The following is a 55,025-nucleotide window of genomic DNA, read 5'->3' as shown; positions in this document are numbered from 1 at the left end:
GAGGAGTTCGAGCCGGTGGAGAGCAACCCGATGATCGGCTACCGCGGCTGCTACCGGTACGTCCGCGAGCGCGACCTGTTCGCCCTCGAACTGGAGACCCTCGCGCGGGTGCGGGAACAGTCGCCGAACCTGCACCTGATGATCCCGTTCGTGCGCACCAAGTGGGAGCTGGAGGAGTGCCTGGAGCTGGTCGACGCCAGCCCGCTCGGCCGCCAGCGCGGCCTGCACCGCTGGGTGATGGCCGAGGTGCCCTCGGTCGTGCACTGGCTGGGCGAGTACGCCGGGATGGGCATCGACGGCGTCTCGATCGGCAGCAACGACCTCACGCAGCTGATGCTGGGCGTCGACCGCGACTCGGGCCAGTGCGCGGAACTGTTCGACGAGGCCGACCCGGCGGTGCTCGACGCCGTCGAGCGGATCATCCGCGTCGCGCGGCACCGCAACATCACCTCGTCGCTGTGTGGCCAGGCGCCGTCGACCAAGCCCGGGTTCGCCGAGCACCTGGTGCGTTTCGGCATCACGTCCATCTCGGTCAACCCGGACGTCATCGGCCCTGCCCGCGCGGCGATCGCGTCGGCCGAGCGTCGGATCCTGCTGGAGGCCACCCGATGAGCGCGGCGATTGAGATCCGCGGCCTGCGAAAGGCGTTCGGGCACACGCGTGCGCTCGACGGACTCGACCTGACCGTCGAAACCGGTGAGGTCCATGGCTTTCTGGGCCCGAACGGTGCCGGGAAGACCACGACCCTGCGGTTGCTCCTGGGCCTGTTGCGGGCCGACGGCGGAGAGATGCGGCTGCTCGGCGGGGCCCCCTGGCGTGACGCCGTCGCGCTGCACCGGCGCCTGGCGTACGTGCCGGGGGAGGTGTCGCTGTGGCCGAACCTGACCGGCGGCGAGGTCATCGACCTGCTCGGCCGGCTGCGCGGCGGTCTCGACCCGGTGCGCCGTGCGCGGTACCTGGACCGGTTCGAACTCGACCCGCGGGTCAAGGGCCGTGCCTACTCGAAGGGCAACCGGCAGAAGGTGGCCGTGGTCGCCGCGCTGGCTTCGGACGTCGAGCTGCTGCTGCTCGACGAACCGACCGCGGGCCTGGACCCGCTGATGGAGGAGACCTTCCGCGAATGCATCCGGGAGGAGCGGGACCGGGGCCGCACGATCCTGCTGTCCAGCCACATCCTGTCCGAGGCCGAAGCGCTGTGCGACCGGGTGAGCATCATCCGCGCCGGCCGGGTGGTGGACGCGGGCAGCCTCGACGACCTGCGCCACCTCACCCGCACGACGATCACCGCCCGGCTCGCCGGGGCGCCGGACGTCCTCGCCCGGCTGTCCGGGGTGCACGACTTCGCCGTGAACGGTTCCGAGGTCCGGCTGACCGTCGACACCGCCGCGCTGTCCCCGGTGCTCGCCGCGCTCGGTCAGTGCGGCGTACACAGCCTGGTCAGCCGCCCGCCGACGCTGGAGGAGCTGTTCCTGCGCCACTACCGCAGCGAGCCGGCGGCGGTGCCGGCATGAGCGCCACCTTCACGGGCACGGGCGCGCTGATCCGGCTGGCCCTGCGCCGCGACCGGATCCGGCTGCCGGTCTGGATCGTCGTGTTCGCGGCGACGGCGGCGTCCGCGGCGGCCGCCACCACGGCCGTCTACCCGACGGACGCCGACCTGCAGGCGGCGGCCGCGAGCATCAACTCGGTGCCCTCCCTGCGAGCCTTGTACGGACCGGTGCACGAGCCGACCCTCGGTGCGACGTCGGTGTTCAAGCTGACCGCCTTCGGGGCCGCCTTGGTCGGGTTGCTGATGATCTTCACCGCGGTCCGGCACACCCGGGCCGAGGAGGAGGCCGGACGCCGGGAACTGCTCGGCGCGACCGTGGTGGGCCGGTACGCGGGGCTCGTCGCCGGGCTGGCCGTGACGGCCGGCGCGAGCGTCGTGCTTGGTGTGGCCACCGCGGCGGCGCTCGCCGCGACCGGGCTGCCGGCCGGCGGCTCGCTGGCGTTCGGGCTGTGCTGGGCGGCCGCGGGCCTGGTGTTCGGTGGCGCGGCGGCGGTGACGGCCCAGCTGACCAAGAGCGCCCGGTCCGCTTCGGGACTGGCCGTGCTCGCCTTGGTCGCCGCCTACTTCCTGCGGGCGGTGGGCGACTCCGCAGGTCCGCGCCTGCTTTCCTGGGCGTCGCCGATCGGGTGGAGCGAAGAGGTCCGGCCGTTCGCGGGGGACGTCTGGTGGGTGCTCGCGCTCCCGGTCCTCACCGCCGCGGCGCTCGGCGCGGTCGCGATCGCGCTGGCGCGGGTCCGGGACCTCGACGCCGGCTTGCTCCCCGACCGCCCGGGCCCCGCCGGGGCCGGCCGATCGCTGCGGAGCCCCTGGGGGCTGGCGTGGCGGCTCAATCGCGGCACGCTCGCCGTCTGGACGAGCGCGTACGTGCTGCTGGGGCTGGTGTGCGGCAGCCTGGCCGGCAACGTCGGCTCGATGCTGACGAACGCGCAGGCGCAGGCCATGATCACCGCGCTCGGCGGCGAAAAGGGGATCTCGGACGCGTTCCTCGCGGCCGAGCTGGCAGCGGCCGGCGTGATCACGTCGGCCTACGTGATCGCCGTGCTGGCCCGGCTCCGGGCCGAGGAGCGGGCGCTGCGCGTCGAGCCGCTGCTGGCCACCGCGGTGGACCGGCGCCGGCTCCTGGGCGGCTACCTCCTCTTCGCGGCCGGGGCGCCCGCGGTGCTGCTGACGGCGCTCGGGCTGGCGGCGGGGCTGACGAACGGCGCCCACCTCGGCCGGATCGGGCCCGAGGTGGCCCGGCTGATCGGCGCCGCGCTCGCGCAGCTGCCCGCGGTGTGGGTGCTGACCGGCATCGCGACCGTCGTGTTCGGCCTCTTCGGCCGGGCGCTGACCGCCGCGTGGGTGGCGCTGGTGACGTTCCTGCTGCTCGGCGAGTTCGGTGTGCTGCTGAAGTTCGACCAGTGGGTGCTCGACCTCTCGCCGTTCACCCACTCACCGAAGCTGCCGGGCGGGACTGTCCAGGCGGCGCCGCTGCTCTGGCTCACCGCGTTGGGTGCCGCGCTGGTCGTGGCGGGCGTGACCGGGTTCCGGCGGCGTGACATCGCCGGCTGATCCACGAAGGGAGTCCCGATGCCCGATGGATCTCGCGCCGCCGCGCTCAGGGCCGCCCGCCGGGCTTCCGTGCCCTACCGCACCAGCCCGTGGCCGGGGAGGCTGCACGTGACCGCGCACCACCCGGCTCACGCCGATCCACTCCTGACGTTCCTGGGCGGCGCCCGGTACCTGCTGGCGGCGGACACCACGCTGTTGATCGGCTGCGGGCTGGTCGAGGGGCCGGAGACGGCGTGGCGCCGCAACTTCTCACCGGGTCCGGACGAACTGCACGCGGCCGACGCGGTGATCCTGCCGAGCGCCGACCTCGGGCACGCCGGATTCCTGCCGCAGCTGGTCGCCGAAGGCTGGCACGGGCCGGTGTTCGCGACTCCGGCCACGGCCGCGCTGCTGCCGGTGGTGCTGTCCGATGCCGCGAAGCAGTTCGCCGAAGACGCTGCCCAGGTGTGCCCCCCGCCGCCGGGTGTCCCGCCGTTCCGCGCAGAGGACGTCACCTGCGCGCTGGCCCTGGTCCGGCCGGTCGAGGTCGGCTCGCTGCACCGGGTCGGCGGCGTGGAGTTCGAGTTCGGCCGCGCGGGCGGCCGGGTGGGCGCGGCCTGGGTGCGCGTGCGGGCGGGTGGCCGATCGGTGGTGTTCGCCGGCCCGCTGGGGGCGGCGGAGCACCCGCTGTTGCGGGCACCGGACCCGCGTCCCCGCTCCGACGTCCTGGTTCTCGCGGCACCCGAACCACCCGCCGACGGCCACCTGGCCGGCCGGTTCGCCGCTGCGGTACACCGGGCGGTCCGGCGAGGTGGCAGCGTGGTGGTTCCCGTGGCGGTGGACGGCGGCGTGGAGTTGCTTCGGGCGCTCACCGGGCAGCTCCCACCCCTGCCGGTGGTCCTGGACGGCGACCTCGGTCTCGAGGTCCACCGGCAGGCGACGGCCGAGCTGCGCCGCGGCGCGCGCGTGCCGGCTCCGGAATTGCTGCGGGAGCCTCCGGACGGGCCGTCGATCATCCTCGCCGGGCTGGCGACGGCGGACTCCGGACGCGTGCTCCGGCACCTGGCCCGGCTGCTGCCGGACCGCCGCAACGGGGTGGTCCTGCTGGGACACCCGGCGCCGGGAACCCGCGCGGCCCAGCTCGCGGACGGCGCTCGTCACCTCAAGGTCCACGGCCGGTACGTGCCGGTCCGCGCGGAGGTGACCGCACTCGGCGGCACGGCCGCGTTCGCGGGCCCGGAGGAGGTCCTGGCGTGGGCGACGGCGACCCCGGCGCCGGAGACCGCGTTCGTGGTCGAGGGGGAACCGGAATCCGCGCAGGCGCTGGCGAAGGCGCTGCACGCGGAAGCGGACTGGTGCGCGGTGGTGCCGGAGGAGGGCGAGCGGGTGTTGTGCTGAGTCAGCCGAACGGGTGATCCAGGCCCCGAACCGAAACACGGGCCTATTCTCGGGCGAATGGTTCTGCAAGATCGACGGCGATCGACCGCCTTGAGGAGGGACCATGAAAAAGGAGGCCCGGCTGCTCAAGGAAAAATCGCTGGCGTCTTTGACGCTGAGTGTCGAGCACTTCAACCGTCCGTGGGACGTCGGACGGACGGACGCGGTGCTGATGCTGCTCGACCACGCCTTCGAGATGCTGCTCAAAGCCGCGATCCTGCATCGCGGCGGGCGTATCCGGGAACCGGGCGAGAAGAACACCATCGGGTTCGACCAGTGCGTGCGTCGCGGATTGTCCACGGAGAACATCCGGTTCCTCACCGAGGAACAGGCCCTGACCCTCCAGGCGATCAACGGCCTGCGTGATGCCGCTCAGCACCATCTCGTCGATATCAGCGAAGCCCACCTGTACCTGCAGGCCCAGTCGGGAATCACCCTCTATCGCGATCTCATGCGGGCGGTTTTCGGAGAGGAGCTCCGGGACGTCCTCCCGGAACGGGTCCTGCCGATCGCCACCGTGGCGCCGAGAGACCCCTTGGCCTTGTTCGCCGACGAAATCGCCGAAGTCGCCCGTTTGCTGCGACCGGGGACACGCCGCCGCGCCGAAGCCGCCGCGCGCCTGCGCGCCCTCGCCATCGTCGACGGGGCGATGCGGGGAGAGAAACTCCAGCCCGGCGAAGCAAGCCTGCGCAAGCTCGGCAGCCAGATCAGCGCCGGCGTCACCGATCTCGAGGTGCTCTTCCCCGGCATCGCCGCGGTGCACTTCGTCACGGACGGCTCCGGCGCCGCGATCAGCCTGCGCATAGCCAAGAAGGAAGGCATCCCGGTCACCCTGGTGACGGACGGGACGGCCGACTCGAGCGTTGTCGCGGTTCGCCGCGTCTCCGAGCTCGACTTCTACAACTTGCGGTTCACCGGGCTGGCGAAGAAGCTGGGCGTCACGACGAACCAGCTCAGCGCCCTGATCACTCTCCTGAAGGTCAAGGAGAACGAGGACTACGCCAAGCTGATCTTGACGACCTGGTGCTACTCGCAGAAGGCGCTGACAAGGCTTCGGGACGCGCTCCAGGAACAGACTCCTGAGGAATGGTGGCGGCAGTACAAGGTGCGCATCGCCGCATAAAGCCCGGAAGGTCTTTGGTCCTCACCGGACGTGACGCGCGGCCATCGCGGCGCCCGGCGGCCGCCGGTGATGCTGAAGGCGTCCGTTCCCCAGACACCGGAGCCCGACGATGAGCCGACCCCTGCCCAGCGTGTTCGACCAGGCCCTCGCCTCGGCCGTGCGCGCGCCGTCGCCGCACAACACCCAGCCCTGGCGGTTCGTCGTCGAGCACGAAGTGATCGAGGTCTGGCTGGATCGCGGACGCGTGCTCGGCGTCGCCGATCCGCACGGGCGGGAGGCGCGGCTGGCCTGCGGCGCGGCCGCCTTCAACCTGCAGATCAGCTTGCGGGCCAACGGGCTCGCCGCGGTCGTGCGGCTGCTGCCCGATCCGGCCGAGCCCGACCTCGTCGCGGTGATCCGGCTCGACGGCAACGAGAAGGCCACCGCGGCCGAACGCAAGCTCGCCGAGGCCGTGTTCCGCCGGCACACGAACCGGCGTCCGCTGCTGGAGAAGGCGGTGCCACCGGTCGTGCGCGCCGCGCTCAAGTCGGCCGCCCTGCAGGAGGGCGGCCAGATCGAGTACCTCGACGCGTCGGGCCGGTACACCCCGGTCGCCTCCTTGGTGCGGCAGGCCGAAGCGCTGCAGGCCGACGACGACGAGTTCCGCGCCGAAGCCGCGTTCTGGACCCACCGCGAGCCCGAGAGCCCCGACGGTGTGCCGAAGGCCGCCTCCGGGCCGCCGCCGCACGGCCCGGGGATCGTGTCGCTGCGCGCGTCGCACGAAAACCAGGACCTGCCCGCGCGCGAGTACGAACAGGAACCCCTGCTCGGTGCCGTGCTCACCCGCGACCGAGGCCCGCACGCGGAAGTGCGCGCCGGGATGGCCATGCAGCGGGTCCTGCTCACCGCGACCGCCGAAGGCCTCGCGACGTCGTTCCTGTCGCAGCCGTTCGAGACCCCGCGGACGCGGGAGTCGCTCGACCGCCTCTTCGCCGGGGCCGGGCAGCCGCACACGCTGCTGCGCATCGGCTACGGCTACCCGACCCGGCTGACCGGCCGCCGGCCGGTGCACGAGGTGCTGACCCACCGGACCACGGCCGGCTGAAGCTCAGCGGCGGGCCGAGGCGCGCAGGACGTCCTGGAAGGTGATCATCCCGACGACGTGCCCGCCGTCGACGACGGGCGCCGAGCGCACCCCGGCGTCGGTCATCCGCCGGGCCAGCTCGCGCACGTCGGTGTCGGCCGGCACCGCCAGGCCGCTTGTGCGCATGACCGAGCCCGCCGTGCGCGGGCCGCCGCCGAGCAGCACGCCGGTGTCCGGGTCGCCGGGCGCGGCCGGCACCCGCAGGATGTCCTCTTCGGACAGCAGGCCGAGCAGGCGCCCGTCCGCGTCGACCACCGGCATCGTCGTGAACCCGTGCGCGGTCATCATTTCCGCGGCTTCGTCGAGCGTCGCGGTCGGAGCCAGGGCGAACGTCGGGGCGGTCATGATCTCGCGTGCGCGCATGATTCGTGCTCCGTTCCTCGGGTGCTCCGACCATCCCGCCGGGCTCCGCGGGCGGCACAGGGTCCTAAGTCCCCGGCCCGTCCGCCGACGGACTCCGGTCCGGGGTCCAAGGCCTCTTCGGCGAACCCCGGCGTCCGGTGATCCTGGAAGAGGAAGGGAAACCGAACGGAGAGGACGCCCACCATGAACCGGATCGCGCGGATGTGGCGCACGCTGGTCCCGCGCCGAGGTTCGGTGGCGCGCCCCTCGGACCGTGTCCAGGGTGGCCTGCTCGCCCTCGTGGTGCTGCTGGCCCTCGTCGCCTTGCCGGTCGCCGCGAGCGTCGGCTCCGAGACCTTCGTGCGTCAGCAAGCACAGTCGGCCCGGGAGGTGGGGGAGCGCACCCTGGTGACCGCGACCCTGCTCGCCGACGGTCCCGAACTGACGGTGAGCCCCCGCTCCGGCATCGCCGGCAACGGCCTGCCCACCGACGCCACCTGGGTACTGCCGGACGGAACCCGCCGCGTCGGCCAGGTCGTCGCCGACGAGGGCACCCTCAAGGGGCACACCCTCGACGTCTGGGTGGATCGCGACGGCAACCCCGTGGACCCGCCGCTCAGCAGCGCCGCGGTGGTGATCGACGCCGCCGGGGTCGGGCTGGGCCTGTGGCTCGCGGCGCTGATCCTGTTGGCCGTCGCCTACCGGCTCTCGGTGTTCTTCCTCAACCGGCTCCGTTACGCCCGCTGGCAGCAGGAGTGGTTCGCCGAGCAGGACCGCAAAACCCGTTCTTGAGACGAGAAGAAGGTGAAACTGACATGACCACGGCAAACCAGGGCGACATCGTCGTCGGCGTGGACCATTCGGCGATCAGCGCGGCCGCACTGCGCTGGGCGGTGTCCGAAGCGGCGGTGAGCGGCCGGCAGGTCGTCGCGCTGCGCGCGTGGACGTTCGAGCCGGTCTACGACCTCGGCGCGGCGGTCGCCGGGACACCGCAGACGGTCGCCGACCGCGAGCGGCGGCAGCTGGACGAGGTCGTCGGCGAGGTGCGTGCCGAGCACCCGGGCGTCGCCGTCCGGGCCGAGCTGGTCGAGCACTCGGCGGCGGTGGCGCTGGAAGAAGCGTCGAAGACCGCGTCGATGCTCGTTCTCGGCAGCCACGGCCACAACCGGTTGCTGAAGCTGCTGGTCGGTTCGGTCGCCGAGCACTGCCTTCGCGAAGCGAGCTGCCCCGTCGTGGTGATCCCGGCGCGGACGGTGCCGGAGCCGGAGAAGGACGCGATGCCGGAGCCGGAGCCCGCGATCGGGTACTACCCGGGGCCACTGCTGTGAAGGAGGTCAAGATGCCCAGTCGCCGCAAGGTGGGTTCGGTCATGACGACCGAAGTGACCACCGTGGGCCCGGGACACGCCTTTCAAGGCGGTGGCGCTGCTGCTGGCCTCCTGGAACATCAGCGGGGCGCCCGTGGTCGACGAGGACGGGAAGGTGCTCGGCGTCGTCTCCCAGGGCGACCTGCTCGAACGCGAAGCCCCGCACGGACTGCTCAAGCCCGGTTCCCGCCAGGCGAAACGCAAGGCCGGTGCGGCGTTCGTCGCGGATTTGATGACGGCCCCGGCGGTCGTCGTCCGCGCGGACGACGACGTCACGGTGGCCGCGAAGCTCCTCGAAGAGCACCACTTCCACCGCCTGCCGGTGGTGGACGACGAGGGCACGCTCGTCGGCGTCGTGTCCCGGTCGGACCTGCTGCGGGTGTTCCTGCGCACGGACCGCGAGATCCGGGACGAGGTCCTGGAGGAGGTGCTGCTGCGGGAGATGGCCATGGACCCGGCGTCGCTGTACGTCTCCGTGCACAACGGCATCGTGACCCTGAACGGCACGGTCGAGCGGCAGAGCATGATCCCGGTGATCGTCGCGCTGATCCGCCGGGTCGACGGCGTCGTCGAGGTGCGGCAAACCCTGCAGGCCCGGTTCGACGACCGGGGCGTGTCGCCGACGCCGTCGGGCCCGGCCGGGGTGCTGAGCCGGAAACGGCCGACCTACTGAAGGTACGAAGGAGCGGCCACCGTCCGAACCGGACGGTGGCCGCTTTCCCGTTTCAGCTGCGGAACAGCGCGACCTTCAACGCGTTGCTGTCCTGCGGGTGGGCGAAGACGTCATACGCCTCGTCCATCTCGTCGAGCCCGAACCGGTGCGTGACGAACCGGCTCGTGTCCAGCCGGCCGGCCGCGAGCATCCGCAGCAGCATCGGCGTGCTGGCCGTGTCGACCAGGCCCGTGGTGATCGTGACGTTCTTGATCCACAGCTCCTCGAGGTGCAACGTCGCGGGCGCGCCGTGCACGCCGACGTTCGCCACGTGGCCGCCCGGGCGGACCAGCCGGGTGCACAGCTCGAACGTCGCCGGGACGCCCACCGCCTCGATCGCCACGTCCGCGCCGAGCCCGCCGCTCGCCTCGGCCACCGCGGCGGCCGCGTCGCCCGGCTGCACCAGCACGTCCGCGCCGAACGACTTCGCCGCGTCGAGCCGGGCCGGCTCCTTGTCCACCACGATGATCGTGCTCGGGGCGAACAGCTGGGCGTTGGTGATCGCGGCCAGCCCGATCGGCCCGGCCCCGACGATCACCACGGTGTCACCCGGCTTGACGCCGCCGTTGCGGACGCCGACCTCGTACGAGGTCGGGACGATGTCGGCCAGCATCAGCGCCGACTCGTCGCTCACCCCGGCCGGCAGGACGTACGTCGAGGTGTCGGCGAACGGGACGCGCGCGTACTCGGCCTGGACACCGTCGGTCGTATGGCCGAGGATCCAGCCCCCGCCGCCGAGGCACTGGCCATAGGCGGCCTGCCGGCAGTACTCGCACCGGCCGCAGGCGGAAATGCAGGACACCAGGACCTTGTCGCCGGGTTTGACGCCGGTGACGGCGGAGCCGGTCTCGGTGATCGTGCCGACCGCCTCGTGGCCCAGGATCCGGCCGCGCTCGACCTCGGGCACATCGCCCTTGAGGATGTGCAGGTCGGTGCCGCAGATGGTGACCGCGTCGACCCGGACGATCGCGTCGGTCGGCGCGGTGAGCTCGGGGTCGGCGTGGTCGGTCCAGCTGCGCCGGCCCGGTCCGTCGTACACGAGTGCCTTCATCGTTGTTCCTTTCGGGCAGGGGAAAGGGCGCCCGCCGATCGGCGGGCGCCCTGGGGAGCGAGGGTGTTCAGCGCAGCCACTTGCGGTCGCCGACGAGGTCGGCCCAGCGACGGCCGAACCCCCACGTGTTCCCGGCCGCCGCGGCGGCCAGCGCGATCAGGACGAGCGCGTAGACGATGTGGTAGTCGACGATCGGGTTGGTCGAGTGCGTCGCCTCGCCGGTGCTCATGGTCTGCGCGAGCGGCCATTCGGCGGCCCACATCATGAGCATCATCAGCGCGCCGGCGGCCGCGCTCAGCCGCAGCCCGACGCCGGCGATGACGGCGATGCCGACACCGGCCAGGCCGAGCATGAACAGCCAGTCGGCCCACCACGTGCCGGCCCAGGAGTGGAACATCGACTCGAACGGGCCGACGTGGACGCCGCTCAGGAAGCCCTTGGTCGGCGAGCCGCCGTTGATCCAGGCACCCTTCGACGGGGTTGCGTAACCCCAGCCGAAGAGCTTGTCGAGGAACGCCCACAGGAAGACGAACCCGGTGGCGATGCGCAGGACGGCCAGGGACTTCCCGGCGACGGTGGGGCCGGCGACGAAATCGGGGATCGGTGCCGGTTCGGTGACCCGGTGAGCCCGGGGTGGGGTGGGAGCCGTCTTCTTTTCGTCCGGCTGGATGGACATGGCAAACCTCCGTTCCTTCGGTGCTGCGGTCAGTTTGTTCCGGTGCCACCACGGTTTCCGGAGTCGAAAGTCCCCGGCCGGGAGGTCCTTGGGTGCCCGTCGCCGGGGGAAGGACCGAAGTCCTTCCGGAACGGGGCGGAAGCCTCACGCGGGCGAGGGCGGCAGCCGGTTGACTTCCCGGAGGCGAAAGGGGAATCGGATGAGCGGCACGGAACTGGTGGTCGGCGTCGACGGCTCGGCGGGAGCGCTCGCGGCGGTGCAGTGGGCCGCGCGCGTCGCCCGGGCACGGCGGCTCGGCCTGCGCCTGGTGCACGCGCTGCCGGAACTGCCCGCGCCCTACCCGAGGGCCGATCCGACGTACGAGCAGCTGCTGGAAGCGGCCGGGACGCAAGGACGGATCTTGCTCGCCGAGGCTGGTGCCGCGGTTTCGGGCGTCGAAGCCGAAACGGTGCTGCGGCCCGAACGCGCCGCCGACGCCCTGGTGGCCGAATCCGGCGGCGCCGCGATGCTCGTGCTCGGCACGCCGGGGCTTCGGCCGCTGGGCCGGGTCCTGGTCGGGTCGGTCACGGTGGCCCTCGCCGCGCACGCGCGGTGCCCGGTCGCGCTGATCCGTCCGCACGCAGGTGAGGACGAGCCGCCCACCGACGGGCCGGTCGTGGTCGGTGTCGACGGCAGCCCCGCGAGCGAGGAAGCCATCGCGGTCGCGTACGAGGAGGCGTCCTGGCGGGGCGCCACGCTGATCGCGGTGCACTGCCACCACAACGGCCGGTGGGGCACGAGTGAGGAGTACGCACGGGAACTGCTCGCCCAGCGGCTGGCCGGGTGGGGCGAGAAGTACCCGGACGTCGTGGTGGGCCACGAGGTCGTGGCCGGCCGGGCGGCCGAGCGGCTGCCGGACTTCGCCGACCGGGCCCAGCTGCTGGTCGTCGGCAGCCGGGGCCGGGGCGGGCTGCGCGGTTTGGCTCTGGGGTCGACGAGCCAGTCGCTGATGTCCTACGCGCTCTGCCCGATGGTGGTGGCGCGCCCGCGGGCGAAGTAGAGCACCGGGCCGACGAAGTTCACCGCGATCACCAGGGCCCAGAGCCATTTCGGGCCGCGGACCCGGGTGGCGGGCCGGCGCGCGAGGTCCCACCAGGCGGCCGCGGCGAGCAGCAGCTGGACACTCGCGGCGAGGCGGATCCGGCCGCGCTGCCGGGGACTCAGGTCGTGCCACCGCTTGCGGTCGTTCATCGGGATCTCCTTTCGACGGGTGCTCCAGGCAAGGGCATCGGCGGGCACGGGCAAAGGGGCGAAAGACCTTTCGGCCGGGGACCCTCGCCCGCAGCCCGGTTCCGGTGGGGTTCCTAACGTGAAGTGAACCGTCTGACGGAGGTGTGCGATGCGCGGTCCGCAGGTGTCGGATCTGATGACCTGGCCGGTCGTGACGGCCGGTCCCGGAACGACGTTCAAGGAACTCGTCTCGTTGCTGGCGGAGCACGGCATCGCCGCGATCCCGGTGCTCGACGAACGCCGGCGGCCGATCGGCGTGGTCGACGAGGCGGACCTGCTGGCCCGTCACGGCAGCGAGGGCAAGCAGAAGCCGGTCTTCCGGAAGCGCCGGGTGTGGACCAAGGCGCAGGGGCTGACCGCGCGCGAGCTGATGACCCGGCGCGCGCCGACCGTCGGCAAGGACGAGCCCGTGGCCGGTGCGGCCCGGCGGCTGGTGGAGGCGAAGCTGCGCCGCCTGTACGTCGTCGACGGCTCGGGCCGGCTGATCGGGGTCCTTGCCCGCCGGGACGTCCTGCGCGCCTTCCTGCGCCCGGACGAGGAGCTCAAGGAGATCGTCGAGCGCGAGGTGCTGCAGCGGTCGATCTGGGCGGATCCGTCGACGGTGACGGTTCAGGTCGACGACGGCGTCGTGACGCTGAGCGGGGTGATCGACCGGCGCAGCGAGGTGGAGCGCGCGGAGTGGCTGACCGAGTCCGTGCCGGGCGTGGTCGCGGTCCGCAACCGCCTGAAGTACCCCCAGGACGACGGCGCCGCCGTGGCTTCCGAGCGGTGAGAACCACCTAACCGCCGGGTGACGGTGATCTTACGCGCCGGAAACCTTCCCGCGGTTCCCTGGCACCACGGTGACCAGGATGCGCGGGAGGCGACTTGACCAGCATCTTCGAGCAGATCGGCGGCCACGAAGCCCTGACGGCCGTCGTCGACGACTTCTACGAACGCGTTCTCGCGGACGCGGAACTGGCGGTGTTCTTCCGGGGGACGAACATGTCCCGGCTGAAGGGCATGCAGGTGGAGTTCTTCTCCGCGGCGCTCGGCGGCCCGGAAGAGTACCGCGGACGGTCCATGAAGGACGTCCACCGCGGGCGGGGCATCGCTCAGCACCACTTCGACCTCGTCGCGAAGTACCTGGCCGATGCCCTGCTCGCGGCGGGGGTGCCGGAGGAGACCACGCAGGACATCATCGGCGCCATCGCGCCGTTGTCGCCGGACATCGTCTCCCCGGCCTGATGGGGGCGGGTGCCCGCCGGGCCGCGTCACCGGCGGGCGCCCGGGACACTCAGCCCAGCGATCGCCCGATGAGCTCCACCAGCTCGACCGTCCGGGTCGCGTAGCCCCACTCGTTGTCGTACCAGCCGAACACCTTCGCCAGGTGCGCGTCGGCCTTGGTCAGCTGGGCGTCGAACACGCAGGACGCCGGGTCGCCGATGATGTCGCGGGACACGATGGGGGCCTCGGTGTAGCGCAGGATGCCCTTGAGGTCGCCGTCGGCGGCCTCCGCGAAGGCATTGTTGACCTGTTCGGCCGTCACCGGGCGCTCGAGCTCGACCGTCAGGTCGGTCAGCGAGCCGTCCTCGACCGGGACGCGGACCGCGACACCGTCGAGCTTGCCGGCCAGCTCCGGGAGCACCAGGCCGATCGCCTTCGCCGCGCCAGTGCTGGTCGGCACCACGTTGACCGCCGCCGAGCGGGCGCGGCGCGGGTCCTTGTGCGGCCGCTCCAGCAAGGCCTGGTCGCCGGTGTAGCTGTGGATCGTGGTGAGCAGGCCGCGGCGGATGCCGAACACGGCGTGCAGCACCTTCACCATCGGCGCGACGCAGTTGGTCGTGCAGGAAGCGTTCGAGATGATGTGGTGGTTCGCGGGGTCGTAGTCGTCTTCGTTGACCCCGAGCACGATCGTCGCGTCGACGTCCTTGCCGGGGGCGGAGATCACGACCTTCTCGGCGCCGGCGGCCAGGTGCACGCCGGCGGCTTCGCGGGTGCGGAACTTGCCGGTCGACTCGACGACGACGTCCACGCCGTACTCGCCCCACGGCAGCTGGGCCGGGTCCGCGGTGGAGGAAACCTGGATCAGGTGGTCGCCGACGCGCAGCGCCTCGCCGTCGACGACCTCGACCGGTGTGCGCAGCCGTCCGTAGGTGGAGTCGTGCGCGAGCAGGTGCGCCAGCATCTCCGGGGACGTGATGTCGTTGACCGCGACCACTTCGATCGGGCTGTCCGGGGTCTCCAGCACGCACCGGAGGATGTCGCGGCCGATCCGGCCGAATCCGTTGATGCCGAGCCTTACCGTCATGGGTCTCTCCCTGTCGTCGTCGCCTCCCGTCGATGGTTCTCCGGCGGCGCGCACCGCCCGTAGGGCCCAAGGTCCTCGCAGGTCGGGCAGAACGACTGCTTCGCCCGGCGCGCGGGAGGAGTTCGCTGAAGGTGCAGGGGACTGTGGAAGGAGCGGTGATGACGGAAACGACCGCGAAAGGCCGGATCGTCGTCGGTGTCGATGGTTCCGACGCCGGCACGGCCGCGCTCGTGTGGGCGGCCGTGCAGGCGGCGGTCAGCGGCGCCGAACTGGACGTCGTGACGGTGTGGCTGCACGATGCGATGCTCGACGACGCGTCCGTGAACCGGACCCTGGAAGAAGCCCGGCGAGTGCACTTCCACGAGCTGGAAAAGCTCGTCGCCGCGGTGACCAAGGACCTCACGGGCGTGACCGCCCGGTGCTTCGCCCCGGACGGCGATCCCGCCGGGGTGCTGACCGAGCGGGCGAAGGACGCCACCATGCTGGTGGTCGGCAGCCACGGCAAGGGCAAGGTGCGTGCGGCGCTCGCCGGTTCGGTGAGCAGCGCCTGCCTGCGGCACGCGACCTGCCCGGTCGCCGTGATCCCGCCGCCGGCGCGCACGCCGGACAGCCCGCTTGGCCGTCGGCTGGCCGAGGTCACCGGGGAAACGGCCTGACGTGCGCACCATCGCCGACCCGCCGTTGCTGCGTGTCCGTGGCCTGACCAAGAAGTTCGGGCCGGTGCAGGCACTGGCCGGCGTCGACCTCGACGTCCCGGCCGGCCAGGTGACCGCGCTGGTCGGTGACAACGGCGCGGGCAAGTCCGTGCTGATCAAGTGCATCGCCGGCATCCACGTCCCGGACGCCGGCGAGATCACCTGGCAGGGCCGCGAAGTGCGCATCCGCACGCCGCGGGACGCCGCCGCGCTCGGCATCGAGACGGTGTACCAGGACCTGGCGCTGTGCGACAACCTCGACATCGTGCAGAACATGTTCCTCGGCCGGGAAAAGGTCCGGCACGTTTCGCTCGACGAGGACCGCATGGAGCTGGCCGCGAAGGAGACGCTGCACAGCCTGGGCGTGACGACGGTGACGTCGGTCCGCCAGCCGGTCGGCTCGCTCTCCGGGGGCCAGCGCCAGGCGGTGGCGATCGCGAAAGCCGTGTTGTGGCACTCGAAACTGGTGATCATGGACGAGCCGACCGCGGCGCTCGGCGTGCAGCAGACCGAAGTCGTGCTGCAACTGGTCGGCCGGCTCGCCGAGCGCGGCCTCGGCGTGGTCGTGGTGTCGCACAACATGAACGACGTCTTCGACGTGGCCGACCGGATCGCCGTGCTGTACCTGGGCCGGATGGCGGGCGTGTCCGCCACCGGCGAGCTGACCAAGGAATCGGTCGTCGACCTGATGACCGCGGGCCGCTCCGACCGCTGGAGCGTCCCGGCCCGAACGAAGGGAGTGGCGTCATGATCGGCTGGTGGATCGCGGGTGCGGTCGTTGTCGTCTTGCTGGCGCTGTCGATCCGGATCGTCAAGCAGTACGAGAGGGGGGTGCTGTTCCGGCTGGGCCGGGTGGTCGGGGTCCGTGAGCCCGGGCTGCGGTTCATCATTCCGGTGATCGACGTGCTGCGCCGGGTGTCCCTGCGGATCGTCACGATGCCGATCCAGTCGCAGGGCATCATCACCCGCGACAACGTCAGCGTCGACGTCTCGGCGGTGGCGTACTTCCGCGTGGTGGACGCGACGAAGTCGGTGGTCGCGATCGAGAACGTCTACGCGGCGATCGACCAGATCGCCCAGACGACGCTGCGGAAGGTCGTCGGCCAGCACACCCTGGACGAGACGCTGGCGGAGACCGACAAGATCAACTCGGACATCCGGCAGATCCTCGACGTGACCACCACCGAGTGGGGCGTCGACGTGACCCTGGTGGAGCTGAAGGACATCCAGCTGCCCGAGACGATGAAGCGGGCGATGGCCAAGCAGGCCGAGGCCGAGCGGGAGAAGCGAGCCAAGATCATCAACGCCGAGGGTGAAGCCCAGGCCGCCGCGGCGCTGGGGACGGCGTCGGACACGATGATGGCGCACCCGCTGGCGCTGCAGCTGCGGAACCTGCAGACGCTGATGGAGATCGGGGTCGACCACAACAGCACGGTGGTGTTCCCGGCGCCGCTGATGAGCACGATCGGCGAGCTGGGCACGTTCCTGGCCCGCGAAGCGGCCGCTGCCGCCCCGCCGGCCGCCCCGGCGGCGGTGGTCAACGGTGAAGCGGCGGTCCCGACGCCTCGGTGATGTCGTCTCGGCTGGCCGCTATCCCGCCAGGTGCTCGTGCAGGGCCTCCGGCGGGGCCGTGTCGAACCTGGCGTCTCGGAAATCGACGAGTCGACTGTCTTCGAATTGCACTTTGTCGAAATCGGTTTCGCCAATGAAGTGTGTCCTAATGAATTCGGTAGTGTTGGCGAACGTTGCTCTTTGGAAGGTCGCTGCCGTCAAGGTCGCGTCGGCAAAGCTGGTGAACTTGGTGAATGTGACCCCGTCGAAGACTGCTCGGCTGCCGAAATTTGCCTCGGCGAACCAGGCGTCATCGCGAAACTCCGCATTGGAGAACACTGTGTAGCCGGTGAATTTCGCCGCTCCAAACGATGCTTCACCTAAGAAGTATGCTCTATTGAATTGAGTTACACTGGAAAATTCGGAGCTGCTGAAGTTTGTCGGTTCGAAGAATCTGGCGGCGTTAAACTTGGTGTCGGCACGGAATCTTGATCGAGAGAAGCTGGAGTAGCTGTCGAATTTGGTGCCGACAAAGCCGGTGCGTGCGGTGAATATCGCACCGTCGAAGCTGGTGCGCCCAGTGAAGAGTGCGCCGTCGAATCGGGCGGCCCCGACGAAAGTTGCGGCGGTGAAAATGGCCTTTCTGATGACGACGTCGTCAAGTTCGATGTCGAAGAGGGTTGCGCCGGCGAGGTCAAGGTCGATGTCCGACCAGAATAGGGGGTCGGCGTCTTCGGGATCGCCTGGCCAGAGGTGCCCGAAGACGATCTTCTGTGCAGTCAGCCGGACTTCCTTCTCTTGCTGTGCATCAATCGAAAGACTGACTCCCGGTCGGGCGGTGGTCGTGACGGTGTCGCGGACTGTCGAAGTCCTCAGTAGTGAGCGGTGCACGCCGCGGCGTTGGGTGGGCTGTTCAACAGGTGTCACGGGGTAGGGCGCCCGTAGGTACGCGCAAATCACGTCCACAACGGTCTGCCGCTGACCGACGTTGTCCTGCGCCACACGCTCAAGAGCGTAGAGAGCGCCGTGCCTGACCGCAGCCTTTTCGGACCCCAGCTGCTCGACGGCTTTAAGGTAGAGGTCGGTGAGTCGACGTTCGCGTGCGTCGTGCTCGGCGTGTGTAGCCGCACGGTCGGCTGCAGCCGCGTTTTGGGCCGCTACGCGTTCCGCCAGCTGGTGCGCCTCGTACTTCTGCAGCAGATCGAGTTCTGTCGAGCGCTGCCGCCGAACCGCCAGCCACAGAGCAAACGCACCACCGGTCCCGACGCCGAGGGTCCCCGCCGTCCTGAGAGCGTCCAGCTGGGTCGGAGTGACGCTACTGCTGAGTAGTCGCCATGCCACGACGGCAGCTACCAGGCACATCGCCGGGATGCCGACTGCGACGACCCAGCGGGGAATCGGGCGCAGCTGGGGCTTGGTCGCCGGTGCCAGGCTTGCTACGGAGTCCGGCTGTGCGGAATTCGTCGGCTCGGTCACCGAGCAACTATCGCATCGTCAAGGTGGCCGATGCGCGGGACGTGCCCGAGGACGCCTTCTCGCGGTAAGAGGCGCCTCAGGCTCATCGGGCGAGCCAGCGGGTCGCGCCGCGCAGGCCGAACGCCATCGAGTCCCAGCCCGCCCCCGCGTGCACCGGTAGCCCGGCGCGGAACCGGCCCGGCACGTAGGAACCGAGAGCCTTCTTGCCCAGCCGCCAGACGGCCGACGTGCCGACGCGGTAGGCCTCGAGCGCCTCCGGATCGACGACGACCGGGCGGACGGGATCGCCGGTCACCGACAGCGGCACCTGCGCGAACGTCGCCTTGTCGAACATCTCCAGCACGCACATGCTCACCGGCTCGAACCCGGGCCCCGGCAGGTGCACTCCGGCGTCGGCGGCGATCTGCCCGGCCACCGCCTGGGCCTGCAGGAGAGCCAGGAACGCCTGTTTGACCGGGAAGTCGCCGGCGTCGCCGGGTGCGTAGACGCCCGGGTGCCCGAGCACCTCGCGCCTGCTCTCCTCGCAGACGAGGAAGCCGCGGTCGTCGGCCGGAAGGTTTTCGAAGCGCTGCGCGGCGACGTACGGCGGGAACGCCACCAGGAGGTCGAATTCGTGCGTGGTGCCGTCGGTGAAGGCCACTTCGAGCTCGCTGACCTTGTCGGGTTCGACGCCGGTGCGGCCCTCGATGCCGCGGGCGGCGAACTCGGCGGCCACCACGTCGTGCAGCTTGGGCCCGAACGCCTGCACGTAGCTCTTCTCCGAGGTGGCGAAGGCGATCTGGACGTTGTCCCGGACCTCGCGGCGGCGCAGCCAGGTGTCGAGCATCAGCGCGATCTCGTACAGCGGGCCGGCGCACTTGTTGCCGGGCGGTACGAGGAACAGGACCTGCTGCAGCCGGCCGTGCCGGGCGTGCTGGGCCACCCACTGCAGCTGTTCGCCCAGCGCGTGCAGCTGCCCCGGCGTCCACACGGTGCGCGCGTACTCCGCCAAGCCGGGCACCTCCTCGGGGCGCATCGCGGCGCCGGTGGCGATGACCAGGTGGTCGTAGGGAACCGGTTCGTGGGAGGTGTGCACGAAGCCGCGGTCGGTGTCGACGCCTTCGGCCTTGGCCACGCGGGCCTCGATCTCCCGGCGCCGCAACGGTTTCCCGAGCGGCACGTGCAGCGGTGCCTCGCCCGCACCGAAGGGCAGGTAGATGCCGTTGGGGCGGAACAGGAAGTCGTCGCGGTCGGAGACCAGGGTCAGCCGGACGCGGTCCGGGTTCGCCAGCGTGCGCAGCGCGAACGCCGTCTCCAGCCCGGCGAACCCGCTGCCCAGGACGACTACGTGGGTGGGGGACATGAGTCTTCTCCGATGCTCCGGTGGTCGGCAGACGCCTTCACGATGCGCCCGGACGGGGAGCGGAGGGAGGGTCCTCGGCCGCGCGGGCGGAGGACTTCCGGCCCTTTTCGCCGGATCCGGTGCCGCAGCACAGTGGCAGGGTGCCGAACACGCGGAAAACCGTCGGGCCGCACCGCCGGATACCGGCGCAGGACAGCCTGTGGCTGCACCTGGACCGGCCCGAGAACCTGATGATCGTCACCTCGGTGCTCTGGACCCGGACACCGGTGGACCCCGCGCGGCTGCGGTCGCTGGTGTCCGACCGCCTGCTCGCGCGGTACCCGGTGTACTTCCAGCGCGCCGTCCGGCACGGCCGCACCCTCGCCTGGGAAACCGATCCCGCCTTCGACCTGGGCCGGCACCTCGTCGTGCACGACCTTCCGGCGCCTACCGACCAGGCGGCCTTGCAGGCGTTCGTCGCGGCGCGGCGCGGCGAGCCGCTCGACCGGCAACGTCCACTGTGGACCATCGATCTGCTGCAGGGCTACCGCGGCGGCAGTGCGCTCGTGTGCCGCACCCACCACGCGATGGCCGACGGCATCCGGTTGACGCAGGTCCTGTTCAGCCTGCTGGACCCCGTCGAGAGCGAGACCGCTCCGCACGCGAAGGTCGGCGGCGCCGGACCCCACCGCGAACCGGTGGCCCAGCCCGTGGTCCGGCTCGGTGCCACCGCGCTGCGCGTCCTCGGTGACACCGGTGCCAAGGTCCAGCTGCAGGCCGCCCGTGTGCACCCGGTGCTGGAATCAGCGGTCGCCCTCCCGTTCCTCGGCGCGACCGCGGCGGTGGGGGCCACGGGCGCGGTCGCCGGCTTCCTGGTGTCGGCCCTCGACGGCGGTCCTCGGCGGGCGGTCGACACGGTCGCGAGCGCGGCGACGACGCTCTGGCACAGCGCGACCGGGACCGGCGACCTGCTCGGCCCGTCCACGGCCACCGGCCTGTGGGACGGTGAACCGGGCGTCGAGAAGACCGCGGCGTGGGGCGACCCGGTCCCGCTGGTCGCGCTCGGCCGGATCGGCCACGACACCGGGACGACGATCAACGACGTCTGCACCGCGCTCGTCGCGGGAGCCCTCGACCGGTACTTCGCGGCCCACGGAACGGCCCGGCCGGGGCCGTCGGACCTCGGCTGGCTGATCCCGGTGAGCCTGTCGTCGTTCGACGACGAGCTCCCGGCCACGCTCGGCAACCACTTCTCCCTGGTACTGGCTCAGCTGCCGCTCGGCCGCCGGACGTTCACCGAGCGCCTCGCCGAGGTCCACCGGCGGGTCGCCCGGATCCGCGACTCCTTCGAGCCGGTGCTGACGTTCGGGGTGCAGTACGCGATCGCGCGGAGCCCGGCGCCGGCCGGGTTGCCGCTGAGCCGGTTCTTCGCCGGCAAGGCCGTCGGCGTGCTCACGAACGTGCCCGGCCCGCGGGCGCGCATGACGCTGGCGGGCGCGGAGGTCGACGGCATCGTCGGCTGGGCGCCGTGCAGCGGCCGCCAGGCGATCACCATCTGCATCTTCAGCTACGCCGGCCAGGTGCGGTTCGGCTTCGGCACCGGCCGCAAGCTGATCCCCGACCCGCAGGCGCTGGTCGACGCGCTCGCCGCGGAGTTCGCCGCTGCGGGCCGGTGATCAGCGGGCCGCGGCCAGCAGCGCCGGGAACTCCCGTCCGATCGCCTTGGCGAGCACGTCGGTGTCCGGGACGGCATCCGCGTCGGCCGTGATCCCGAACGTCACTTCGCCGGCGTAGCTGAGCATCGCCACGCCGATCCGCACCCGCAGCGCAATGGGCACGTACGGGTGGATCCGGACGATCCGGCGGCCGAGTGCGGACAGCGGTTCGGCGGGGCCGCGAACGTTGGTCGTCACCGTGACGATGTTGCGCTGCGGCAGGTGCGCGGCCGCCCGGATCGCCCACGCGACCGGAGCGAACGGCTCGCGCGCCGCAGTCGCGGTGACCAGCGCGCCGGCGTCGGCCTCCTTGGCGGCCTTCAGCGTGCCCAGCCTCCGGTGTACCCGGACCAGCCGCTGGGCCGGGTCGGGCAGGTCGAACGGCAGCAGCGGCAGCAGGAGCGAGACCTCGTTGTCGAGCGCCGTGCCGGTCCGCACGGACACCGGCACCAGCGACCGCACGCTGTCGGCGGCGGGGGTCTCGCCGCGCTGCAGCAGCAGTTCCCGGAACCCGCCGGTGACCGCGGCCAGCAGGACGTCGTTCACCGTGACGTCGAAGGCCCGCGCGACGGCCTGGACGTCGGCCAGCGGCACCGACGCGGTCGAGTAGCGCCGGTCGCGCCCGAGCGGGCCGGTCAACGGCGTCGGCGACACCGGCAGCAGCGCGGACGTCATCGCCGCGAGACCGCGGGCGGCGTCGCTGACGCGGCGGGCCAGCCGGTTCGGGTGCAGCAGTGCGCGGGCGAGCAGCCGCGACTGGGTCCAGGGCGTGCGCAGCAGCGAACCGGCCGCGTCCAGCAGCAGCTTGACCGCACCAGGGTCGGCAGCTTCGGCGGCGGGCCGCGGGTCGGCCGGGGCGTCGCCGAAGAGGACGGTCTGCAGCCGCGTCGCCGCCAGCCCGTCGGCGAGGGCGTGGTGCACCTTCGTCAGGATCGCCCAGCGCCCCTCCGGCAAGCCCTCGATCACCCAGAACTCCCACAGCGGCCGGTCGCGTTCGAGCCGTTCGCCCATCAGCAGCGCGACCAGCTCGCAGAGCGCGGACTCGTCGTGCGGCGCCGGGAGCGCGACCCGCCCGAAGTGTGCGGGCGGGTCGAACGCCGGGTCGTCGATCCAGACCGGCGGCCCGAGGTCGAACGGCACCGTGCGGACCTTCTGCCGGTAGCGGGGAATCCCGGCCAGCCGCGCGAGCACGGCCGCGACGAACTCGTCGTGGTTCGGTACCGGTCCCTCGGCGATCGCGACCGAGGCGATGGCCAGCGACGATCCCGGGTCCTCGTCCTCGATCTCGAGGAAGGCCGCGTCGAGCGGGCTGAGCCGGTCCATGACGTCCTTTCAGTGAGCGATGTCGACGATGACGCGCCGGACCTGGTCCTGGGGGCCGAGCTGGGTGAACACGCGGAACGGCAGCTTCGCGCGGACGCCGGCGGCGAACGTGCTGAGTCCCTCTAACGACCCGGCGAAGCGGACGGCCCGCAGGGACGGCCAGTCCGGAGTGCTGGTCAGGGTGTCACCGACCGCGGCCAGGACCCGGCCGGGCTGGTGCCCGGAGCTGTCCGTGCCGAGCGCGGGCGCGCGGACGACGATCTGCAGGGCCGCGCCGCCGGGCACCGGAAGCGGGTCGCCCTTCGGATCGGTGATCACCACCGGCACGTACCGGACGGCGAACCCGGCCGCCGCCGGGCCGTTGACGTCGAAGACCATGCGGTCGAAGCAGGCATGTCTGCCGGCTCGCACGAGGTACAGCGCGTCCCGGCTCACCGGGTCGGCGGCACGCTCGTCCGTCCGCCAGCCCGCGGTCTCCGGGCACACCGGTTTCGCCGGGGGCGGCGTGGCCGCGGGCGGCGCGGAGGTGGTGGGCGCCGCCGGAGTGGTGGCTGGGGTCGTCGCGGGTGCCGGAAGCACCGACACCGAGGGCGACGTGCTCGCCGGTGGCGCCGCGGCCCGGTCGCTTCCGCACCCGGCGATCGCCAGGCCGCACGCCAGCGCGACGAGCACCGCGCGCCCGCGCGGGGTCACGTCGTCCTCGTCAGGGCGTCCCGGCGGCGTTCGTACTCCTCCTGGTCGATCTCGCCGCGGGCGAACCGCTCGTCGAGGATCCGCCGGGCCGTGTCGGCCGGTGGTGGTGGGTGCGGTGCCCGCCGGGCGAGGACGACGGCGAGCGCGCCGAGCGCGGCCAGGACGAGCGCCATCAGCACGAGCATGCCGATGCCGCCGGCCCAGCCCATGGTCCCGGGATAGTGCCAATACGGCATGACCGGCTCCTTTCCTAGTAAGCCTGGAAGTGCTTCGGGGGAGCCTCGAGCGGCTGCAGCACGTCTTCGAGGTCGCGGCGCGGAGTCGCGGGCAGCGGTTCGGCGTTGGCGGGGGCCCAGCCGATGCGCAGCACCATCTGGGGGAACGATCCACCGGTGACCCGCTCGGTCACGGTGTCGCGGACGTCCGGCAGCTCCAGTGGCTCGGTCAACGGGCACGACGACAGGCCGAAGGCGTTCGCCGTCAGCAGCACGGCACTCGTCGCTTCACCGGCCCGCAGCCGGGACATCCGGTCGTCGGAGGCGGTGCTCAGCACCAGCAGGACCGTCTCGTCGTCCTCGGCCTTGGCGCCGGCCGGCTGGGCCAGGAGGGGATCGGCGAAGGGCCGGGTCCGGAGCGCACTCGGGGTGTCGTCCGGCGCCGGGGTGTTGCGGGCCGGGACGCCGTCGGGGGAAAGGTGCCGCCCGCTCCACGCCGCCAGCTCGGTGCGGTAGGCCGGGTCGTCGGCATGCCGGTCCGCGGCCTCCTCGATCGCCGTCGCCAGGTAGTAGCGCGCGGAGTTTTCGGCGGCCTGCAGCACGGTGCCTTCCAGCGCGGCCGCCCGGGACATCGCTTCGACGTGGCCGCGCGGGACGACCCACGAGCTGTGCCGGCGCCGGTCGGTCCGCCGCCGGGGGATGGCGGCGGCCATCGCGATCTCGTCCTGGGACGGGTCGTGCGGGTGCAGTGTGATCGCCGCCAGGTGGTCGGGCTCGGCGGGATTGGGCAGCCGGTGCACTTCCGCGGCCCAGCCGAGCGCGGCGAAGCCGACCCGGGCGTGGTGCAACGCGGCACCACAGCTGAGGATCAGGTCACGACCGTCCGGGTCGGTCTCGGGCAACCGCCTGTCCGGGTCGGCGTAGAGGTGCAGGGAGCTGTGGCCGAGCCGCCAGTACCACGGCTGGGAGTTGTGCACCGACGGCGCGCGGACCGCCATGGCAACCGCGGTCTTGACGGTGAAGTCGTCCGGGAATGCTCGGTCCATCATCGGCCTGCCTCGTCGTCGGGAGTTTCTGCCGCCTCGACCTTCGCACCGCGGTCGCGGCCGGCGGGAGGGCCGGAGTGCCTTCGCTGCGGGGACTTTCGGTGCCCGGGCGCCAGGCGGGCCACGGCCCGCGCGAGCGACTCCGCGGGCGTGCCCGTGGTCGGCAGGGGATACGCTTCGGGCCACGGGTCGGCGTCCTCGGCCATCCGGTGCGCGATCTCGGGGGTGGCGTCGGACAGGGCACCGGTCCGGGCCGTGATGCGCCGCGCCGCCGTCGTTTCCGGGGCCAGGCAACGGAGGGCGGCGAGCGGGCTGCTCGCCCGTTCCGCTGCCGCTGCGGCGAGCAGGCGGTGCGGGGCCGCGTTCCACGACGCGTCCAGCACCACGGTCTCGCCGAGCGCCAGCAGTTCGCCGGCGCGGCGCACGAGCTCGGCGTACGTCGCGTCCGTGTGGCCGGCGTCGTAGAGACCTTCGCGGTAGCCCTCGGCGGGGCGCCGGACCGGCGTGAGCCCGGCCAGTTCCTTGCGCAGGCGATCGGACTGCAGCAGGGTGGCGCCGAGCCGGTCGGCGAGCGCGCCGGCGACGGTGGACTTGGCGGTGCCGGGCTCGCCGCCGACGAGGAGCAGGCGTACCCGGCCGGACCGCAGGTGCTCCAGGGTGAGGTCGGCGTACTCGCGGGCCAGTTCGGCCGCCTGAGGGTCGCCCTGCGCGTGGCGGAGGCAGGCGACCTTGGCGCGGACGAACGCGCGGTAGGCGAGGTAGTGGTGCACCAGCGCGGGAGGCGCGGGGTCGCCGGTGAACTCGCGGTAGTCGCGCAGGAGCTGTTCGCCGGACGCGGGAGCGCCGAGTCGTTCGAGGTCCATGGCGAGGAAGGCGACGTCGTCGAGCACGTCGACGTGCCGGAGCTGGTCGTCGAACTCCAGGCAGTCCAGGACGCGGGGGCCGTCGTCGAGGCAGAAGATGTCGTCGGCCAGCAGGTCCCCGTGGCCGTCGACGACGTGCCCTTCGGCGATCCGGTGGTCGAAGAGCGGCTCGCGGCCGGCGAGGAACTCCTCGGCCAGTACTTCGATCTCGTCCGCGGTGGCCGGGTCGAGCACCTCGCCGTGGAACGGCCGGACCTGCGCGAAGCTGTCTCGCCAGCGGTCCCGGACCGCGTCGCGGGTCTCGTCGGCGTCGATCTCCGGCCCGCGGGTGGCCCGGCTGTGGAAGGCGGCCAGCTGCCGCCCCAGGGCCCGGATCGTGGCGGGCAGCGGTGCGCCGCGCCGGACCAGGGTCGAGAGCCGCCGGGCCTCGGGCATCCGGCGCATCACGACCAGGTGGTCGCGGACCTCGCCGTCGGGGCCGGTGACGTCGGCAACGCCGAGGTAGACGTCGGGTGCCAGCCGCCGGTTCAGCTCCACCTCCCGGTGGCACGCGCGTTCGCGGGCTTCGCGCGTCGAGAAGTCCAGGAAGCCGAAGTCGACCGGCTTCTTCAGCTTGTAGGCGAGGTCTCCGACGAGGAAGACCGCGCCGATGTGGGTCTCGCGCACGTCGGCCCAGGATCCGTCCATGCCGCCAGGATCGGTTCCTCGGGACGGTTTGCACCGGGGACGAAAGTCACCGGGACCGGTGACCGGGGAAACCACCCTGGCCCCGTCACGGCGTTCACCATGGTGCCCGGCGGAAGGAGACGTCGTGGACGAGCCGGCGATCGCGGTGACGGACCTGCGGGTCCGCCGCGGCGGCGAGGAAGTGCTGCGTGACATCGGGTTCACCGTGCGGCGCGGGACCGTGACCGGCCTGCTGGGCCCGAACGGCTGCGGCAAGAGCACGCTGATGCGCTCGATCGTCGGCGTCCAGCTCGTCGAGTCCGGGCGCGTGGAGGTGCTGGGCAAGCCCGCCGGCCACCCCGAGCTGCGGCGGCGGATCGGCTACGCGACCCAGGAACCGGCGATCTACGCGGACCTGACCGTGACCGAGGCCCTGCGCTACTTCGCCGCGGTGCTCGGCGTTTCGCTTTCCGATGTGGACCGCGTCATCACGCAGACCGGGCTCACCGGGTCGGCCCGCACCCTGGTCGGGCGGCTTTCCGGCGGCCAGCGCGGCCGGGCCAATCTGGCGGTGGCCCTGCTGGGCACGCCCGAGCTGCTGGTGCTGGACGAGCCGACGGTCGGCTCCGACCCCGAGCTGCGCGACGAGCTGTGGCGGCTGTTCCACGACCTGGCCGCCACCGGCGTCACGCTCCTGATCTCCAGCCACGTCATGGACGAAGCCGCCCGCTGCGACGACCTCCTCCTGCTGCACCGGGGCCGGCTGCTGGCTCGCGGCACCCCGGAGGCCCTGCGGACGCGGGCCGGCGCCGTCGACCTGGAACGGGCTTTCCTGCGGTTGATCAAGGGCCGGGAAGGAGCGGCCCGATGAGCGCGCTGCCCACCACCCGCCGCATCCTCACCCAGCTGCGGCACGACCCCCGCACCATCGTCCTGCTCGTCGCGGTGCCCAGCGTGCTGATGATCCTGCTGCGGTACGTCCTGAATTCCGCGCCGCGGTTCAGCGCGATCGCCCCGGCCCTGCTGGGGATCTTCCCGTTCACGATCATGTTCCTGCTGACGTCGGTGACGACGTTGCGCGAGCGCACGACGGGGACGCTGGAACGTCTGATGACGCTGCCGATCGGCAAGCTGGACCTGATCCTCGGCTACGCGCTGGCGTTCGGCTCGCTGGCGGTGCTGCAGGTGGTCGTGGCCGCCGGGATCTCCCTGACCTGGCTCGGACTCGACATCGCAGGCTCGGTCTGGGTGCTGCTGCTCGTCGTGGTGCTGGACGCGCTGCTGGGCACGGCGCTGGGCCTGTTCGTAAGCACCGAGCTGGACGGCCGCCGAAACCGAGGTGCTGGTCCGGTCGATGATGCGGGCGCCGTCGGTGCACAACATCCAGCCGTGGCTGCTGGACATCACCCCCGGAGCACTGTCGGTGCGCGAACGCTCCGAACCGGCTCTCCCGCACCACGACCCGCACGGCCGGGACCGCGCCGCATCCTGCGGCGCGGCGGTGGCCAACCTCGAGCTGGCGGTCCGCACGTTGGGCCGCTCCTGCGTGGTCTCGTTCCTGCCGGAGGACGAGCAGCCGGACCTCCTCGCCCGGGTTGCCGTCGGCGAACCGGCCGCACCGGCGATCGAGGAGCTCCGCTGCTACGGCGCGATCGCCCGCCGGGCCAGCCACCGCGCGCCGTTCGAAGGCGTGGCCGTGCCCGCCGCGGTCGTCCGGCGGATCACGGCGGCCGGCGGTGCGCCGGGCGTGGAAACCCGAGCTGTCCACGAGGTCGCCGCCGTCGCCCGGCTGCTGCACTTCGCCGCGGAAACCTTCCGGCAGGACGGCGCGTACCAGCGCGAGCTGTCGCTGTGGCCGATTCGGGACGAGCGGACGCACCGGCACGGCGTCGGCATCCCCGCGAGCCGGATCCCGGCCGGTTCGGTGCCCTGGGCGGGCCTGGTCCGCCGCGCGACCGACATCCCCGAAACGCCCGAACTCGAGCGTCGGCTGGCGAGCGAAACGCTCCTGCTCGTCCTGACCGCCGACGACTCCCGGCTCGATCACGTGCGGGCCGGTTACGCGATGGAACGCGCCTGGCTCGCGGCGGTCGATCTCGGCCTGGCGGCTGCGGTCCTGACGCAGCCATTGCACCTGCCGGAAGTGCGCTCGGCGCTGTGCGAAGACCTCGGGCTGGCCGGTTTCCCCCAAGCCCTCCTCCGCATCGGCTACGCCGCGGAAGCGGACCCGTCCAGCCCGCGCCGGGCGGTGGAAGAGGTGCTGCACCGCGGACCTTAGGGCCCGCCGCCGTGGACCAAGGACTCTGCCTCCGGCCTGCGTACCGGCCGACGATCGTGGTGGGAGAACGGAGTTCACGATGACGACCAGTGTGCGGAAGCGCAGACCGTCCGTCCGGACCCGGCGCGCCGGCTACCTCGTCGGGGTCGTGCTCAACGGCGTCCTGCTGGTCCTGGTCAACGGCTGGCCCGGCTGGGACGTGCTGCCGTTCCTCACCCCGGCGTTCCCGACGGTGCTCGGCCTGGTCGACCTCACCCTGCTCGCGGGCCTCGTCACCGGCCTGGTCCAGTTGTGGCAGGACCCCGAGTGGCTCGTCGCCCTGAACGGCGTCGTGACGACGTGTGCGGGACTGGCCGCGCTGGTGCGGTTGTGGCAGGTCTTCCCCTTCGACTTCACCGGCAGCAGCTTCGACTGGGCGTTGACGGCGCGGATCGTGCTGGCCGTCGGCCTGGCCGGCTCGGTGATCGGGCTGCTGGCCCAGGTGGCTGCCCTGATCCGCGCCGGGCTGCGGCGACCACGCTGACGCCGGTCACGCCGCCACGGCGGTGCGCAGGCGCGTGGCGGCGTGCTCCGGGGTCACGGTCGTCACCGGGACTCCCGTCGCCAGCTCGAGCCCGGCCGGGATCTCCAGCCGCGGCACCACCTGCAGTGACCACGCCAGGAAGGGCGCGGACTCGTAGTCGCGGGGAGCGGTCCGCACGACGACGTTGTAGGCGGGATCGCCCAGCTCGGCGCGCAGCGCGGCGAGGACGGCCCCCAGGCAGCCGGCCGTCGCGCGGATCTCCTCGGCCGTGGCGGCGGCGAAGTCCGCGTGCGCGCGGTGCGGGACGATCCGGACCTCGTACGCGGCGACCTGCGCGAAGGGCGTGTAGGCGATCACGTGGTCGTCGGTGAAGACGATCCGCTTCCCGTCGTTGAGCGTCGCTTCCAGCTGTTCGTCGGCGAGCCGCCGCCCGTGGTCACGGTGGTGCGCCCGAGCCGTCTCCAGCTCGCGGCGTGTCCCCGCGGACAGCACCGGCAACCCGGCGACCTGCGAGTGCGGGTGGTCCAGCGAGATCCCGGCCGCCGGCCCGTGGTTGCGGAACACGACGACCTGGGCGGCCGACGGCCGGAGTGCGCGGTGGCGGTGCTGCCAGGCGCCCAGGACGTCGGCGACCTCCTCTTCGGTGCCGGTCGCCAGGTCCCAGTCGTGGCGCGGCGACTCGATGACGATCTCGTGCTTGTCGGACAAGGCGTAGCGGTTCGGCACCGCGCGGACGCGCCAGCCCGGCCCGTCACCCGGCAGCCGCCACGTCTCCGGCGGGGTGTCCTGGGTGCCCGGGCAGAACGGGCACGCCGCCTGCGCGACCCGGTGCGGGCGGCCGCCGCGGCCGGGCGCGAGGATCGTCCAGTCTTCGGTCTCGGCGTTCCAGCGCAGCTCACCGCCGTGCCACGGCCGGGTCGTCACGACGCAGCTCCCTCGAGGAAGGCGGCACGGCACCGCTGTGAACAGAAGTAGCGAGTGTGGCCCTTTTCTCGGCTGACGGCGTGCCGCTGCCGGGCGGGACGGTGAGTCCGCAGACCGGGTCGCGGTGGTCGGACCGGGTCATCAGCGCGCCAGGCCGGTCGCCGTGGGCGAGGCCGTCGAGCAGCGTCAGCTCGTCGAGCAGGAGCCGGGGGAGCAGGAAGTGCCTCCGCACGCGCTCCCGGCCGGCGGCGCCCAGCGCGGCCGAGCGGCCCGGGTCTTCGAGCAGGTCCAGGAGCGTCTTGGCGCACTCGGCGGTGGAGCCGACCAGGACGCCCCCGGCCTCGTCGGCGACCTGCAGCGGGATCCCGCCCACCCGGCCGGCGACGATCGGCGTGCCCTTCCACAGCGCTTCGGACACCACCAGCCCGAACCCCTCGCGGATCGACTTCTGGATCATCACCGAGGAGAACCGCTGGAAGGCGTTGACCTCGACGTTGCCGACGCCGGTGAGGTTCGTGAAGACGTGGATGTCGGGGTCGTCGCGGCCGGCGTCGCTGATCTGACGATAGACGTCCCAGCCCTGCGGGTCGTCGAGGGCCATCGAGCCGACGAGCGCCAGCTGGAGCCCGGGGATGTCGGAGCGGACCAGGCGGAACGCGTCGATCACGCCGAGCGGGTCCTTCCACGGGTCGAACCGCGACACCTGGTGACGAGCGGGCGGTCGGGTTCGATCCCGATCCAGTTGAGCACCGCGTGCGCGGTCCGGTCGTCCAGCGACATGTTCTTGGGGCTGAGCGGGTCGATCGCGGGGCAGATGATGTCGGCCCGGTCGCGCGCCAGCGTCGGCGGCACGAAGTCGGGCAGGGTGAAGACGGTGGCGTCGTAGTGTTCGACGTACTTGCCGAGGTGGTCCCAGACGCCGGGTGCCGGTTCGGAAGTGTCGACGTGGCAGCGCCACACCGACCGGGCTTTTCTCGTGTCCGCAAAGGACAGAACGGCGGCGGGCTGCGGGTCGTGCACGAAGACGAAGTCGCAGTCCGCGAAGTCCGGATCGGCCGAGAGCTGTTCGGCGTTGCGACGCGATGTTTCTTCGTAGCGGCGGATGTCCGCGTCGGTGACCGGTTCGGTACCGCCCTGCAGCGCGTTGTGCAGCTTCTTCGTCACGGCGAAGAAGGCGGGCTCACCACTGATGATCTTCCAGCTCGCCCGCACGCCGAGGTCGTTGTAGAGCGGCACCGCCGACCGCAGCAGCTCGGAAACACCGCCGCCGTAGGGAGTCGCGCTCAGGTGAATCACCCGCGCGCCGCGAAGCCGTTGCGCCACTTCGAGAAGCGGCTCGACGATCCAGTCCGGCGCGACCGGGCGGTAGGCGGAGACGGAGAGCGCACCGACGTCGACTGTCTGCATCCTGGACCCCTCGTTCAACGGCCAGGTGCCCAGCGTCGGGTATGACCGGCCGTGGCGGTAAGGGCCCAAAGTCACCGGAACCGGGCCGGGGGAAACGGCCGCAAGGCCCGCCGAGCGGGGACCGTCGCCCCTGCGATCCGATCGCCTCACCCGGCGATGCTGGGTGAACGTTTCCCGAACGACCCGGAGGGCAGGAGCGATGTACACCAGGATGCGGTTGACCCGGCTGCGGCACACTTTCCTCCCCGGCCGCGGCCCGCTGGTCCGCCCGTCGGATCGGCTGCAGGCCGGGCTCCTGGCGCTGGTGGTCCTGCTGTCGCTGGCGGCAGCGGTGGGCGCGGTGTTGTTCGGCATCGGCGAGTACTCGGCCACCGCGGCCAAGTCCCGCGAGCAGACGGCCACGCGCTACACGGTGACGGCGGTCCTGCTGGCCGACGGCCCCAAGCCGGTCTCCGCGGGCCACGGCGGAACGCCGTTCGACTCCGCCCCGACGCCGGCGACGTGGCGAACGCGAGACGGACGGCAGCGGGTGGGGGAGGTGGAAGCAGCGGCGGGCACGGTCGCAGACCACGAGGTCCAGATCTGGTTGGACGAAACAGGTGCAGCGACGGAGCGCCCACTGACCATGGCGGCAGCGATCATCGGCGCGCCATTGGGCGCGGCAACCCTCTGGGCGGCGGCGGTGTCGTTGTTCGTGTTCCTCAACCGTGGCGCGGTTCTACGCGCTGAACCGCCGCCGATTCGCGGACTGGCAGCAGGAATGGGCCGCTCGACAGGGCGGCGGCACACGCCGCGACGACCAGAGCTCGACCGGCTCGTAGCGGGCACGCCGCTCTGGATGCGCCGAGTCGATACGGTTTGGCTTGTCCTATTCAGTGCAGCTATGGTTTGTCGCATGAACACGCATCCTGCGCAGGGATGCTGCGAACATGTGTTCGAGTCCCCCCTCGGACACACACGTTACCCACACGGGGAGAGGCAGTCACAGTGACTGCCTCTTTTTTGTTGTCGTAGACCACCTGTAGGCCGAGGTCGCGGTAGACCTGCGTGATCCTCTCCGGGGTCCGCGAGTTGAGGTGCCTCGCGACATCGCCGAGCTGGTCGAGCATCGCGTACACCTCCGCCACGTCGACCGCCTGCGTGTCCGGCAGGTGCTTCAGCTCCTCCATAGCGGCCTGCCGCTCGGCCTGTGCACGCTTCATCGGCTCGACGAAGTTCACGGGGTCCACGCCAGCTTCGATGGCTGCGAGGTGCCGCCGTAGCTTTGCCTCGGCTCCCTTCATTCGCTTCTCGGCGTTGGCTCGACGGCCGTCCACCCGGCCGTCCTGCGACCCGGTGAGCAGCCGTACCGTCTCGTCGCGGTTGTCCGGGGCCAAGATCTGGCACAGCCAGTCGTTGATCGGCGGGACCACGACGTCCTCGCGTAGGTTCACCGTCTTCGGGTGGTCGGCCAGTGCCGCCGAACCCGGCGCCATCGTTCGAGCGATGCACCGGTAGTACACGCCCTTCCGGATCGCCGCACCCTGCATCTTCCGGGTACAGATCTCGCACCGCACCAGCCCCTTCAACAGGTAGGTGTGCTTCGTCGCTGCCCGATTCCTTTCGAGCTTGGCAATCCCAGGCAGTCCGCCGGCCGCGCGGGACCGGCGCATCAACTGTGCCTGCGTGAATGCCTCGACAGAAACAATCTCCGGGTGCGCAGGTCGCCGCGACCGAACAACGCGATCCGGCGCTGCCCGCTTGAACCGCACGACGTGCCCGGCGCCGACGTCGTCCGGATTCAGAAGCGTCTCGTGCTTGGTCCAACGCCCGAAGATCGCGTACCCGGTGTATCGCGGATTCTCCAGAATGGATCGGACGGTACTGCCTTGCCAGCCGTCGGCGAGTCGGTGCCGGTTCTGGTCGGGCCGGCGTTCGGAAGGGCAGGGCACTCCGTCCTCATTGAGCCCCTTCGCGATCGCTCGATCGCCGACCCCTTCCATGTATTCGGCGAATATCCGCTGGACCACCTCGGCTGCGTCGGGATCGATGGCCAGCACGCGCAGCCGGAACCCCTCGGCGGCCTTTCGGGGATTCGGGTGCGGACCGCCGTCAACGACGACGTAGCCGTAAGGCGCCCGGCCGCCCTGGTGTCGCCCTTCGTTGACAACCTGCGCGTCCATCGCCGCGCGGACGCGAGCCTGGACGTGCTGGCGTTCTGACTCGCTCATTCCACCGAGCACGCTCATGAGCATCTTGTGCGACGGGTTCCGCGCGTCGTACTTTCCGCCCAGCTCGGGCACCCACAGGTCGACGCCGTACGCGGCGAACCGGGGCGCGATGAGCGAGAACTGGTTGCCGAACCAACAGCGCGTGCCCTCGCCGACCACGACGGCGTTCCAGGTCCGCCGCGGGTTCTTCAGTTCGGTGAGCAGCCGCGCGGCCTCGTTCCGGCGCTCCCAGGGGACCGACCGCGACTGCCCGATATCGAAGTACTCCGCCACGATCCGGCCGCCCAGCGGCTCGACGAACTTCCGAGCGTTCCCGAACTGCCAGCCGCGAGAGGTCTCCGGGTCCTGGTTGTCTTCCGTCGAGCAACGGCCGTAGGCCGCGAGTTCACCGATCCCGTCGTCGACCGGCTCGGCCACCTCAAGACCAAGGATGTCGTCCAGCGTCGACCACGGGTCGTTGCTGATTTCAGCCGTCACGGTTCCTCCTCTGCCGGTCCGTCCAGCACCGGCACCTCGGTAAGCTCGATCAGAACGGCCAGCAGTCCGCGTGCCACGGCTGGCGTCAGCTCTGGCAATCCCGCAGGTAGGATAACCCGGATCGGACGATCCTCGGAGTGGGTGGCGCTCATGACCGACCTTCCTGCCCGGCCGTTTTGCCGCCTTTCCTTGCGCGATCGATTGCGCTCCTGATTTCAGCTGTCCGGTACCCGCGGACCTGGCGCGTCTCGCCGTCCTCACCGATCACGCGGTCACGTGTCGGCCGACACCCCACTTCGGCCATCTGCTGCGCGAACGTCCGCGAGTCGACCTCCAGAACGTCCAGTAACTCGGCTGTCGGCACGAAGTCCCTGCCGTCCGGCCTGAGATCGTCTCCCAAGCACTCGACGAGCGACGCGAGTACGTCGGGCAGTTCACCAGGCGACTCAACCGCGTGACCTGCACCGATAGCCCTAACCGCGGCGACGTGGTCGAGCACCGGCATGGTGTCCTGCCCGGCTGCGTGCCCGGTGAGCGTCCCGGCCGCGTCGCGCAGCGTGCGGCCCTGCTCGCAGATGGTCCGCCAATCCTCGTTCGGCATGTAGTATGTCCGAACCGTCATAGCTAGCACATCGACGCCGGCTGACGTGTCGCCGTCCGGCCGCAGGATGCCCACGCCCTTGTGCGAGGGCAGCAGCCGCGAGGAGTCGAACCCTCGGGTGTTCATCTGCTCGCCGAGCACGATGTTCGAGTCGCGCCAGTCCATCACCCGCAAGGCGAACCGCGACCCGAGTACCGCCCGCAGTCCGGACGGGATCGTCTTCGAGTCCGGCCGCTGCGTCGCGAGAACGAGGACGATCCCGGCGGCTGGTCCCTTCTTCGCCAGCCACGTCAGCAGCTCGCCGACGTACTCGCCCGCGGCGAGCTTCTTTCCTTGGACGTCAACGGGCGTGCGGTCCTCCAACGGAACCTGAACCTCATCGATGAAAATGGCCGTGATCGGCATGTTCAGTGCCTTGTCGCGGGACATCTCTGGCGTGACCTTCGATTCCGGACACGTGAGGTCGTCCAGGTCGCGCATCCGCCGAAACCGCGTCTGAACCTCGCCGACCAGCTCAATCAGCCAGTCCACAAGCGCCAGAACGTGTTCGGGTTCGTCGCCGGACATGAACCGATGCGCCACCAATCCGGCCGCGTCCCAGTCCTTCCCGGCCTTGAAGTCCGCCACGTACAGCCGCACCCAGGCGTCCAGGATGAGCCCGGCCGCCGCGAGCCGGGCAGCAAAGGTCTTGCCCTGCCGGGGGATGGCACCGACCAGCAAGGATGTCCACACCAGCGGCAGATCAATCCGCCGGTCCCGCGCATCCCGCCCGAACGGGATCGGCCGCCACGCATCCCACTGCGCCACGCCGAGCAGCGGCGTCCGCAACGGCGGCGAAGCGTACGGGTCCTCATCCGCAACCCACATCGACACCCGCCCGGCGTGCCCACCGTTCCCGCGGACCCGTTCGACGATCAACTGGACCTCATCGACGGCGAGCGCCGACGCGAGTGCATCCCGGTTCTTCACCACGTCGGCCGCCTTGCGCGTGGCCGGAAGGTCGACGGTGACCGCCCAGCCGTCCCCGACACGCGTCGCGCGCTCGACGAGCCGCAACGCCTCGTCCTTGCCGATCAGCTTCGCGTCCCGGAACGCGTCCACCAGTACCTGGGGATCCATCGTCCAGGTCAGTGTCCGTGGCCCCGCGAGCGCCGGCTTTCGGCCGGGACTGCCGTCCTTCTTGCGCCCAAGTATCGAGAGCGCCAAGGAGGCGGCTGCCCCACCGATCCACAGAGGATCGGTGCCGTACACCAGGTCAACGACGTCCACACCGACGATCGCGACGACCAGGACGGCACCAGTCACCCTCCAGCGGAACAGGGTGAGCGCCCGAATCTCCGTGAACTTGTCGGCCAGCTTCTCCGACTCTTCGGCCGCCGTCCGGTAGTCCCGGACGGTGACCCACCCACGCCACCACCGCACCCCGACGACCATCCCCCGAACAACTGCGCCGACGTACCGCCACGGCGACTTCACCAGCCCAACGGCGGCGTCCTTGCCTGCCTGGATGGCCTGAGGCTTGCTCTTCAGCCACAACGGCACCCGCGGCGAGTGCCGCCACCACCGGACGAAACGGTTCGTCTTCGGCTCGCGCTGACGCGGCTGAGGCAACGTGTCGTCGATAAACTCGCCATCGAGCACGGGATCGGCCTTGACCGGCAACGAGTCAGTCATGGCCCACCTCCGACCGCAGCGCCCGCGCCAGCCGGGGCGACAGGCCCCGCGAGCAGCCAGTAGCCCGCCGCACCCACGCCGGCGTGATCTCGACATCCGGTGTCCAGCTCTCCCGGGCGATAGCGAGGTAGTCGGCGAACAGCACGCGCCGCCCGCCGGGCTCCTGCTGGACGGGACGCCGTTCAGCAGCTACGAGGACGGCATCGGTGAGCTTGTCCCGCAGGTCGGTGATCGCCTCGACGGCGACGAACACGACGAGCGGTGGCACGGAGTGCAGCACGATGGCGGCAGCCTCCCCAGCGGCGAATGACGTCCAGGTATTCAAGACATAGGTGGCCGCGAGCGTGAACCACTTCGCCCGCCGCACCCAGACGCCGGTCCGGACCTGGTACCGCGCGGTGACCTGCTCGGCCCGCAGAATCGCCAGCAGAACGAGGGAGACGGTCGGGTCCAGCACCCACGCGGCAAGCCACGGCAGCGACCCCGGCCGCGTGCCGGCCGACGCGAATGCCTGGACGTTGGTCATCGTGAACGCCAGCCCAAGCACGATCCCGGACCAGCACATCCAATCGACTTGCCGCCGGACGCGCTCGATGCGCAGCGCGACGACGTCCGGATCGGTCTGGTAGGCGCGCACCTCCGCGGCTTCGGCCGCGTCCTGCGCGAGCCGTTGCGCCCGGTTCATCGCCGACCACCCCTCTTCGAGGTGTCGACGGTGGTGACCGTCATGGCCCGGGTGAGCGCATAGGACGCGAACAGCGCCGGCAGCCCAAGCACGGCGAACAGCAGCCACGGGCTACCCGGGTGAGCGATCACCACCCACTGGACGGCGACGATCAACCCGGCGTTGAACAGCACCCGCCCGGCCAGTGACACGAACCGCGCCCCGCTCCGAGCAGCTTCGGCAGCAGCCTTCGCCCGGCGGGAACCGGCCCGCCAGACCCAGAACAGCACGAGCAGCACGCCGACACCGGCGAGAATCTGCGTGGGTGTCACGGTGAGTCCGTTCATCGCGCACCCCGATCGGTCCGTTCGCCACGCCGCAGCCAGATGGGGTACAAGGCGCGCCGGTCATCGTCGGTCATCCCGCCCCAGACGCCGACCGTGCCGAGACCGGCCGTCCGCAACTCCAGTTCCAGGCACTCGTCCTTGACAGGGCACCCGCCGCACAGCCGCGCGGCCAGCTCGCCGTCGCTGCCTGCTTCGGGTGGCCCGTCGTCCGGCGGGGGCCACATGCAGACTCCATCGCTGGTCACGACGTCGGTCAGGACCTCGGTCGGAACCCAGCGCAGCCGGTCCAGCCGCCAGGCGATCCCGATCAACTGCAGGTCGTCGGCGCTCATGCGGCACCTCCGGCCTGACGCGACCCGAGCAGACGGGCCAGCTCGGTCGACGACACACGGAGCCCGGAACGGCACCGGGTGGCGCGCAGCTCGCGCGTCCGGATCGCGCGGCTGACCGCAGCGCGGGACACGCCGAGCAGCCAGGCCGCTTCTCGAATGGTGTGAAAGGTGATGTGCGAGTTCATGAGAAAGACCAATCTGATGAGTTCAAGACTGTGTTGTTGATTTCAGCTCTTCGAAGGGTGCGTTTGTCCGACGCGCCGCCGACGAAGTGCTAAGCGACGTGGTGAAGGCTTGAAGAACCGCTAATCTCGGCGCTGAGGCGGAGCGCGGAGGAATACGTGACGGAGGACTGGGCGGCAGTCGCCAAGGCCATCAACATGCGCGTGAACGAACTCGGCTGGCGACAACGCGAGCTGGCCGAGCGGTCGCACGTGTCGCAGGCGATCGTGCGCGAGCTCCAGCACCACACGGTGGAGCGCCGCCGGAGCGCGCGCACGCTCGAAGCCCTGTCCACGACCCTGGGCTGGCACCCGCAGCACCTGTTGGCCGTGCTGCAAAACCGCACACCGCCGCACCCCGACGAGCCGGCCGACGACGGCCACGAGCTGTGGTCCCGACTGGACGCGCTCGAACAGCGCCTGGCCGAGATCACCGACCGGCTGGAGGACGTCCAAACGAGCCTCGCGACGGTGGTCGAGCACGTGAAGCCGAAGCGTTAACGGAGGGCGATTCGGGCTGGTGAACCAGGTGATTTCCATACCTAGAATTCAAGGCCGAAACGACGTCCGATCCCATGCACAACCAGTGCACAAGCACTGCGCAACCACTGCATATCCGCTGCACAAGAGCGCTTTGGGGCTGCAATGAGCGGGGTAGGCGGCTGGACCGGAAGGTCAGCGTCGGCGCTGCAATCCGCGTTGCGGCTGAGCAATGAGAAATTCGCCGAAAAGCTCGGTATCGGCGCACGCACGGTCGCGTCTTGGCATCAGAAGCCGGACCTTCGCCCGCAGTCGGAGATGCAACAGGTCCTCGACACCGCGTATGAACAAGCGTCGGACGCCGAGCGGTCCCGCTTCGCCGAACTGACCGGCGACGGGCCGGCCGCCCACACCAGGCCGGACACGAAGGAAGCCGACCGACGATTGGCCGCGGACCCCCACATCGGCGCGGCTCTCGAATGGCTTGACCAACACGCCTACCGAAGCCCTGGTGCCGCGCGCCGTGCTGTCGCCGAGCAGGCCGCGCACGTCGACGCGCAGGAGGCGTACGCCCGGGCCACTCGCCGCGCGTGGGTCGATCAACGCGCCGTGACCGACGCGCTCGCCGAGTACTACGGCCGGCACGACGGTGACCACGGCTTGTACGCCGGAAGCTGCGGTGACCAGGCCGTGAACACCAGCATCCTGACCTGCGCTGATTGGCTCGACCTGGCGTGCGAACTACGGCCGCCGCACGACGGGCACACGATCGCAAGCGCCCGGCCAGACCCGCGGGAAGTGCTGGACGAGCACGCGACGAATGCAGCGGTCAACCGGCTGGCCGAGACGGTGGCCATGAACACGCGGCTCATGAACGCGCCGCTCTACCGACTGCTGAGCACGGACATCCGTGAACGCCACCTCGGCGGCACGTTCGGCGTGGATCACTTCGTCCACTACGCCCTGACGATGGACCTGCTCGAAGGCGAGCTGCTCGACGCGCTCGCCGCCGGCGACACGACGTCGCTGCCCCTTCGTGATCGCTACCTACCAGACGTCGGCGCCGTCCTGGACGTCGGTGGCCGACTCTGCGCAGGCGGAGCCCTCGCCTTAACGGCCATCGCTCGGCCGGCCGACCCGTACCGCGGCGAAGCGGACTACGTGCTTTTGGTTCAGGAGCGCTCCGGCCACGTACTCAACGCCACGCGCCGACTCGCCGTAATCCCGAAGGGCTTCCACCAGCCGCTCACCGACGTCCGACGAGAAACCCAAATCGGCGCCACCCTGCGACGAGAGATGGAAGAAGAGCTGTTCGGCCGGCCGGACGCTGACAACACCGTCGCCGACACCCTGACTGCGGACCCGATGCACCCGACCAGGCTCACGGAGCCGATGCGTTGGCTCCTCGACGAGCCCGGACGTCTACGGATGGAGTGCACCGGCTTCGGCCTGAACCTCGTGAGCGGGAACTACGAGTTCGCCAGCCTCATCGTCATCGACGACGAAGAATTCTGGGCACGCTATGGCGGAGTGGTCGAAGCGAACTGGGAATCGGCGACTCTTCGTCAGTATTCGACTACCGATGCGGAACTCGTCACCGAGTTGTTGGGTGATGTAGCGTGGAGCAACGAAGGACTGTTTGCCATGACGCAAGGTCTCCGACGCCTTGCGGAAATCGGCGGAGAGCGCGTAAAACTGCCCGCGATCGAATGGGAGATAGGCCAGTGAGCGACGGTTGGACCGCCGGCAACGCCAACGAAGACGCGGCCGACACGCGCGGCTGGTTGGTCGGCCACTTCATCGACCCGTCGCAGGGGGTCCGCGCCTCCAAAGATGTCGAAGTCAAGTGGGCCAACCATCCGGCAGGCGACAAGCGTCCCGAGTGGACTTCCGACGACCAGCGAACCACGCTGGTGATGCTGATATCCGGTGAGTTCCGCGTAGAGGTCACCGGCGGCGGCAAGATTATGACGCGCCAGGGTGACTACGTGATGTGGGGCCCAGGAATTGACCATTCCTGGGAAGCGTTGGCGGATTCGGTAGTCCTGACCGTCCGCTGGCCCTCAGTGACTTAATTCGACGGCGGGAAGCTGCACTCGATCGCCGCCAATCTCGGCGAGTCGCCGTAGTCCTTGGAGAAACGCGAACAGTCCTTCGTTGCTCCAGTTTTCGTCAGCGATCAGTTCGGTGATCAAGTCGCCGTCGTGCGCCGAATACTGCTGCAATCCGGCTGCCTCCCAGTTCGCCTCAACGTCGCCACCGAACCGCGGCCAGAACTCCTCATCCTCGATCACGACCAGGCTGGCGAACTCGTAGTTCCCGCTGACCAGGTTGAGCCCGAACCCGGTGCACTCCATCCGCAGCCGGCCTGGCTGCTCGGTCAGCCACCTCATCGGAGTAGACAGCCTGGTGGGATGCATCGGATCGGCGACCCGGAGGTCTCCGGCGGACCGGTCGACGTCCGTCCTTCCGAACAGCTCCTCCTCTAGCTCACGACGCAGGGTGACGCCGATCCGGGAGTCCGCGCGCCGGTCCGCGAGTGGCCCATGGAAGCTCTTCGGGATCACCGACAAGCGGTCGGCCGTGTTCACGACCTGCGCAGACCTCTTCTGAACCAACAGCACGAAGTCGGCATCACCTCGGAACGGGTCCGCTGGCCGCGCGATCGCTGTCAAAGCCAGTACCCCACCCGCGCAGAGGCGCCCAGGTAGGTCGAGCACCGCGGTTACGTTAGGCAGCTGGCGATCCCGGAGCGGCATGTGCCCTGGACGCGCCGTGCGACCGCTCGCCAAGTGCTCAATCAACTCGCTTTCCAGCAGGTCGACGCTGAGTGCGTACTCGGCGAACGACGCAATCCCGACCTTTGCCCGCAGCGCTCCGGGCCGTGGATCGACCTCGAGCAGCCGGTACAGGGGAACGTCGGCGATCCGGATGCCGGACGCTGATGCGTCTGCGAGACGCCGTACCGCAGCTCGCTCGTCAACCGCCGCCGGTGGCCGCGGGCCGCCAGCCTGGAAGGCGGTCTGCTCGCCCGTGGCCGTCAGCGAGCAGGCGAGATCCAGCCACGCCGGCCGCGTAAGGACGCTGGTGGTCACCTCCGCTCGGCCACAGCGCGCGGTGTATGGCCGGTGGTCTCTGGTCGGCGGCGCGTAGTAGTCAGCCAGTGCAGCAGCGATGACGCTTTGCGGCGGATTCGGCCGGTTGCGAGTCGAGGTGACTGCGCTCACGAACACCTGTTCACGGGCTCGCCCGGGCGGCCACCCGGCGTGCCGATCGAGCCACGTGAACACCGGCTCGAACGAGTCGTCGGGGCCGAAGTCCCGCGTGGCAGCGCTCGGGCCGATCAGGGCCTGCAACTCGTCTCGTGAACGACCGAGCACGCTCGCGAGCTTCGGCCAGAGGTAGGGGAGTGGCACGTAGTCGCCCGCTTCCCAGCGAGCAACGGTCGACCGGTCGACATGCAGCACGTCCGCCAGACCCTCTTGGGTGAAGCCGGCGACCTTACGAGCTGAGATCAGCCCATCCCTACGTCGCCCTACGGGCATGACCGACCTCCAACCCTGCTCGACCAGATCAATGTAGCAGCAGTAAGCGCAGCTCAGATCGGCTACTGCAACGTTTGCGCCACACAACTGCCGCATCGCTGCTCTGGTCGTCGAATCTGACTCTCGCTTGACTGATTTCATCAGTCGCGAGGTCGAAGGGAGGGGACGTGACAGGCACTAGCTGCAGGTCGCTGCACTCAGCGCTCTACATCAGCTGGTACCGGTGCGTGCTCGACGGCCTGACGCACGCGGTCACGGACGATGAGTTCCTGCGCGGCATCCGCCTTCAGCAAGGCCGGTACCGCTCGCTCTGCGGCCACGAAATGCTGGTGCACTCCTGCCTGGCACCGGCCGACCGTTCATGTCCAACGTGTCGTGAACTCGTGAACGCCTCCACGCGCGTCGCAGTGAGGCGACGATGACGCCGATCTCGCCACCGTCGCGTACGGACCTCGACGCACTGTTGCTGCAGCCGGTCCGCCTGTTCATCGCCTGCCTGCTGGCCGACACCAGCTGGCGTTCGCAACTGACCGTTCAGCGGGCTCTGAGGCTCCCCACGCCCGACCTGGACCTGCACATTGAGTTCCTGCGCGCGGCTGGCTACCTCCAGTGCCGTGCCGAACCCCGCGAACTCTGCCTGACCCCGTTGGGCTTGAAGCGGCTGCTGGAGCACATCGGCGCTCTGAAGACGGTCGCGGCAACAGCCGGCGCTCTGGTCGCCGAGGTGAGAGCTGCGTTCCCCACCGAGAGCCCGCTCTGACAGCAGGGCCACCCAACCGACCTACTCAATCCGCAGCCACGTGCGCGTTCCCGTCACCAACAGCCCTCAGCAAGGACCCGAAGATGCCCAAGCCGATCATCCGTCCGCCCGCGACTGTTGCCGTCAGCAGCAGCCTGCGCGAAGCCCGCAAGCGCCGCGGAATCGGCCTGCGGAGGCTGGCCGAGAAGATCGGTGTTCATCCCGCGACGCTCTCGGCGTGGGAGCTGGGCATCAAAGTCGCGCCAGCGACGTCCGTGGCCTGGGTCCTCGGATACCTCCGGGTCGAGTCGGCAGAGTACGACCGGGTGATGGCGCTCGCCTCGTGCGCTGGCGACGCGAACCTGGTCGACCAGTCTGACCCGCAGCTAGGGCACCTACTGTGGACGTACGAACAGCTGTCAACCCGGGTCGTGGAGTGGGCACCGTCGTGCATTCCGGACCTTCTCCAGACGCGGGCGCATGCCGAACGAGTGCTCGACAAGGCCGTGTTGCAGGACGACCGCAGGGACATGGACCTGCTGAGCCGCCAAGTCCGCCAACAGGCCCTGAACGACGGGTCACGTCGCTACGTTTTCCTGGTCGGTGACCAGGCACTTCACGGCTTGGACGACCTGCGTAACGAGCAGGTCGAACACCTTCGTGCGGCGGCGCAGCTCAAGCACGTGACTGTCCGGATCATGCCGCCGACGGAGACTGCGCTGAAGTCGATCGGCGCTTTCACGCTCTTCGAGTGTCGATCCGACCCGATCGCCGTGGTGCTCAGGCACCCTCACTGCAACACCTATCTGACGGATCGGACGATGCTGAGCCGCTACTACGACACGGCAACGGCCCTTCTGCGGCGCGCGTACGACGAGGTGGCGAGTACGTCCGCCTTGAGCGCCCCTACGCTAAGCCGAGCGACGCGATGACTGCGGCAATCTACATCGACCCACTCATGATCCAGCCTGTAATCGACGGCGAGTGGCATCGAACCCGTCTGAGGGAGGTCCCTGCGCCTGGACAGATCATTACGATGCTCTGCGGGGCCTCGGGCGCCGCGGTGTTCGAGCTGTCCGATGAGCGTCGAAGGCGTCAAATTCCTCGGCAGTGCGAACGCTGCGACGACATCTATCGGCGTGAACAGGGGATCCCACGCCGGCAAGATCGGATCGGTCGTCCTTGAGCCATTGACCACGTACCGCGGCGAGACTTCGACGTCGGCGACCTCGCTTTGTCGATCGCCGGACGTGACACGTGGTTCTGCCTTGGACGCAAATCCGGCGTCGCAGTGTCCACACGTGACGGTTGTGCCGAGTCTATTTCAACCAGTCACAGCCGTCACGAGCAGCACCTTCGCACGTCGACGCGCTTTTGTGCAGTCACGGTGCTTGTGACGGCGAGACGGTCCGCGGGTCGGCTGTGACGGCCAAATATGCGACCGTGTCGTGACACCCACGTAAGCTCGTCCCGCCATTGTGACGAAACGCCGCAGGCGTCAGCGTGGCCGAACCGGTCGACGCTGACTGGGCAAGGAGCTGCCTGGCTGCGCGGAACGGGTGACGCCCGACGATGGTCGTGCCTCGGCGTGGAGCCAGCGCGCGCCTACCGCGTGCGGCTCGCTGCCGATTCACCGCCACGGATCTGCTGGTCTTTGCTTGACCAGCCGTACGGCCATCGTCGACGCGCGCGGCGCCACGACTTCCGCCGATGATCCCAGTCCGCTCGCCGAGCTGGCCGCTGTTATTAGACTGTTCACCTGTCATACCGCCGAATTTGCCACCAGACCTTCTGTGGAGGTGGAGCGCCCGTCCCTGGCTGTCTGTTGCCAGCCACAGACAGCCACAATCGCGCGAATCTGCGGGCCGTGCGCGACCGAGTTGACGGCGTGGTGGTGCACCCGCTTGCCAGGCTTGAGCGCCGTCGCCCAGCCAGTCGCACGGACACATGCCGACCGTGCCTACTGGTTCGAGGTCAATTCTCACTACGCCGGATCCGGAGTTTGCACGTAATGAGTTCCGTCATCACCGCGAACGTCCAGATTCCTTGTAACCCGAGTTGCAGTATGGGTGAGTCAGCTGTCCATTTTCTGGACTGCCGGCTCCTCCGTCTTCTTTTCTGATTTTGTGATCGACTGTTGTCGACTTTAGATGTAGACGTGCGCCGCAGATCCCACATCGCCCGATCGTTTCTAATGCAGATCTAAGGTATATAGAATTCTTGGTTTCACGAGTGAAATTGCGACCAAATTGACGATCCTCGTCCGTCGACTCACGAATCGTATTGGTGAGAGCTGGCTGCGCCTTGAGGGCTGCGACGATCTTAGCGTCGCCGCTACCTGAAACCTTTCCCGACATCACGATCGTATACATCGAGACGATGTGAGGTACCGACCTGGTTACACTTCCATACCTTTGAGTTATCTGATTGAGGAAGTACTTGTACTCCACCAAGAAGTCTTCAAAACCAGCCCTCACCTTAGTGAACTGGTCGAGCCTTCGGTGCTCTATCAGGCTTGAAATAAACTCCACGGTCGCAAGGAATGCTGCAGGTTGAAATCTTCCTGTTGCGCTGTAGAAGTACACAGCCGGGTTCAAGCCCAGAGAGCCTGGACTGTTTCCCGATACTCTGACTGCGATCTCCCGTACAGCTTTCATGAAAGTCAAGGTGACTTCGCCAGTGGTGTCATCCTGTAGCCTGGGTGTATCCGGTGACTTGCTACGCTTTCCCTGTGTCGAATCCACCTCCTGCCATGCTTCAGGATGAACGTTGTTCACAAAATTGACCAGCTCGAATAGCATGTGAATGCTATCAGCCGAGTAACCGCGACCGGCGACCGGAAGATCGGTTGTTTTGATTGGCGATTCAAGGGTCGGCCGAAAAAATAGCTCGTAGACTTCCTTGGCGATCCTCTCCACTTCAATTTGTCTTTTGGTGTCAAAACCAGACCAGTACTTGTGACCTGTACCCGCTCGCACAAAAGCTCGGGTAGCCAGAGCGTTGGGCTTCTTTCTTGCTCTGATCATGTCAAGCTCTGTCTGGTCGATTGGTGTCGCTTGCTGGTTGATCCTGAAAAAAGACGTCTCCGCTTTCTCGGCCTCGCCGATTACCCACTGCAGGTGAATGGCAAAGGCGCTCATGTTGCGAGCCCTTCGCAACATTTCCTTAGCTGCCGTGTCGACATTTTTCAGAGCTGTCGACAGTTGTGCATATGAGCCGACCATCTCGCCGATAAGCTTCCGGGTCTCTTCTGCTGCTCGCTTCTGTTCATCTGGAATGACATTGTCGAAAAAACGAAGCGAGTTGTGGCTATCTCCATAGTCGTCCTGCACCCATGCGATTAGCGCGCTGAGGCGGTGGGCGCCATCAATCACGAAGATATTCCCGCTCGATGGGGAACGCCACAGAATGACAGACGGGATTAGGTCTCCGTCAAGAAAGCTTCGAACCAGCTCTGCGACCTTCCGTGGAGTCCAGTTTGCTGTTTCGCGTTGGAAATCCGGCTTACGAAGAACTGAGTAGACGATATTCTCAGCTCCGAGATCGGAGATCTTCATTGTGGCAGTCAGCAAGTTGGGCTGCCCTGGCTCATCTGTTGTCGCCTCAAAGTCCTCTCGCAAGATAAGTGCATCTAGATTAACCAGTGAGGCAGCCATATTCTTCCTTTCTCATCTGTGCCGTTAGGCACCGCTGAGCGCGCTCAGCGGTGCCTAACATTGATGTAGTCGCGCCTCCTTGACTCCTCGTTTCAGGATGTGGATAACGATTCGATATCAATGTCGAGTGAATCCGTGACAACGGTCGTGTTGCAGCACTGCAATCGTCGGCGAGTCACACTGCTGGCTGATAGTTGCGCGTGGCACTCATGGAATTAGGTGCTTGGAACCCATCTTTGGAGATGACATCTTTGTGGCAATGGCTTTCAGCGGTAGGGCCATGGGGCCCGGTAATAGCTGCAGGAATAACGGCTGGTCTGGGCGGGTGGCTTGGCGGCCGGCAGTCGCGGAGAAGTCAAAAATTTCAGCACGAGTTGGACGGAAAGGCGACCGTAGCTGAACGTGGTCGCACGAAAGCGGACGAGGCAATCGAAGCTCTTCGGATTCTGCAAAGGCATCGCCGAGAGGTCGCTGCTTGGGTCAGTTCTGCTCCTGCGGGCGACCTGGATCAAACGCACTCAGCCCTTGATCGGTTGGGGCAGACCATCGAATATTTGCCAGACCCTGGACTGCGCCGCCAGATCAATCTAGTTCACGACCTCGTCTCCGACGCTTGGCTAGTCGCTCGGTTCGGCGATCATCCATTTGGTGATCCTGAGGCGATCATCTGGAGGGCATGTAATGAGGGGACAGCGGTCCTCGGGCGCTACCTCCGCAACGAGCCAATCGGAGGGGAGTCATCACGCTTGGGTGAGTTGAGGAATGCCTACGATTCCGCCTATCTTGAAATGCAGAGGCAACATGCGGAGGCTGAAGAGGTAGACAAGGAATAGGAGCACGTCTTATTGGAGTGTTTCCGGTCTATGCCGACATAGTGATTTAATGAAAGCTCGCGGTAAAATTGGATTATCTAAATTAGACCTTCTTCGAAGAGCTTGATCTGTCGCCGATGTTCGAGTCCTAGGCGACCATCGCGGGTTTCTTGGGGCGGGTGTCGAGGAATTTGGTCTTTAAGCAGTGTGTCCGCTTAGTGAGTAATAGATCCGGATGGACCAGGTGATGAGATGTCATCGTTCACCAGTTCGTGAAGTCTTCCATTCTCGTCGCGCTGCCACCAGGCGCCGGATATGTCTAAGAACTTTATCGACACTTTCAGGTGTCCTTGCCGGTACAGATCACCCCAGGTTCCGGCTTCTAAAATCATTGAACTGTACTCCCGAATTTTCCTTGTGGCATAATTCAGCTGCTTGGACTCGTTGTCGGGCTTTTTTACAGCATATAGACAAGAAACAGTGTGCGTATCCATATGACATGTCAGGGTGACGTTATATACCGGTCGGCCACTTGCGTTGATGCATTGCACGGAGGGTAACGCTTCCTCGTCGAGAACAACCCAGGCAGCGATCTGATTTGCCTGTTCCCTTTTTTGATCTTGTGCTCTGATCTCTGCTTCACGCTCCAACTTATCTAGCTGCTTGGCTTGCGCCTTTGACGAACGTACGGCAGCTCTAGCTGCTCCGGCGGCAAAGAACAATGCGGCGACGGAGCCGGCGCCGGTCAGCCAGGCGGGCACGCTTCCCCAGTCGAGGTTCATTGGTCGAATATACCCCATCGTGTGCTACAGCGATTCTAAGGTTTCTTCCAGGTTATGATGATGCGCGTTGTGTTCGCTGACTACAGGCTGAACTTCGGTGAATCGCCGGTTTCTAAGAAGAACCGAAAACGTTCGCGGTCTAAGTCTTCGATCCAATGTGGTGGTACGTCCTGGACCAATAAGTCGGCGGGGTAGCCAGGAGCGCCATTTAGGTCTTTCACGATTTGAGGAGTCTCCAGGGCGACCGCCAGGACGCCTGGGCTTTGAGGCGCATGTGCGCGCATATTTGCTCCATCGCTGAAGCCTGAATACGAGTAGATTACTCCGCGGTCCGCGCCGATATCGAGCAGTTTTCCAATAAAAGCGTCGATAATTTGCACGTCGACTGGACGTTGTCTCCTTTTGCATTCGACGGCAATCGAAATCTCCTGTTTGATGACGGTGCCGGTTACCCAAACGTCGACTTGCCGCGCAATCTGGCTGAGTCGTCCCGGTACCTGGGCGTTGTGAAGAACGCTAGCTGCACGGTCGAGACCAGAGAGCATTTCCTGGATAGAAATCTCGTATCGCTCCCAGAGGGGATCGACGTGATCCGACTCTTCGATATGATCTTTGCTCATTGGATACATGCTTCCAGGTTGATACTCTGACGTCTAGGAGGTCATCGCGTGGTGAGGTAGCGGCGACCCAGCCTGGAGTAGTGAGGGGTAATCGCGGATAAGGTGGATTCCGTCCGTCCAGGCCGCATGTCCCGCCGTCGGCGCAAGGATGGGGTCACTGCTGTGTCGATCGGCGGCGATAGGTATCTCGGCCTGCGGCTGACTTCCCTGTCTGCGCCTCGGCACACAGGTCGCGCAACGCGCAGCGGGCGTGCGGTTCTGTGCTCGACATCGGTGAGCTTCAGCGGCCGGCCAAGCCGACGTCAACTCGCACGGCCAACGCCGCTGGCCCAGGTGCCCTACGCGAACACCGGAAGACGGCTGGCGAGACGCGAGTTAGTCCTCGACATGGCATTAGTTAAGCAGTTCGAAGGTAGCTGATGGCGTGTCACGGCCGCAGGAACGGGCCATATGCCATGCCAGATGACCAACCCCGCGGTCCGCTGCAGGCAGTCTGTCGCGTCCGATGGCAAGCCAACCGTCCGGTGCGCCGATGACTCGCTGACGCTCCGCCGCAAGAGTAGCGATTGCGAAAGCGAGTACGTCCGCGCGTAAAGCGTCATCTAGGGCGTCGGAGAGCGGCACCATGCCGTGAACTTGCCCTTGGTCGTCGACGCCGACTGCTACACATCCAGCAGTGCCACCGAATGCGTCATCTGGGACGTCTCCCACGCTGGTCCGAGTTTCGGCGGCTAAGGCGTACAGTCGTGAAAGGGGTGTTGTTAGCAACGGGTCGTCGACAAGGCTCTGATCATCTGGTGCCTCCTCCTGGCGGCCGACGGTCACGCCGCACACGGGGCACGGAATCATGTCTGCGTCCGGACCTCCGCCAATTGATCGCATGACGATACCTCCCGACTTTTAGACTAATCGGCCTTGCCAATGAAGCTGAAGATGAACGCATCGCCAACTGTCCCGAGGTTTCGACTACTCCGTAGGCTGCGAGGATCGCGGCCTACCTGTCACGGGTCAGTGGTATTGATTTTGTTGCCAACAACCCGGATCGCGACCCGGAAAGTCTGCGACCAAGCTCATGGTCGAGGATCGACTTCATGTTTTGCGCACTGCACCGGTGAACCCAGCGATGAAGAGCGTAGCGAAGGCCCATGCGAGTAGTCGAAGTATCCAACCGCTGACAGTAAGAATCGCGCCGGGAGTAGTGTTGGTGTATTCGCAGTGAGTCCGAGCGCCGGTGCTGATCAGCGGCGAGCCGAGGTCTAGGCCAACGCCGAGGTATTCAACCAATGTGCAGTGGCCAGTAGTCGTGTTGCCTGGCGTCTGCACTGTGGCAAGGCCACCGTGCATACCGAGGACGGTGGCTAAGGCGGACGCGATGACGAGCACGCCCAGCAAGCCAAGCAAGGCTCTCCAAGGTTGGTAGCCGTATCCAAGAGTCAGCCCGGTTAGACGTGTCCAGGCCCGTTCGCCGCGACCGGTGAGGGCATGGCGGTGCAGTTGGGCGCGACGTTGTTCGATGAGGATTCGGCGCGCTTCGTGGTCGTGTCCGGCTGCTCGGTGTGCGGCCGCCAGTTGCTGATAGGGCTGGGCCGCGTATTCGGACGTACCCTCTCGCAGAATCTGTAACCACGAGTCGGTATCAATGCCTTTGGGTAACCCGCTGTAAAACAACCCATTTATGTCAAGTCGCCGCTGGGGGTCGGGGTGTGCCAGTTCCTTCGGGGAGAATAAGAAGAATCCGCCGACTCGGAGACCGGCGAGGTGGGCTGTAACGCGGGCGCCCCCGCCAGTGAGGCTTAGTTCGCCCTGGAGACATACATTGCCGTCGACCTGCAAGCGATCTGCGCTCAGGGCTACGCCGGAGCTATTATACACCGTTGCGTCGGTACAAATTAGCTGTGCGCCGAAATTTCCACCATTGAATATAAGCGTGCCGCGCTCCCCGGCGCCGACGGCTTTGAATCCAGCGTCTATGGTCACGTTGTCGCCAACCTGAAGTCCGTCGGCGTCGATTGCTGGACCTGAGCTGTTGTGTAAATGTGCGCCTTCGAAATCCAGTGTGCCGTCGATATGGCCGCCCCTCAGGCATATGGCACCGTTTTCTCCAGCGCCGATGGCCTCGAATCCGCGACGGAGAAACATGCCGTGACCGATGTGAATAACGCGCGCTTCAAGTGCAGGCCCAGAATCGTTTCGTAGCATTGCGTGCCGGCAATCCAGTGAGCCACCTATCCGGGCGGCGCGCAGACATACGCCGCCACGATTTCCCGAGCCGATCGCCTCAAATCCGTCCCCAAGAAACGCCTCTTGCTCGATGTGCAAGCTGTCGGCATCTAATGCAGCGCCGGAGTCGTTGTGAAGTTTCGAGCCGCTGCAGTTTAGTCGGTCTAGATGGGCGCTAGAAAGCCGCATTGCGCCACGATTGCTGTGTGCGGTAATTGTTGTTTCGCTGCACGTAAAAACTGCTGCGGAGAGTCCGGCTGCATCGAGGGCGGGTTCATGTGAGTTATTGAGTCGGCATCCCTTCAAAATGATAGCTGGCAAGTGTGCGTCTCGGGCATTGATCCCTTCGCTAAGTAGACAGTTTCGCAGGTCGAGCGCGACCGTGCTCGTGATGTTCTCCAAGTCGATGCGGCCCGCGATGCGAGCTCCGCGAAGGCGTAGCCCGTGCGGGTCCGCGTCGCCTGCCAGGCGCCCTCGGATAATGTGGCGCAGAACCTGTGCGCGGACGGTCCGGGACTCATCCCATGAACGCATGGCGGTCTCGTCGATGGGGTCATCGCCGGCCAAGTCGAGTAGTTTCCCGCTCTCCACGTGCTCGACCAATGCGCGTTCGACCGGGTTGAGTGCGCTTAGGCTCGCAGAGATGACCATGTCTAGGAGTCGGGAGTCGGACACGAGCTGTTACTTGACCGCCCTGTTTGTAGAGTTCAACGCACGGCGCGGATCTCTGTGGTTAACGTGTAAGATCGTCCATGGTCGGTCTTCGAGTGCGATAGCTACTTCTCAGGTTTCTAATAGCTTACCTGGGAAGCATCTTAGAGGCTGAGGGTTGTTCCTACCGAGCAAGATCGTCCTCGGACACTCAATTACCCCATAGAGCCGGGCGTCGCGGCTGCGTCAGAGTAGCAGCAGCTGGTCGCCGACGGTCTGGTCGATCGTGGCAAGTGCGGATTGCGGGCTGCATGCCTTGACTTCTCGAGTCGGGCTGCCACACATGATAGTCAGGTTGTTCGATCTCAGGTAGTCGGCGATCGACGTGCCGTCGGCACCGACCGTCTCGGCTAATCGCGCGCGGAGATCGTCGAGTAAGTGGTCTTCGCGGACGTAGACGTTCTTCGCGAGCCCCGGTGGGCGGTTGCGGGCGCTGGTGTGGCCGTGGCGGCAGCGGTAGCCCGGTCGGCCGTTGACCCAGTGCGAGTCCAGCCGGCGGCCGCACAGCTGACATTGCACGAGTCCCGCCAACACGTACGTCCTAGTGTCACCGTGCCGGGTGGGCCGGGCTGCGCGCATGCCCTGGACCTCGAGGAAGGTGGCCTCGTCCACGAGTGCCGGATGTGTCACCTTGTCCGACTTGGCCCACCCTTGCGCCGCCGACGGTTGGGTGGGACCACGGGTGGTGGGCCGGCCCGGTTGTTCTGGCGCCGTGCCGGTTCCACACATGCCGTCCCGTGTACTTGGGGTTCTCGAGAATCCCGACCACCGTCCGGACGATCCACTCGTGCTTCGTTCGGTGTCGGTTGCGGTCCCGATCGGCTCTTGACGGGCACGGGATGCCGCGGTCGTTCAGCTCCCGGGCGATGCCGGCCACGCTGCGTCCGGTGGCTCGTTGCTGAAAGATCCACCGCACCCACGGTGCCGTGGCCGGATCGAGTTCCAGACGGTGCAGGCGGCGACCCCAGCTCGCATGGGCCCGGTTCGGATGGGGACCGGCATCGACCAGGCGGTAGCCGTAGGGCGGCCGGCCGCCGAGGAACCTGCCTTGAACACGGGCCTGGACGCCCATCGCAGCCAGCACGCGGTGCCGGGCCCGCAGCACCTCGCGACGCGACTGGGACCCCAGCAGGAGCATCAGCGCCCGGTGCACCGGGTCATCAAGGTTCACCGGACCGTCCGCTTCGGGAAGCCAAAGTTGGATGCCTTGCTCCTGGAGCGTGGTCAGCACGGCGTCGAACTGGTCGCCGTAGAACGCGCGCTCGTACTCTCCGATCACGACGGCATCGAACGAGCGGTTCGGATTCTCCGCGGCTGCCATCAGCTGGGCCGCGGCCGGCCGTTGACGCCAGGGCAGCCGACGTGAACACCCTTCGTCGAAGTACTCCGCCACGATCACACCGCGGCCACGGATCGTCTCCTCGGCGACCTCCCGCTGCCACCCCAACGACGTTGCCCGGTCCTGGAACTCGACCGTGGACATCCGCCCGTAGAACGCGAACCTCAGGCCATGACCTCCGGTGGCCTGCCGGCGAAGCCGGGCGCCGGCCCGGCGCGGCAAGACAACGCGTGGCATGGTAGCTCGGCTGGCGGTACTGATCATTGTGTACCTCGGTGCTTGAGGCGGATTCGGGTCGAGGGGAAACGCAGTCGCGTGGCGCTGATGACGAGCTTGGCGTCGATGTGCACTCGAATGGCCGCATTGCAGCTCGTATCGTCCGGGTTGCCCAATTAAATGGGCGATGCTCGTTGGCTGCGGCATGACACCGACGGTCACCGATGCGAGAGCGACGGCGAGTGGCGTCGACTGCGGTCGTCATCGGCACGAAGGCCATACTCTCCGCGACTGTCTGCTGCGACACCTCGGAAAGTAGGTCGCGACGTGTATGCGGGAGAATTCGGTGCCGGGGTGACATCGATCGTTCATCCGTAGCTGCAGTATGCACCGGTACAGGTTGACGGCAGACGGCACTTTGTCGATGACGGTGTGCCGCGCGCACCGGAACACGAGTTGGCGGAACAATCAGTCAGCCGCGGCCAGATGACGGAAAGGCAGGAGACACCCCCAGGTGCCCAGTTTGGCATGCACGCTTGCAATTCGGCGAATTCTACAGATGTGGTCGGCGTGCTGAGCGCCGCGGGCGTGCCTGCTCGTGCGGGACCCCCACCGGGTCCCGGCGGACGAGCCGCGGCTCAGCCTGGCGATCATCCTGCGTTCGTACTGGGTCAGCCCGCGCCGGCACCCCGCGTTCGGCTGGGCGTGGCTGGTGCGGTTCCTGATCACCGCGGCGTGGGCTTCGAACAGCTACCTGGCTTTCGTGTTCACCCAGCGGTTCGCGGTCCCGGCCGAGGCGGTTCCGGGGCTGATTTCGTGGTGACGCTGATCGGATCGCCTGGGTCGCGGGCACGGCGTGGCTGACCGGCTGGCTCTCCGACCGGATCCGGCGGCAGAAGCCGTTCGTCTTCGCCGGTGGTCTCGTGCTCGCCGGGGGACTGGTCCTGGTGGCGCTCTCACCGAGCGTTCCGGTGGTGTACCTGGGCACGGCGGTCATGTCACTGGGCTACGGCGCCTTCCTGGCCACGGACTTCGCGCTCTGCCCGCGCGTGCTGCCTGATCCGGAGTCGGCGGGCAAGGACTTCGCGGTGCTCAACATCGCGAGCACGCTGCCCGTCGCGCTCGTGCCGTTCGTGGCACCGGCACTCCTCGCCGCCGGCGGGTTCTTCGCGATGTTCGCCTGCCTCGCCGCGTTCAGCGTGGCCGGCGCGCTTAGCGTGGCTCGGGTGCCCGACATCGCCCAGGAAGGCCAGCCCCGTTTCGCGGCGATCACCAGGACATTCTCCTGACGGTTACCACTGGGCGCGAGGTGGGCTGAAGGGCACCTTCGGTGCATGACGTGAGGAAGGTGCCCTTCCGCCCACGTGACCGGCCGGATGACTTACCGGGCAGCTGTCAGCCGCGGTCGACGACGACGTCCTCTTCGCAGATGATCCGGCCGAAGTTCGAGAGATCGATGAAGTTTTCGTGGTCCGGGTCGACGATCTTCAGGAAGTTGTCGCTGAAGAACAGGGCTTCGAGGTCGGCCATGCTGTCGAACCAGGCCTCGACCACCGAGTCGTACTCCGGTTCGGGGTACCGGGGTGCCGCGACCGGGTAGGACACGACGAACCGGCGGATGTAGCGCTCCGACTCCGGGATCGACATCAGCAGCGGCCGATGGATCTTTTGCTGGTAATGGGTGAATTCCTCGTGGGTCATGTCCTTCCGGCGCTTCAGCGTGATGACCATCTTGATCACGGGTGGTTGCCTTTCTGCCGTTGATTGCGGGAAATCGGTGAGGGCGGTGCGTCCCGGAGCCGCCGCGCGAGGACCCAGAACAGCGCGGTCGTGGCTAATTGCCCGCCGAGCGCGATCGTGAAGGCGTGTTGCCGGCCGAGCGCGGGGGCGAGGGTGCCGAAGAGCCCGCCGATGGTGGCGATGCCGAGTGCCAGCGCGGCCTGTTGTGCTGTCGTGAACAAGCCGCCGGCCAGGCCCGCGATGCGCGGGGGCACCGCGGCCAGGACCGTCCCGACCAACGGGCCGTACTGGCTCGCCTGCGCCGCCCCCAGGAGCACGGCGAGCACTTCGAAGCAGGCGAGCCAGATCTTCCCTTGGGCGACCCACGAAACCAGGCCGAGCAGGACGAGGCCGACGGCCAGCAGGACCGCGGCCAGCTCCATCGTGCGGTCGCCGAACCGCGCGCGGATGTGGGGGATGCGCAGTCCGGCGAGCA

At 68.5% G+C, this 55,025-nt stretch carries 57 protein-coding genes and 2 pseudogenes (1 of these 59 running past the window's edge); 28 read left to right on the top strand and 31 right to left on the bottom strand.

All coding sequences use genetic code 11. The features are described from left to right. From ppsA to ABFJ78_RS37050, 6 genes are all read left to right on the top strand, one after another. On the top strand, positions 1–612 hold the end of the coding sequence (gene ppsA / locus ABFJ78_RS37075; protein WP_436392108.1) for a phosphoenolpyruvate synthase. The gene continues 1,632 nt to the left of window position 1, outside the view; only the last 612 of its 2,244 coding nucleotides appear in the window; its start codon lies off the left edge, out of view; its stop codon occupies positions 610–612. Beyond that, a complete protein-coding gene (locus ABFJ78_RS37070) occupies positions 609–1,511 on the top strand; it encodes an ABC transporter ATP-binding protein (RefSeq protein WP_436392107.1) in 903 nt (300 codons plus the stop codon). Before ppsA ends, ABFJ78_RS37070 begins: the two co-directional genes overlap by 4 nt. Then, entirely contained in the window at positions 1,508–3,100 is a 1,593-nt protein-coding gene (locus ABFJ78_RS37065) for an ABC transporter permease (RefSeq protein ID WP_436392106.1), read from the top strand. The genes ABFJ78_RS37070 and ABFJ78_RS37065 overlap by 4 nt, the downstream gene beginning before the upstream one ends. A gap of 18 nt (positions 3,101–3,118) precedes the next feature. Next, positions 3,119–4,477: an MBL fold metallo-hydrolase gene (locus tag ABFJ78_RS37060; protein WP_436392105.1), complete on the top strand. Its 1,359-nt coding sequence runs from the start codon at positions 3,119–3,121 to the stop codon at positions 4,475–4,477. A 103-nt stretch (positions 4,478–4,580) separates the two neighbouring features. Beyond that, positions 4,581–5,639, top strand: a complete 1,059-nt coding sequence (locus ABFJ78_RS37055) for a DUF3644 domain-containing protein (RefSeq protein WP_436392104.1) — start codon at positions 4,581–4,583, stop codon at positions 5,637–5,639. Positions 5,640–5,748: 109 nt separating this feature from the next. After that, on the top strand, positions 5,749–6,723 hold the full coding sequence (locus ABFJ78_RS37050) for an Acg family FMN-binding oxidoreductase (protein ID WP_436392103.1): 975 nt from the start codon (positions 5,749–5,751) through the stop codon (positions 6,721–6,723). A gap of 3 nt (positions 6,724–6,726) precedes the next feature. Here the strand turns inward: ABFJ78_RS37050 and ABFJ78_RS37045 are convergent, their stop codons facing one another. Next, a complete protein-coding gene (locus ABFJ78_RS37045; protein WP_436392102.1) occupies positions 6,727–7,125 on the bottom strand; it encodes a CBS domain-containing protein in 399 nt (132 codons plus the stop codon). A 183-nt stretch (positions 7,126–7,308) separates the two neighbouring features. On the opposite strand from ABFJ78_RS37045, the gene ABFJ78_RS37040 reads away from it, so the two are divergent. From ABFJ78_RS37040 to ABFJ78_RS37030, 3 genes are all read left to right on the top strand, one after another. Continuing rightward, positions 7,309–7,896: an Rv1733c family protein gene (locus ABFJ78_RS37040; protein WP_436392101.1), complete on the top strand. Its 588-nt coding sequence runs from the start codon at positions 7,309–7,311 to the stop codon at positions 7,894–7,896. 23 nt (positions 7,897–7,919) lie between these two features. Continuing rightward, positions 7,920–8,432 carry a universal stress protein gene (locus tag ABFJ78_RS37035; RefSeq protein WP_436392100.1) on the top strand — a complete coding sequence of 171 codons (513 nt, stop codon included), beginning with the start codon at positions 7,920–7,922 and terminating at the stop codon, positions 8,430–8,432. A gap of 90 nt (positions 8,433–8,522) precedes the next feature. Then, positions 8,523–9,143: a CBS domain-containing protein gene (locus tag ABFJ78_RS37030; RefSeq protein ID WP_436392099.1), complete on the top strand. Its 621-nt coding sequence runs from the start codon at positions 8,523–8,525 to the stop codon at positions 9,141–9,143. A 52-nt stretch (positions 9,144–9,195) separates the two neighbouring features. Here ABFJ78_RS37030 and ABFJ78_RS37025 read toward each other — a convergent pair whose 3' ends face one another. Together ABFJ78_RS37025 and ABFJ78_RS37020 are read right to left on the bottom strand one after the other, a co-directional pair. Continuing rightward, positions 9,196–10,233, bottom strand: coding sequence for a zinc-dependent alcohol dehydrogenase family protein (locus ABFJ78_RS37025; RefSeq protein WP_436392098.1), 1,038 nt, complete (start codon positions 10,231–10,233; stop codon positions 9,196–9,198). A 67-nt stretch (positions 10,234–10,300) separates the two neighbouring features. Next, complete coding sequence (locus ABFJ78_RS37020) at positions 10,301–10,909, bottom strand: DoxX family membrane protein (protein WP_436392097.1); 609 nt, start codon at positions 10,907–10,909, stop codon at positions 10,301–10,303. Positions 10,910–11,108: 199 nt separating this feature from the next. On the opposite strand from ABFJ78_RS37020, the gene ABFJ78_RS37015 reads away from it, so the two are divergent. Continuing rightward, a complete protein-coding gene (locus ABFJ78_RS37015) occupies positions 11,109–11,948 on the top strand; it encodes a universal stress protein (RefSeq protein ID WP_436392096.1) in 840 nt (279 codons plus the stop codon). Here ABFJ78_RS37015 and ABFJ78_RS37010 read toward each other — a convergent pair. Further along, the gene (locus tag ABFJ78_RS37010) at positions 11,903–12,139 is read right to left on the bottom strand and encodes a PLD nuclease N-terminal domain-containing protein (RefSeq protein ID WP_436392095.1); all 237 of its coding nucleotides are present in this window, start codon (positions 12,137–12,139) and stop codon (positions 11,903–11,905) included. The genes ABFJ78_RS37015 and ABFJ78_RS37010 overlap by 46 nt on opposite strands. A gap of 148 nt (positions 12,140–12,287) precedes the next feature. Here ABFJ78_RS37010 and ABFJ78_RS37005 point away from each other — a divergent pair, with 148 nt between their 5' ends. Beyond that, entirely contained in the window at positions 12,288–12,950 is a 663-nt protein-coding gene (locus ABFJ78_RS37005) for a CBS domain-containing protein (protein WP_436392094.1), read from the top strand. Between the two features lie 95 nt (positions 12,951–13,045). Next, positions 13,046–13,405, top strand: a complete 360-nt coding sequence (locus tag ABFJ78_RS37000; RefSeq protein ID WP_436392093.1) for a group I truncated hemoglobin — start codon at positions 13,046–13,048, stop codon at positions 13,403–13,405. A 49-nt stretch (positions 13,406–13,454) separates the two neighbouring features. Here ABFJ78_RS37000 and gap read toward each other — a convergent pair whose 3' ends face one another. After that, positions 13,455–14,468, bottom strand: coding sequence for a type I glyceraldehyde-3-phosphate dehydrogenase (gene gap, locus ABFJ78_RS36995; protein WP_436392092.1), 1,014 nt, complete (start codon positions 14,466–14,468; stop codon positions 13,455–13,457). A 158-nt stretch (positions 14,469–14,626) separates the two neighbouring features. Between gap and ABFJ78_RS36990 the strand changes: the two genes are divergently transcribed. The 3 genes from ABFJ78_RS36990 to ABFJ78_RS36980 are packed head-to-tail and all read left to right on the top strand — an operon-like array spanning position 14,627 to position 16,735. Further along, positions 14,627–15,124 (top strand): universal stress protein, encoded by a 498-nt coding sequence (locus ABFJ78_RS36990; protein WP_436392090.1) that lies wholly within the window; start codon positions 14,627–14,629, stop codon positions 15,122–15,124. A gap of 1 nt (position 15,125) precedes the next feature. Further along, the gene (locus tag ABFJ78_RS36985; RefSeq protein WP_436392088.1) at positions 15,126–15,914 is read left to right on the top strand and encodes an ATP-binding cassette domain-containing protein; all 789 of its coding nucleotides are present in this window, start codon (positions 15,126–15,128) and stop codon (positions 15,912–15,914) included. Beyond that, on the top strand, positions 15,911–16,735 hold the full coding sequence (locus tag ABFJ78_RS36980; RefSeq protein ID WP_436392087.1) for a slipin family protein: 825 nt from the start codon (positions 15,911–15,913) through the stop codon (positions 16,733–16,735). The genes ABFJ78_RS36985 and ABFJ78_RS36980 overlap by 4 nt, the downstream gene beginning before the upstream one ends. 18 nt (positions 16,736–16,753) lie before the next feature. On the opposite strand, the gene ABFJ78_RS36975 is transcribed toward ABFJ78_RS36980, so the two are convergent. Then, positions 16,754–18,190 (bottom strand): pentapeptide repeat-containing protein, encoded by a 1,437-nt coding sequence (locus ABFJ78_RS36975; RefSeq protein WP_436392085.1) that lies wholly within the window; start codon positions 18,188–18,190, stop codon positions 16,754–16,756. Between the two features lie 82 nt (positions 18,191–18,272). Next, positions 18,273–19,532 (bottom strand): NAD(P)/FAD-dependent oxidoreductase, encoded by a 1,260-nt coding sequence (locus ABFJ78_RS36970; RefSeq protein WP_436392083.1) that lies wholly within the window; start codon positions 19,530–19,532, stop codon positions 18,273–18,275. Between the two features lie 140 nt (positions 19,533–19,672). Here ABFJ78_RS36970 and ABFJ78_RS36965 point away from each other — a divergent pair, with 140 nt between their 5' ends. Then, complete coding sequence (locus ABFJ78_RS36965) at positions 19,673–21,187, top strand: WS/DGAT domain-containing protein (protein ID WP_436392082.1); 1,515 nt, start codon at positions 19,673–19,675, stop codon at positions 21,185–21,187. On the opposite strand, the gene ABFJ78_RS36960 is transcribed toward ABFJ78_RS36965, so the two are convergent. Genes ABFJ78_RS36960 through ABFJ78_RS36940 form a run of 5 tightly spaced genes read right to left on the bottom strand, consistent with a single transcriptional unit; the run spans position 21,188 to position 26,053 of the window. Further along, entirely contained in the window at positions 21,188–22,549 is a 1,362-nt protein-coding gene (locus ABFJ78_RS36960) for a wax ester/triacylglycerol synthase family O-acyltransferase (RefSeq protein WP_436392080.1), read from the bottom strand. It lies immediately after the preceding gene. A gap of 9 nt (positions 22,550–22,558) precedes the next feature. After that, positions 22,559–23,242 carry an AMIN-like domain-containing (lipo)protein gene (locus ABFJ78_RS36955; protein WP_436392078.1) on the bottom strand — a complete coding sequence of 228 codons (684 nt, stop codon included), beginning with the start codon at positions 23,240–23,242 and terminating at the stop codon, positions 22,559–22,561. Then, positions 23,239–23,478 (bottom strand): SHOCT domain-containing protein, encoded by a 240-nt coding sequence (locus ABFJ78_RS36950; RefSeq protein ID WP_436392076.1) that lies wholly within the window; start codon positions 23,476–23,478, stop codon positions 23,239–23,241. The genes ABFJ78_RS36955 and ABFJ78_RS36950 overlap by 4 nt, the downstream gene beginning before the upstream one ends. 14 nt (positions 23,479–23,492) lie before the next feature. Continuing rightward, positions 23,493–24,503 carry an Acg family FMN-binding oxidoreductase gene (locus ABFJ78_RS36945; protein WP_436392074.1) on the bottom strand — a complete coding sequence of 337 codons (1,011 nt, stop codon included), beginning with the start codon at positions 24,501–24,503 and terminating at the stop codon, positions 23,493–23,495. Beyond that, positions 24,503–26,053, bottom strand: coding sequence for an AAA family ATPase (locus ABFJ78_RS36940; protein ID WP_436392072.1), 1,551 nt, complete (start codon positions 26,051–26,053; stop codon positions 24,503–24,505). The genes ABFJ78_RS36945 and ABFJ78_RS36940 overlap by 1 nt, the downstream gene beginning before the upstream one ends. Before the next feature lie 124 nt (positions 26,054–26,177). On the opposite strand from ABFJ78_RS36940, the gene ABFJ78_RS36935 reads away from it, so the two are divergent. From ABFJ78_RS36935 to ABFJ78_RS36920, 4 genes and pseudogenes are all read left to right on the top strand, one after another. Continuing rightward, positions 26,178–26,903, top strand: a complete 726-nt coding sequence (locus tag ABFJ78_RS36935) for an ABC transporter ATP-binding protein (RefSeq protein ID WP_436392071.1) — start codon at positions 26,178–26,180, stop codon at positions 26,901–26,903. Further along, a pseudogene (locus tag ABFJ78_RS36930) lies at positions 26,900–27,343 on the top strand (ABC transporter permease); the annotation flags it as partial. The gene ABFJ78_RS36935 and the pseudogene ABFJ78_RS36930, both read left to right, overlap by 4 nt. A gap of 43 nt (positions 27,344–27,386) precedes the next feature. Then, positions 27,387–28,310: an Acg family FMN-binding oxidoreductase gene (locus ABFJ78_RS36925; RefSeq protein WP_436392069.1), complete on the top strand. Its 924-nt coding sequence runs from the start codon at positions 27,387–27,389 to the stop codon at positions 28,308–28,310. A 79-nt stretch (positions 28,311–28,389) separates the two neighbouring features. Then, entirely contained in the window at positions 28,390–28,833 is a 444-nt protein-coding gene (locus ABFJ78_RS36920; RefSeq protein ID WP_436392067.1) for a hypothetical protein, read from the top strand. Between the two features lie 6 nt (positions 28,834–28,839). On the opposite strand, the gene ABFJ78_RS36915 is transcribed toward ABFJ78_RS36920, so the two are convergent. The 3 genes from ABFJ78_RS36915 to ABFJ78_RS36905 are packed head-to-tail and all read right to left on the bottom strand — an operon-like array spanning position 28,840 to position 31,164. Further along, positions 28,840–29,757 (bottom strand): galactose-1-phosphate uridylyltransferase, encoded by a 918-nt coding sequence (locus tag ABFJ78_RS36915; RefSeq protein ID WP_436392066.1) that lies wholly within the window; start codon positions 29,755–29,757, stop codon positions 28,840–28,842. Next, positions 29,729–30,424 carry a glycosyltransferase gene (locus tag ABFJ78_RS36910; RefSeq protein WP_436392064.1) on the bottom strand — a complete coding sequence of 232 codons (696 nt, stop codon included), beginning with the start codon at positions 30,422–30,424 and terminating at the stop codon, positions 29,729–29,731. Before ABFJ78_RS36910 ends, ABFJ78_RS36915 begins: the two co-directional genes overlap by 29 nt. Further along, positions 30,421–31,164: a hypothetical protein gene (locus tag ABFJ78_RS36905; protein WP_436392062.1), complete on the bottom strand. Its 744-nt coding sequence runs from the start codon at positions 31,162–31,164 to the stop codon at positions 30,421–30,423. The genes ABFJ78_RS36910 and ABFJ78_RS36905 overlap by 4 nt, the downstream gene beginning before the upstream one ends. A gap of 199 nt (positions 31,165–31,363) precedes the next feature. On the opposite strand from ABFJ78_RS36905, the gene ABFJ78_RS36900 reads away from it, so the two are divergent. Next, positions 31,364–32,155 carry an Rv1733c family protein gene (locus ABFJ78_RS36900; protein WP_436392061.1) on the top strand — a complete coding sequence of 264 codons (792 nt, stop codon included), beginning with the start codon at positions 31,364–31,366 and terminating at the stop codon, positions 32,153–32,155. Here ABFJ78_RS36900 and ABFJ78_RS36895 read toward each other — a convergent pair. From ABFJ78_RS36895 to ABFJ78_RS36865, 7 genes are read right to left on the bottom strand one after another with little or no spacing between them, the layout of a single operon-like run. Then, positions 32,046–33,851 carry a recombinase family protein gene (locus ABFJ78_RS36895; protein ID WP_436392059.1) on the bottom strand — a complete coding sequence of 602 codons (1,806 nt, stop codon included), beginning with the start codon at positions 33,849–33,851 and terminating at the stop codon, positions 32,046–32,048. The genes ABFJ78_RS36900 and ABFJ78_RS36895 overlap by 110 nt on opposite strands. Continuing rightward, on the bottom strand, positions 33,848–34,003 hold the full coding sequence (locus tag ABFJ78_RS36890) for a hypothetical protein (RefSeq protein ID WP_436392057.1): 156 nt from the start codon (positions 34,001–34,003) through the stop codon (positions 33,848–33,850). Before ABFJ78_RS36890 ends, ABFJ78_RS36895 begins: the two co-directional genes overlap by 4 nt. Next, positions 34,000–36,126 (bottom strand): cell division protein FtsK, encoded by a 2,127-nt coding sequence (locus tag ABFJ78_RS36885; protein WP_436392055.1) that lies wholly within the window; start codon positions 36,124–36,126, stop codon positions 34,000–34,002. The genes ABFJ78_RS36890 and ABFJ78_RS36885 overlap by 4 nt, the downstream gene beginning before the upstream one ends. After that, positions 36,119–36,811, bottom strand: a complete 693-nt coding sequence (locus tag ABFJ78_RS36880; protein ID WP_436392053.1) for a hypothetical protein — start codon at positions 36,809–36,811, stop codon at positions 36,119–36,121. Before ABFJ78_RS36880 ends, ABFJ78_RS36885 begins: the two co-directional genes overlap by 8 nt. Further along, a complete protein-coding gene (locus ABFJ78_RS36875; protein ID WP_436392051.1) occupies positions 36,808–37,137 on the bottom strand; it encodes a hypothetical protein in 330 nt (109 codons plus the stop codon). Before ABFJ78_RS36875 ends, ABFJ78_RS36880 begins: the two co-directional genes overlap by 4 nt. Continuing rightward, entirely contained in the window at positions 37,134–37,469 is a 336-nt protein-coding gene (locus ABFJ78_RS36870) for a WhiB family transcriptional regulator (protein ID WP_436392049.1), read from the bottom strand. Before ABFJ78_RS36870 ends, ABFJ78_RS36875 begins: the two co-directional genes overlap by 4 nt. Next, positions 37,466–37,654 (bottom strand): helix-turn-helix domain-containing protein, encoded by a 189-nt coding sequence (locus tag ABFJ78_RS36865; RefSeq protein ID WP_084093921.1) that lies wholly within the window; start codon positions 37,652–37,654, stop codon positions 37,466–37,468. Before ABFJ78_RS36865 ends, ABFJ78_RS36870 begins: the two co-directional genes overlap by 4 nt. A 156-nt stretch (positions 37,655–37,810) precedes the next feature. Between ABFJ78_RS36865 and ABFJ78_RS36860 the strand changes: the two genes are divergently transcribed. The 3 genes from ABFJ78_RS36860 to ABFJ78_RS36850 all read left to right on the top strand — a co-directional run bounded on the left by ABFJ78_RS36860 (position 37,811) and on the right by ABFJ78_RS36850 (position 40,245). Then, positions 37,811–38,191, top strand: coding sequence for a helix-turn-helix domain-containing protein (locus ABFJ78_RS36860; RefSeq protein ID WP_020640049.1), 381 nt, complete (start codon positions 37,811–37,813; stop codon positions 38,189–38,191). Between the two features lie 144 nt (positions 38,192–38,335). After that, on the top strand, positions 38,336–39,898 hold the full coding sequence (locus ABFJ78_RS36855; protein ID WP_436392047.1) for a transcriptional regulator: 1,563 nt from the start codon (positions 38,336–38,338) through the stop codon (positions 39,896–39,898). Then, positions 39,895–40,245, top strand: a complete 351-nt coding sequence (locus ABFJ78_RS36850) for a signal peptidase I (RefSeq protein ID WP_436392045.1) — start codon at positions 39,895–39,897, stop codon at positions 40,243–40,245. The genes ABFJ78_RS36855 and ABFJ78_RS36850 overlap by 4 nt, the downstream gene beginning before the upstream one ends. Here the strand turns inward: ABFJ78_RS36850 and ABFJ78_RS36845 are convergent. Further along, on the bottom strand, positions 40,234–41,637 hold the full coding sequence (locus ABFJ78_RS36845; protein WP_436392043.1) for a transcriptional regulator: 1,404 nt from the start codon (positions 41,635–41,637) through the stop codon (positions 40,234–40,236). The two genes, ABFJ78_RS36850 and ABFJ78_RS36845, sit on opposite strands and share 12 nt — an antisense overlap. Before the next feature lie 496 nt (positions 41,638–42,133). Here ABFJ78_RS36845 and ABFJ78_RS36840 point away from each other — a divergent pair, with 496 nt between their 5' ends. Both ABFJ78_RS36840 and ABFJ78_RS36835 read left to right on the top strand, forming a co-directional pair. Further along, entirely contained in the window at positions 42,134–42,475 is a 342-nt protein-coding gene (locus ABFJ78_RS36840) for a MarR family transcriptional regulator (RefSeq protein WP_436392041.1), read from the top strand. Positions 42,476–42,558: 83 nt separating this feature from the next. Continuing rightward, a complete protein-coding gene (locus tag ABFJ78_RS36835; RefSeq protein ID WP_436392039.1) occupies positions 42,559–43,386 on the top strand; it encodes a Scr1 family TA system antitoxin-like transcriptional regulator in 828 nt (275 codons plus the stop codon). Between the two features lie 1,092 nt (positions 43,387–44,478). Here ABFJ78_RS36835 and ABFJ78_RS36830 read toward each other — a convergent pair. From ABFJ78_RS36830 to ABFJ78_RS36805, 6 genes are all read right to left on the bottom strand, one after another. Then, positions 44,479–46,110 carry an HNH endonuclease family protein gene (locus tag ABFJ78_RS36830; RefSeq protein WP_436392038.1) on the bottom strand — a complete coding sequence of 544 codons (1,632 nt, stop codon included), beginning with the start codon at positions 46,108–46,110 and terminating at the stop codon, positions 44,479–44,481. A 1,027-nt stretch (positions 46,111–47,137) separates the two neighbouring features. Further along, positions 47,138–47,704, bottom strand: a complete 567-nt coding sequence (locus ABFJ78_RS36825; protein ID WP_436392036.1) for a hypothetical protein — start codon at positions 47,702–47,704, stop codon at positions 47,138–47,140. A gap of 80 nt (positions 47,705–47,784) precedes the next feature. Then, on the bottom strand, positions 47,785–48,324 hold the full coding sequence (locus ABFJ78_RS36820; protein WP_436392034.1) for a restriction endonuclease: 540 nt from the start codon (positions 48,322–48,324) through the stop codon (positions 47,785–47,787). Between the two features lie 1,089 nt (positions 48,325–49,413). Further along, positions 49,414–51,195: a hypothetical protein gene (locus tag ABFJ78_RS36815; RefSeq protein WP_436392032.1), complete on the bottom strand. Its 1,782-nt coding sequence runs from the start codon at positions 51,193–51,195 to the stop codon at positions 49,414–49,416. A 246-nt stretch (positions 51,196–51,441) separates the two neighbouring features. Further along, the gene (locus tag ABFJ78_RS36810) at positions 51,442–51,786 is read right to left on the bottom strand and encodes a zinc ribbon domain-containing protein (protein ID WP_436392030.1); all 345 of its coding nucleotides are present in this window, start codon (positions 51,784–51,786) and stop codon (positions 51,442–51,444) included. A gap of 16 nt (positions 51,787–51,802) precedes the next feature. Continuing rightward, the gene (locus tag ABFJ78_RS36805) at positions 51,803–52,738 is read right to left on the bottom strand and encodes a recombinase family protein (RefSeq protein ID WP_436392028.1); all 936 of its coding nucleotides are present in this window, start codon (positions 52,736–52,738) and stop codon (positions 51,803–51,805) included. Between the two features lie 670 nt (positions 52,739–53,408). Here ABFJ78_RS36805 and ABFJ78_RS36800 point away from each other — a divergent pair. Together ABFJ78_RS36800 and ABFJ78_RS36795 are read left to right on the top strand one after the other, a co-directional pair. Beyond that, positions 53,409–53,633, top strand: a complete 225-nt coding sequence (locus ABFJ78_RS36800; RefSeq protein WP_436392026.1) for a hypothetical protein — start codon at positions 53,409–53,411, stop codon at positions 53,631–53,633. A gap of 10 nt (positions 53,634–53,643) precedes the next feature. Then, positions 53,644–54,099, top strand: a complete 456-nt coding sequence (locus ABFJ78_RS36795) for an MFS transporter (RefSeq protein WP_436392324.1) — start codon at positions 53,644–53,646, stop codon at positions 54,097–54,099. Positions 54,100–54,205: 106 nt separating this feature from the next. Here the strand turns inward: ABFJ78_RS36795 and ABFJ78_RS36790 are convergent, their stop codons facing one another. Together ABFJ78_RS36790 and ABFJ78_RS36785 are read right to left on the bottom strand one after the other, a co-directional pair. After that, positions 54,206–54,541, bottom strand: a complete 336-nt coding sequence (locus ABFJ78_RS36790) for an EthD domain-containing protein (RefSeq protein ID WP_436392323.1) — start codon at positions 54,539–54,541, stop codon at positions 54,206–54,208. Between the two features lie 5 nt (positions 54,542–54,546). Next, a pseudogene (locus tag ABFJ78_RS36785) lies at positions 54,547–55,025 on the bottom strand (hypothetical protein); the annotation flags it as partial.

Origin of the sequence: Amycolatopsis sp. MEPSY49 (genome assembly GCF_051337345.1) — a bacterium.
Taxonomy (GTDB): Bacteria; Actinomycetota; Actinomycetes; order Mycobacteriales; family Pseudonocardiaceae; genus Amycolatopsis.
This window is presented reverse-complemented; position numbering and strand designations above follow the sequence as displayed.

Coding starts and splice junctions, on each gene's coding strand:
- ABFJ78_RS36945 (WP_436392074.1), bottom strand. CDS start 24,503: ATGGACCGAGCATTCCCGGACGACTTCACCGTCAAGACCGCGGTTGCC.
- ABFJ78_RS36805 (WP_436392028.1), bottom strand. CDS start 52,738: ATGTCCACGGTCGAGTTCCAGGACCGGGCAACGTCGTTGGGGTGGCAG.
- ABFJ78_RS36880 (WP_436392053.1), bottom strand. CDS start 36,811: ATGAACCGGGCGCAACGGCTCGCGCAGGACGCGGCCGAAGCCGCGGAG.
- ABFJ78_RS36890 (WP_436392057.1), bottom strand. CDS start 34,003: ATGAGCGCCACCCACTCCGAGGATCGTCCGATCCGGGTTATCCTACCT.
- ABFJ78_RS36825 (WP_436392036.1), bottom strand. CDS start 47,704: ATGAACCTCGACTGGGGAAGCGTGCCCGCCTGGCTGACCGGCGCCGGC.
- ABFJ78_RS37055 (WP_436392104.1), top strand. CDS start 4,581: ATGAAAAAGGAGGCCCGGCTGCTCAAGGAAAAATCGCTGGCGTCTTTG.
- ABFJ78_RS36970 (WP_436392083.1), bottom strand. CDS start 19,532: ATGTCCCCCACCCACGTAGTCGTCCTGGGCAGCGGGTTCGCCGGGCTG.
- ABFJ78_RS36885 (WP_436392055.1), bottom strand. CDS start 36,126: ATGACTGACTCGTTGCCGGTCAAGGCCGATCCCGTGCTCGATGGCGAG.
- ABFJ78_RS37020 (WP_436392097.1), bottom strand. CDS start 10,909: ATGTCCATCCAGCCGGACGAAAAGAAGACGGCTCCCACCCCACCCCGG.
- ABFJ78_RS37005 (WP_436392094.1), top strand. CDS start 12,288: ATGCGCGGTCCGCAGGTGTCGGATCTGATGACCTGGCCGGTCGTGACG.
- ABFJ78_RS36870 (WP_436392049.1), bottom strand. CDS start 37,469: ATGAGCGCCGACGACCTGCAGTTGATCGGGATCGCCTGGCGGCTGGAC.
- ABFJ78_RS37045 (WP_436392102.1), bottom strand. CDS start 7,125: ATGCGCGCACGCGAGATCATGACCGCCCCGACGTTCGCCCTGGCTCCG.
- ABFJ78_RS36790 (WP_436392323.1), bottom strand. CDS start 54,541: ATGGTCATCACGCTGAAGCGCCGGAAGGACATGACCCACGAGGAATTC.
- ABFJ78_RS37025 (WP_436392098.1), bottom strand. CDS start 10,233: ATGAAGGCACTCGTGTACGACGGACCGGGCCGGCGCAGCTGGACCGAC.
- gap (WP_436392092.1), bottom strand. CDS start 14,468: ATGACGGTAAGGCTCGGCATCAACGGATTCGGCCGGATCGGCCGCGAC.
- ABFJ78_RS36950 (WP_436392076.1), bottom strand. CDS start 23,478: ATGCCGTATTGGCACTATCCCGGGACCATGGGCTGGGCCGGCGGCATC.
- ABFJ78_RS36960 (WP_436392080.1), bottom strand. CDS start 22,549: ATGGACCGGCTCAGCCCGCTCGACGCGGCCTTCCTCGAGATCGAGGAC.
- ABFJ78_RS36920 (WP_436392067.1), top strand. CDS start 28,390: ATGACGACCAGTGTGCGGAAGCGCAGACCGTCCGTCCGGACCCGGCGC.
- ABFJ78_RS37060 (WP_436392105.1), top strand. CDS start 3,119: ATGCCCGATGGATCTCGCGCCGCCGCGCTCAGGGCCGCCCGCCGGGCT.
- ABFJ78_RS36840 (WP_436392041.1), top strand. CDS start 42,134: ATGACGCCGATCTCGCCACCGTCGCGTACGGACCTCGACGCACTGTTG.
- ABFJ78_RS37070 (WP_436392107.1), top strand. CDS start 609: ATGAGCGCGGCGATTGAGATCCGCGGCCTGCGAAAGGCGTTCGGGCAC.
- ABFJ78_RS37065 (WP_436392106.1), top strand. CDS start 1,508: ATGAGCGCCACCTTCACGGGCACGGGCGCGCTGATCCGGCTGGCCCTG.
- ABFJ78_RS37050 (WP_436392103.1), top strand. CDS start 5,749: ATGAGCCGACCCCTGCCCAGCGTGTTCGACCAGGCCCTCGCCTCGGCC.
- ABFJ78_RS36900 (WP_436392061.1), top strand. CDS start 31,364: ATGTACACCAGGATGCGGTTGACCCGGCTGCGGCACACTTTCCTCCCC.
- ABFJ78_RS36990 (WP_436392090.1), top strand. CDS start 14,627: ATGACGGAAACGACCGCGAAAGGCCGGATCGTCGTCGGTGTCGATGGT.
- ABFJ78_RS36940 (WP_436392072.1), bottom strand. CDS start 26,053: ATGGACGGATCCTGGGCCGACGTGCGCGAGACCCACATCGGCGCGGTC.
- ABFJ78_RS36905 (WP_436392062.1), bottom strand. CDS start 31,164: ATGCAGACAGTCGACGTCGGTGCGCTCTCCGTCTCCGCCTACCGCCCG.
- ABFJ78_RS37010 (WP_436392095.1), bottom strand. CDS start 12,139: ATGAACGACCGCAAGCGGTGGCACGACCTGAGTCCCCGGCAGCGCGGC.
- ABFJ78_RS36875 (WP_436392051.1), bottom strand. CDS start 37,137: ATGAACGGACTCACCGTGACACCCACGCAGATTCTCGCCGGTGTCGGC.
- ABFJ78_RS36865 (WP_084093921.1), bottom strand. CDS start 37,654: ATGAACTCGCACATCACCTTTCACACCATTCGAGAAGCGGCCTGGCTG.
- ABFJ78_RS36815 (WP_436392032.1), bottom strand. CDS start 51,195: ATGGTCATCTCTGCGAGCCTAAGCGCACTCAACCCGGTCGAACGCGCA.
- ABFJ78_RS36830 (WP_436392038.1), bottom strand. CDS start 46,110: ATGGCTGCCTCACTGGTTAATCTAGATGCACTTATCTTGCGAGAGGAC.
- ABFJ78_RS37035 (WP_436392100.1), top strand. CDS start 7,920: ATGACCACGGCAAACCAGGGCGACATCGTCGTCGGCGTGGACCATTCG.
- ABFJ78_RS36925 (WP_436392069.1), top strand. CDS start 27,387: ATGATGCGGGCGCCGTCGGTGCACAACATCCAGCCGTGGCTGCTGGAC.
- ABFJ78_RS36980 (WP_436392087.1), top strand. CDS start 15,911: ATGATCGGCTGGTGGATCGCGGGTGCGGTCGTTGTCGTCTTGCTGGCG.
- ABFJ78_RS36855 (WP_436392047.1), top strand. CDS start 38,336: ATGAGCGGGGTAGGCGGCTGGACCGGAAGGTCAGCGTCGGCGCTGCAA.
- ABFJ78_RS37015 (WP_436392096.1), top strand. CDS start 11,109: ATGAGCGGCACGGAACTGGTGGTCGGCGTCGACGGCTCGGCGGGAGCG.
- ABFJ78_RS36820 (WP_436392034.1), bottom strand. CDS start 48,324: ATGAGCAAAGATCATATCGAAGAGTCGGATCACGTCGATCCCCTCTGG.
- ABFJ78_RS37040 (WP_436392101.1), top strand. CDS start 7,309: ATGAACCGGATCGCGCGGATGTGGCGCACGCTGGTCCCGCGCCGAGGT.
- ABFJ78_RS36835 (WP_436392039.1), top strand. CDS start 42,559: ATGCCCAAGCCGATCATCCGTCCGCCCGCGACTGTTGCCGTCAGCAGC.